At 47.9% G+C, this 57,671-nt stretch carries 45 protein-coding genes, 6 tRNA genes and 1 pseudogene (1 of these 52 running past the window's edge); 18 read left to right on the plus strand and 34 right to left on the minus strand.

The features are described 5' to 3' along the window. Positions 1-126: 126 nt before the first annotated feature. Positions 127-1,410 (minus strand): annotated as a pseudogene (locus B5P39_RS05695) (methyl-accepting chemotaxis protein); the annotation flags it as partial. 421 nt (positions 1,411-1,831) lie between these two features. Between B5P39_RS05695 and B5P39_RS05700 the strand changes: the two are divergent. The 5 genes from B5P39_RS05700 to B5P39_RS05720 all read left to right on the plus strand — a co-directional run bounded on the left by B5P39_RS05700 (position 1,832) and on the right by B5P39_RS05720 (position 5,326). Next, positions 1,832-2,206, plus strand: a complete 375-nt coding sequence (locus tag B5P39_RS05700) for a DUF3649 domain-containing protein (protein WP_088210788.1) — start codon at positions 1,832-1,834, stop codon at positions 2,204-2,206. A 1-nt stretch (position 2,207) separates the two neighbouring features. After that, the gene (locus B5P39_RS05705; protein ID WP_088210789.1) at positions 2,208-3,890 is read left to right on the plus strand and encodes a PepSY-associated TM helix domain-containing protein; all 1,683 of its coding nucleotides are present in this window, start codon (positions 2,208-2,210) and stop codon (positions 3,888-3,890) included. Next, entirely contained in the window at positions 3,887-4,237 is a 351-nt protein-coding gene (locus tag B5P39_RS05710) for a DUF3325 domain-containing protein (RefSeq protein ID WP_088210790.1), read from the plus strand. Before B5P39_RS05705 ends, B5P39_RS05710 begins: the two co-directional genes overlap by 4 nt. 99 nt (positions 4,238-4,336) lie before the next feature. Beyond that, the gene (locus B5P39_RS05715) at positions 4,337-4,774 is read left to right on the plus strand and encodes an OsmC family protein (protein WP_088210791.1); all 438 of its coding nucleotides are present in this window, start codon (positions 4,337-4,339) and stop codon (positions 4,772-4,774) included. Positions 4,775-4,903: 129 nt separating this feature from the next. Beyond that, positions 4,904-5,326, plus strand: coding sequence for a hypothetical protein (locus tag B5P39_RS05720; RefSeq protein ID WP_088210792.1), 423 nt, complete (start codon positions 4,904-4,906; stop codon positions 5,324-5,326). A gap of 106 nt (positions 5,327-5,432) precedes the next feature. Here B5P39_RS05720 and B5P39_RS05725 read toward each other — a convergent pair whose 3' ends face one another. From B5P39_RS05725 to thrA, 6 genes are all read right to left on the minus strand, one after another. After that, positions 5,433-8,714, minus strand: coding sequence for a S41 family peptidase (locus B5P39_RS05725; RefSeq protein ID WP_088210793.1), 3,282 nt, complete (start codon positions 8,712-8,714; stop codon positions 5,433-5,435). A gap of 207 nt (positions 8,715-8,921) precedes the next feature. Next, positions 8,922-9,833, minus strand: coding sequence for a substrate-binding periplasmic protein (locus B5P39_RS05730; protein WP_283771399.1), 912 nt, complete (start codon positions 9,831-9,833; stop codon positions 8,922-8,924). A gap of 134 nt (positions 9,834-9,967) precedes the next feature. Continuing rightward, positions 9,968-10,237, minus strand: coding sequence for a hypothetical protein (locus tag B5P39_RS05735; RefSeq protein WP_425383176.1), 270 nt, complete (start codon positions 10,235-10,237; stop codon positions 9,968-9,970). Positions 10,238-10,527: 290 nt separating this feature from the next. Further along, positions 10,528-11,811 (minus strand): threonine synthase, encoded by a 1,284-nt coding sequence (thrC, locus tag B5P39_RS05740; RefSeq protein ID WP_088210796.1) that lies wholly within the window; start codon positions 11,809-11,811, stop codon positions 10,528-10,530. A 65-nt stretch (positions 11,812-11,876) separates the two neighbouring features. Then, positions 11,877-12,815, minus strand: a complete 939-nt coding sequence (gene thrB / locus B5P39_RS05745; protein WP_088210797.1) for a homoserine kinase — start codon at positions 12,813-12,815, stop codon at positions 11,877-11,879. After that, positions 12,812-15,280, minus strand: coding sequence for a bifunctional aspartate kinase/homoserine dehydrogenase I (thrA, locus tag B5P39_RS05750; protein ID WP_088210798.1), 2,469 nt, complete (start codon positions 15,278-15,280; stop codon positions 12,812-12,814). The genes thrB and thrA overlap by 4 nt, the downstream gene beginning before the upstream one ends. Before the next feature lie 642 nt (positions 15,281-15,922). On the opposite strand from thrA, the gene B5P39_RS05760 reads away from it, so the two are divergent. Together B5P39_RS05760 and B5P39_RS05765 are read left to right on the plus strand one after the other, a co-directional pair. After that, a complete protein-coding gene (locus B5P39_RS05760; protein ID WP_088210799.1) occupies positions 15,923-16,585 on the plus strand; it encodes an FKBP-type peptidyl-prolyl cis-trans isomerase in 663 nt (220 codons plus the stop codon). 192 nt (positions 16,586-16,777) lie between these two features. Beyond that, positions 16,778-17,155, plus strand: a complete 378-nt coding sequence (locus tag B5P39_RS05765) for a hypothetical protein (protein ID WP_011716233.1) — start codon at positions 16,778-16,780, stop codon at positions 17,153-17,155. A 30-nt stretch (positions 17,156-17,185) separates the two neighbouring features. On the opposite strand, the gene trpR is transcribed toward B5P39_RS05765, so the two are convergent. Beyond that, entirely contained in the window at positions 17,186-17,461 is a 276-nt protein-coding gene (trpR, locus tag B5P39_RS05770; protein WP_011621923.1) for a trp operon repressor, read from the minus strand. 189 nt (positions 17,462-17,650) lie between these two features. On the opposite strand from trpR, the gene B5P39_RS05775 reads away from it, so the two are divergent. Beyond that, positions 17,651-18,100, plus strand: a complete 450-nt coding sequence (locus tag B5P39_RS05775; RefSeq protein WP_011625579.1) for a c-type cytochrome — start codon at positions 17,651-17,653, stop codon at positions 18,098-18,100. A gap of 65 nt (positions 18,101-18,165) precedes the next feature. On the opposite strand, the gene B5P39_RS05780 is transcribed toward B5P39_RS05775, so the two are convergent. Beyond that, a complete protein-coding gene (locus B5P39_RS05780) occupies positions 18,166-18,855 on the minus strand; it encodes a cytochrome b/b6 domain-containing protein (protein WP_088210800.1) in 690 nt (229 codons plus the stop codon). A gap of 297 nt (positions 18,856-19,152) precedes the next feature. Here B5P39_RS05780 and hpf point away from each other — a divergent pair, with 297 nt between their 5' ends. From hpf to B5P39_RS05795, 3 genes are all read left to right on the plus strand, one after another. Next, on the plus strand, positions 19,153-19,509 hold the full coding sequence (gene hpf / locus B5P39_RS05785) for a ribosome hibernation-promoting factor, HPF/YfiA family (RefSeq protein ID WP_011621920.1): 357 nt from the start codon (positions 19,153-19,155) through the stop codon (positions 19,507-19,509). Between the two features lie 1,186 nt (positions 19,510-20,695). Next, positions 20,696-21,160: a DNA polymerase III subunit chi gene (locus tag B5P39_RS05790; RefSeq protein ID WP_011716230.1), complete on the plus strand. Its 465-nt coding sequence runs from the start codon at positions 20,696-20,698 to the stop codon at positions 21,158-21,160. Positions 21,161-21,175: 15 nt separating this feature from the next. Next, positions 21,176-24,052, plus strand: a complete 2,877-nt coding sequence (locus tag B5P39_RS05795; RefSeq protein ID WP_088210801.1) for a valine--tRNA ligase — start codon at positions 21,176-21,178, stop codon at positions 24,050-24,052. Positions 24,053-24,486: 434 nt separating this feature from the next. Here B5P39_RS05795 and B5P39_RS05800 read toward each other — a convergent pair. The 11 genes from B5P39_RS05800 to recA form a co-directional block, all read right to left on the minus strand. Next, positions 24,487-24,563, minus strand: a tRNA-Arg gene (locus B5P39_RS05800). A gap of 94 nt (positions 24,564-24,657) precedes the next feature. Next, a tRNA-Ser gene (locus tag B5P39_RS05805) sits at positions 24,658-24,749 on the minus strand. A gap of 36 nt (positions 24,750-24,785) precedes the next feature. Next, a tRNA-Arg gene (locus B5P39_RS05810) sits at positions 24,786-24,862 on the minus strand. Positions 24,863-24,944: 82 nt separating this feature from the next. Beyond that, a tRNA-Arg gene (locus B5P39_RS05815) sits at positions 24,945-25,021 on the minus strand. A 28-nt stretch (positions 25,022-25,049) separates the two neighbouring features. Further along, a tRNA-Arg gene (locus B5P39_RS05820) sits at positions 25,050-25,126 on the minus strand. Between the two features lie 18 nt (positions 25,127-25,144). Continuing rightward, positions 25,145-25,236 (minus strand) — tRNA-Ser (locus B5P39_RS05825). Between the two features lie 203 nt (positions 25,237-25,439). Next, a complete protein-coding gene (gene csrA, locus B5P39_RS05830; RefSeq protein ID WP_006082602.1) occupies positions 25,440-25,637 on the minus strand; it encodes a carbon storage regulator CsrA in 198 nt (65 codons plus the stop codon). 118 nt (positions 25,638-25,755) lie between these two features. Beyond that, the gene (locus B5P39_RS05835; RefSeq protein WP_088210802.1) at positions 25,756-27,012 is read right to left on the minus strand and encodes an aspartate kinase; all 1,257 of its coding nucleotides are present in this window, start codon (positions 27,010-27,012) and stop codon (positions 25,756-25,758) included. Between the two features lie 9 nt (positions 27,013-27,021). Next, the gene (gene alaS, locus B5P39_RS05840) at positions 27,022-29,646 is read right to left on the minus strand and encodes an alanine--tRNA ligase (RefSeq protein ID WP_088210803.1); all 2,625 of its coding nucleotides are present in this window, start codon (positions 29,644-29,646) and stop codon (positions 27,022-27,024) included. 275 nt (positions 29,647-29,921) lie between these two features. Next, on the minus strand, positions 29,922-30,389 hold the full coding sequence (locus B5P39_RS05845) for a regulatory protein RecX (RefSeq protein ID WP_441347609.1): 468 nt from the start codon (positions 30,387-30,389) through the stop codon (positions 29,922-29,924). A 17-nt stretch (positions 30,390-30,406) separates the two neighbouring features. Then, positions 30,407-31,480, minus strand: a complete 1,074-nt coding sequence (gene recA, locus B5P39_RS05850) for a recombinase RecA (protein ID WP_011716225.1) — start codon at positions 31,478-31,480, stop codon at positions 30,407-30,409. 381 nt (positions 31,481-31,861) lie between these two features. Here recA and mutS point away from each other — a divergent pair, with 381 nt between their 5' ends. Next, the gene (gene mutS, locus B5P39_RS05855) at positions 31,862-34,447 is read left to right on the plus strand and encodes a DNA mismatch repair protein MutS (protein WP_088210805.1); all 2,586 of its coding nucleotides are present in this window, start codon (positions 31,862-31,864) and stop codon (positions 34,445-34,447) included. 196 nt (positions 34,448-34,643) lie between these two features. Here mutS and rpoS read toward each other — a convergent pair whose 3' ends face one another. The 11 genes from rpoS to mazG all read right to left on the minus strand — a co-directional run bounded on the left by rpoS (position 34,644) and on the right by mazG (position 45,069). Next, on the minus strand, positions 34,644-35,624 hold the full coding sequence (rpoS, locus tag B5P39_RS05860) for an RNA polymerase sigma factor RpoS (protein WP_011621912.1): 981 nt from the start codon (positions 35,622-35,624) through the stop codon (positions 34,644-34,646). Between the two features lie 80 nt (positions 35,625-35,704). Further along, a complete protein-coding gene (locus tag B5P39_RS05865; RefSeq protein WP_088210806.1) occupies positions 35,705-36,601 on the minus strand; it encodes a peptidoglycan DD-metalloendopeptidase family protein in 897 nt (298 codons plus the stop codon). Positions 36,602-36,698: 97 nt separating this feature from the next. After that, entirely contained in the window at positions 36,699-37,334 is a 636-nt protein-coding gene (locus B5P39_RS05870; RefSeq protein WP_011621910.1) for a protein-L-isoaspartate(D-aspartate) O-methyltransferase, read from the minus strand. Continuing rightward, on the minus strand, positions 37,331-38,080 hold the full coding sequence (gene surE / locus B5P39_RS05875) for a 5'/3'-nucleotidase SurE (protein WP_088210807.1): 750 nt from the start codon (positions 38,078-38,080) through the stop codon (positions 37,331-37,333). Before surE ends, B5P39_RS05870 begins: the two co-directional genes overlap by 4 nt. Next, complete coding sequence (truD, locus tag B5P39_RS05880) at positions 38,077-39,204, minus strand: tRNA pseudouridine(13) synthase TruD (RefSeq protein WP_088210808.1); 1,128 nt, start codon at positions 39,202-39,204, stop codon at positions 38,077-38,079. The genes surE and truD overlap by 4 nt, the downstream gene beginning before the upstream one ends. A gap of 29 nt (positions 39,205-39,233) precedes the next feature. Continuing rightward, complete coding sequence (gene ispF / locus B5P39_RS05885; RefSeq protein ID WP_011621907.1) at positions 39,234-39,713, minus strand: 2-C-methyl-D-erythritol 2,4-cyclodiphosphate synthase; 480 nt, start codon at positions 39,711-39,713, stop codon at positions 39,234-39,236. Positions 39,714-39,764: 51 nt separating this feature from the next. Beyond that, positions 39,765-40,514, minus strand: coding sequence for a 2-C-methyl-D-erythritol 4-phosphate cytidylyltransferase (gene ispD / locus B5P39_RS05890; protein ID WP_088210809.1), 750 nt, complete (start codon positions 40,512-40,514; stop codon positions 39,765-39,767). 10 nt (positions 40,515-40,524) lie between these two features. Then, complete coding sequence (ftsB, locus tag B5P39_RS05895) at positions 40,525-40,824, minus strand: cell division protein FtsB (RefSeq protein WP_011625569.1); 300 nt, start codon at positions 40,822-40,824, stop codon at positions 40,525-40,527. Between the two features lie 100 nt (positions 40,825-40,924). After that, positions 40,925-42,220, minus strand: a complete 1,296-nt coding sequence (gene eno / locus B5P39_RS05900) for a phosphopyruvate hydratase (protein WP_011621904.1) — start codon at positions 42,218-42,220, stop codon at positions 40,925-40,927. Between the two features lie 213 nt (positions 42,221-42,433). Then, a complete protein-coding gene (locus B5P39_RS05905) occupies positions 42,434-44,074 on the minus strand; it encodes a CTP synthase (RefSeq protein WP_088210810.1) in 1,641 nt (546 codons plus the stop codon). 116 nt (positions 44,075-44,190) lie between these two features. Next, entirely contained in the window at positions 44,191-45,069 is an 879-nt protein-coding gene (mazG, locus tag B5P39_RS05910; protein ID WP_088210811.1) for a nucleoside triphosphate pyrophosphohydrolase, read from the minus strand. 817 nt (positions 45,070-45,886) lie between these two features. On the opposite strand from mazG, the gene B5P39_RS05920 reads away from it, so the two are divergent. Further along, a complete protein-coding gene (locus B5P39_RS05920) occupies positions 45,887-46,588 on the plus strand; it encodes a hypothetical protein (protein WP_140418325.1) in 702 nt (233 codons plus the stop codon). Positions 46,589-47,368: 780 nt separating this feature from the next. On the opposite strand, the gene relA is transcribed toward B5P39_RS05920, so the two are convergent. Then, complete coding sequence (gene relA, locus B5P39_RS05930; RefSeq protein WP_011716213.1) at positions 47,369-49,576, minus strand: GTP diphosphokinase; 2,208 nt, start codon at positions 49,574-49,576, stop codon at positions 47,369-47,371. A 189-nt stretch (positions 49,577-49,765) separates the two neighbouring features. Then, entirely contained in the window at positions 49,766-51,115 is a 1,350-nt protein-coding gene (gene rlmD / locus B5P39_RS05935; RefSeq protein ID WP_088210814.1) for a 23S rRNA (uracil(1939)-C(5))-methyltransferase RlmD, read from the minus strand. 101 nt (positions 51,116-51,216) lie between these two features. On the opposite strand from rlmD, the gene barA reads away from it, so the two are divergent. The 3 genes from barA (at position 51,217) to B5P39_RS05950 (ending at position 54,980) form a co-directional block, all read left to right on the plus strand. Continuing rightward, on the plus strand, positions 51,217-54,024 hold the full coding sequence (gene barA, locus B5P39_RS05940; RefSeq protein WP_088210815.1) for a two-component sensor histidine kinase BarA: 2,808 nt from the start codon (positions 51,217-51,219) through the stop codon (positions 54,022-54,024). Continuing rightward, positions 53,999-54,598, plus strand: a complete 600-nt coding sequence (locus B5P39_RS05945) for a YjaG family protein (RefSeq protein WP_088210816.1) — start codon at positions 53,999-54,001, stop codon at positions 54,596-54,598. The genes barA and B5P39_RS05945 overlap by 26 nt, the downstream gene beginning before the upstream one ends. A gap of 148 nt (positions 54,599-54,746) precedes the next feature. Next, entirely contained in the window at positions 54,747-54,980 is a 234-nt protein-coding gene (locus tag B5P39_RS05950) for a DUF3319 domain-containing protein (protein WP_011625558.1), read from the plus strand. Positions 54,981-54,985: 5 nt separating this feature from the next. On the opposite strand, the gene lldR is transcribed toward B5P39_RS05950, so the two are convergent. Continuing rightward, the gene (gene lldR, locus B5P39_RS05955; protein ID WP_088210817.1) at positions 54,986-55,885 is read right to left on the minus strand and encodes a LysR family transcriptional regulator LldR; all 900 of its coding nucleotides are present in this window, start codon (positions 55,883-55,885) and stop codon (positions 54,986-54,988) included. A 276-nt stretch (positions 55,886-56,161) separates the two neighbouring features. Between lldR and B5P39_RS05960 the strand changes: the two genes are divergently transcribed. Continuing rightward, positions 56,162-57,124, plus strand: coding sequence for an AEC family transporter (locus B5P39_RS05960; RefSeq protein ID WP_088210818.1), 963 nt, complete (start codon positions 56,162-56,164; stop codon positions 57,122-57,124). Positions 57,125-57,253: 129 nt separating this feature from the next. After that, positions 57,254-57,671, plus strand: the start of a protein-coding gene (gene recN / locus B5P39_RS05965) for a DNA repair protein RecN (RefSeq protein WP_088210819.1). It continues 1,241 nt past the right edge of the window; 418 of the gene's 1,659 nt are visible here — the first part of the coding sequence; its start codon is at positions 57,254-57,256; its stop codon lies off the right edge, out of view.

Raw genomic sequence — 57,671 nt, forward strand, 5'->3', positions numbered from 1 at the left:
TTGGAGGTACTCAGGCGGCCTGATTATCAAATCACGGAGAAAGAATTGCTGGCGGCCTGGGTATTATTCGCCAATCAGTTGCTCAAATATGGCTATGCTATGGCTGATTTATGAGGGGATCCTTCAGCGCTTAACCTGCTCCTGTCCGGCCGTCATGGTCGATGTGGCCCTTTGGGTGCTGTCTTTAAACCGACTGACAATCAGCTCAATTTGTGAGGTCGACTGGCTGGTTCGGCTAGATAACTGCCGCACCTCGTCGGCAACAACAGCAAAGCCGCGGCCACTTTCCCCCGCACGCGCCGCTTCAATCGCCGCATTGAGTGCTAACAGATTGGTTTGATCGGCGATGGAGCGGATCACTTCTAACACTTGATGAATCGCTTGGCTATCCTGCTCAATCGTTTGCACCACATCGGAAAAATGACTCACTTGCACACTCAGTTGATGTATCGCCTCGATAACGGTTTCAAGCCGTGAATGACCGCGCTGCGCCGCCTGATGACTAGAAACCATCTCGGAGGCGGTGCGGTGGATATTGTCCGTCACTTCCGCAAAGCTGGCACTCATTTGCTCCATTGCGGTTGCCGCCTGCGAGGTTTGCGCGCTCTGGCTATCGGCGTGCTCCCAGGTATTAGTGATAGTTTGTTTAAGATTGACACTCTGCTCTTGGATCTCACTGGCAGAATCCGCCATTCGGCCAACTACGCCGCCGATTTCGGTAATTAAAAATCGCAGGGCAAGATCAATTTTACCGATTTCATCCTGCCTGCCGGTATAAACGCCCATAGCAACAGGGTCATCGATAATATTACTGGCCACCCGCACTAATTCCTGAAAAGGCCGCATAAGCATGTACCACAGTCCCCAAGCAATCAGCCCACCCGCTAGCACAGCCAAGATGGGCGAATAAGTCGCTAAGGATGCGGTTAACGCGATAGTAAACAACATCGCCGTGAGGACTTTCCCGCCAAATCCTAACCGGTCTTTTTTTAATGCTTTAGGCTGTTTACCTTGATTGATCCCTTGATAGATCTCTTCGGCCGCCTTGATTTGCTCAGGGGTCGCTTGGCGACGAACCGATTGATACTCATGGATTTTGCCGTTCTCATATACTGGTGCGACATAGGCATTGACCCAATAATAGCCCCCTGTTTTGGTTCTATTTTTAACAATGCCCATCCAAGGTTTACCGCTTCTTATCCTCTCCCAAAGCATTTTAAAAGCGGCGGCAGGCATATCACCATGGCGCACTATGTTATGTGGGCTTCCCTGCAACTCGGCAACGCTATATTCACTGATCTGCGAAAAGGTCTGGTTAACATACTTAATGTTGCCCTTCAGATCGGTCGTCGAGAGGAGAATAGCGTTTTCGGAAAGGTGTTTTTCACCATTTTTTGAATGTGTTTGCATAGGGCGCACTAACGGATTCCATGTGAAAGTTGCGCCGCATTTTGCCAAAATGACAGAATGCCTGCTTTGATTAAGCTCACAATGGCAGCATAAAAATTAACCAAATCCTAAACAAGTAAGATCAATCACATCAACAAAACCAAACATTTGTGACAGATTGCACATTGCTGAATTATTCCTGCGCAAACGAGTCCGGCGTGATTTTGCCCCGTCACAAATACGTTAAGGATCTCACAGATAAACGCAAATGATATTGTTTATCATTTAAATAAACTGAGTTATACTCCAAACCGAGTAGCAACTCTCCTTTGCTCATGCACCCAAGTGGACAGGGTTAGGCATAAGTACAATCAATGGAGTGGTATGCGTGACATGGCAGGTCGCCATAACGGTTTAATATTGACTGAAATAAGCAGCACTTATGTCTCATATCCCTGTATCAGATACACCTTCAGCAACTTCGGCAGCTTCAACTGCCGCTGTAACGGGTTATTTTCAAGCAGCCTTACGCTGGTTTAAGCAAGATCAAACCCAGTTTGGTTTTCAAGTGTTTGTTCGCGCCAGTGCCGCCTTATTAGCGGGCTATATTGCGGCGGCAACACTAGCCTGTTTACTGACGCAAGTACTGCCTATGTCTCGATTTGAGAGCACATTAACGGCCAATATGTTGGCATTTTTGTTTTATGCCATCGCGATAATTTATGCCTTCTGCGTGCGTAAAACCTGGCATGCGTGGCGGGATCTCACGCTATTTAGTCTCCTGTGTTTTGCTCTGCTTAAGGTGTGTGGACAGTAAGATGAAAGAAACCTTTTTTAGAACCCTATCTTGGCTACATACTTGGGCGGGTTTACTCGTTTGTTGGGTATTATTGCTGATCTTCTTTGCTGGCAGCCTGAGTTATTTCCGCCATGAAATGAGCCTATGGGCCGAGCCTGAGCTTCACCGCGGGGCTTTTCAGGACTATCAAGTTGACCAAATCGCCAACCAACTTGAGAAGGGACAAAGCTATATTGAAACGCATTCCGCCCCAACCACACAGCGCTGGTTAATTAATTTCCCGACAGAACGCAGCCCAATGCTGAGTTTTGCTTGGCAACTGCCGCCTGAAAAGGGGCAACGCCGTGGCAAAATCGAGCAACATACCGCACTGGCCGATGGTAGTGGCGTCATCACTGATATCCGCGATAGCCGCGGTGGTGACTTCTTCTATCGTTTACATTTCGACCTGCACTATATGTCCGCCATTACGGCGCGTTACATTGTGGGTGTCTGCACCATGTTTATGTTGATAGCCCTTATCAGCGGCATCGTTATCCATAAGCGTATCTTTAAAGACCTATTTAGCTTTCGCCAGAACAAGGGCGCGCGCTCATGGTTAGATGCCCATAATGTAAGCTCAGTGATTGCCCTACCCTACCATTTGATGATCACTTATACCGGCCTCATTACCTTAATGTTGATGTATATTCCATGGACGGTGAGCACAGCTTATCCTGAGGATAATCAAGCCTTTTTAAAAGAACTCAATCCGGCGAGACAAACCGAAAAAGCTTCGGGCATTCAGGCTGAGCAAGTGCGCTTAAGCCAACTGCTACCCCAAGTTCAGGCTGAATGGGGCGATGCGCCTATTAAGCAGGTGATTGTTTCTTATCCTAAAGATCAAAATAGCCAAGTCACCTTCTACCAAAATACTGGCAAAGAGGTCACCGATGAGTCGTCAATCTTAGTCTTTAACGGCGTGACCGGTGAACTCAAATACGCCAGCCCCCATGAAGTGTCGGGAACCGTCGCCACGTACGACACTATGATGTCGCTGCACACCGCACGGTTTGCTGCGCCACTGCTGCGTATTTTGTTCTTCTTCTGCGGCTTACTCGGTTGTGCCATGGTGGCATCAGGCACCTTAATGTGGGCGATTCGTCTACGCCAGAAACAGCAAAAAGCAATCGATAAAGGTGAAAAAGCAAGTCGTGGTTTGCGCTTAGTTGAAGGCTTAAACTTCATGTTTATCTTAGGCTTGCCCTTGGGCGCGGCAGCGTTCTTCTATGCCAACCGCCTGTTACCCGTCGATTTTGCGACTCGCTCTGCTTGGGAGGTTCACTGTTTCTTTATCGCCCTAGCGGCAATGGGCGCTTGGGCATTTTTCGGTAGAAGCAGACGCCATTGGCAATTGGCCTTAATGCTAATCGGAGTACTTTATTGTGCGCTGCCGGTACTGAACGCATTTACCTCGCCAAGCCACTTTATTGACAATATCCGCAGCCAACAATGGGCACTGGTGGGGTTTGATATAGTCGCTCTACTACTGGGTAGTGCGATGTTATTTGCCAGTACACGACTCTCTGCTGTGGTCAAAACACTGCAAAAACCGAGTCGAAAAAATACGGCTACAGCTGAAAAAGTCATAAGAAAACAGCCAGATCCGAGTTATGCTAACGAACTTGCCTCGTCGTCTCCCTTGGAGGAAGCAAAATCATGATGCCAGAATTTATCCCTATGCTCGGCATTCTCGGGCTTAGTTATCTCTCCCTTGCGCTGTTTGCATTAGCCAAGTTTGGCCATTTTAAGGATGTGTTTAAACGCCCACCGTCACAATGGCAGAGCCACCTGTTAACCCTGTTTGCTTGGCTGTTATTAATCATCAGCTTAAGCACCTGCGCCCACGGGCAAGGCTGGGCCTATGGCAGCATTCTGTTTATGGGGCTCATCTCGCTAGCCGCCATGTTAGTGATTTTGACCCTAAGCTACAGCCCACGCCATCTTCCCATTGGGATTGTCACTGGCAGTGTATTGACCAGCAGCTTGCTGTTAAGTGGTGGGTTCTAAACCGTTTCACAGGTGGCGCACTAAACTGTGCGCCCCATGCTGGAGAAGTCTTTTTAGCTAAGCTATAGTGCCCTGATGTCCTGCTATGAGGAGAAAAACATGGGCTTTAACTTAACGGTGAATTGGCAAACCTCTCCAGCCGAAGAAGGCGAATTCTGCCGTGACCACAGCATTACGTTTGGCAGCGGTCAAACGATTCAGGCATCTTCAGCCCCCGAATATAAGGGGAATGAACATTTGGTGAATCCAGAGGAAAGCCTGCTTGCGGCCTTGTCCTCCTGTCATATGTTGACCTTCCTCGCCATCGCTCATCTTAAACGTCTCCCTGTCGCCTCCTATGTCGACGAGGCTTCGGCTGAGCTAGGGAAAAACGAGGCTGGCAAGCTTGCAGTCACAAAAATGATCTTAAATCCTAAGGTAGTGTTTGCCGAAGGTGTCGAGGTTTCTGCTGAGACTCTTGAGAAAATTCACGAAAAAGCACACGCAAACTGCTTTATCGCCAATACGTTAGCGACAGACATTCAAATTAAGTTTTAACGATTTGGGGCAAGTTTATCGCGATAAACTTGCCCTCTCCGATGACCCATTTCCCTACCCGTTCAGCTTAGCTCAAGCTAAGTTACCGTATGATAACGCCATATCGTACGCTCACACTCGAGGTAAGCTATGCAAATCCAAGCCTATCGTAATACCGCAACACCCTATCAACAGCCAGCAGCAACAGCCACGACGAGTACGGCAACAGCCGCACCCGCCAGCGCGAGCACTGTGACCCTATCTAATGAAGCGAAACAACTGTCGCAGGTGGACCCGATCCCACAACCTCAATCGCCAGACTTAAGCAAAGTGAAGGCGGGTGTTGAGCAATATGCTCATATTCAAGCGACCAAAATGAAATATCAGGTTGCATCGGACATGGTCAATATCGCGATGGGAACGAACGATGGGATTTCGGCTCCCACGGCTTACTATTTGAGTCACAACGATTCCGCTCGGGCAGCAACTGTGGGGCAAATGGCCAATCAACAACAGGTCAACACCCTGCAAGCCTATGTTGATGCCAGCGAAAACATTAATGAGTGGGCATAAAAAAAGGTGTTGTCTCGGGAACCACAAGACAACACCCTAACATTGAACTAAGCCAGCTTAACTTGGCTAACTTAAACCTTAGTTAAATTTCTATTTTTTAAGCTAATTACTTAGCTTTTATGTCTTCTGCCATTCCTTTCGCCGGCATAGGCTGCGCCTTCAATGCGGGGATAGGCTGCTTAATCAACTCATCCTTAAGATAGCTGATGGCCGTTTCAAGCTGCGCATCGTGGCCGTTAAAGGTCGCAAAGGGTAAGTTATCCACCTCGATATCCGGTGTTACCCCATGTCCTTCGAGTACCCAGCGGCCATCCATCGCATATTGCGGATATTCGGCGACCCGCGCCATACCTTTATCTGTGAGAGAGTTACGACCCGATAACCACACGCCAGCGCCCGCAGTTTGCTTGCCAATGAGCGGAGCAATGCCCAGCGCCTTAATCCCCGCCGAGAAGGTTTCACCATCTGAGTACGTTAGCTCGTCGGTTAACACCACTAAATGGCCACGGAAGGTTTGCTGCATATTGGTATTAGGCGTGCCATGGGTTGGCTGCCAGAATGCCCAAGCGCGGCGTAACAGTTTTTCGATGATCCAACTATCAATATTGCCACCGCGGTTACGGCGCACGTCGATAATCAAACCGTCCTTGTCGTAATTGGTGTAAAACTCACGGGCAAAACTCTCAATATCGCCGCCGCCCATGGCGTATAAATGCAGGTAACCAATCTTGCCCTTACTCGCCTCGGTCACGACACCTGCGTTGTGGTTAACCCAATCTAAGTAACGTAATTGGCTATCGACCTGAGTGCTAACCGGCATCACCACGGTTTTATGGTTTTGGCTGCCGCGTTTAAGCTCGAGTAATACCTGCTTATCCTGCTGATTACGCAATAAACGAGTCACATCGGCCACATTAGTCACAGGAGTGCCATTGATGGCGAGTAACATATCGTCTTCTTTCGCATCGACTTCGATACGGCTTAAGGGCGATGCCTGGCTTGGCAGTTCAGGATCATTACGATAGATATGGGCAATTTTTACCCCATCGTTAGTTTGTTGTAGCCGAGCGCCTAAACTCGCACCTTTGGCCGCGTCTGGGTCTTTTGGCAGATCGCCACCCCGCACTTGCGAGTGCAACGAGTCTAGCTCGCCCATCATCTGCATAAAGATATCGTTTAACTCGTTACGATCGGTTAAACGGTCAAGTAGCGGTTGGTACTTGGCCTTGGTCGCTTGCCAATCGAGGCCCCGCATCTTCTTATCGAAGAAGGAGTCCCTGTGCATTAACCAAGCATCTTCAAACATTTGTTGCCATTCTAGGGTGGGTGAAATCGCTAATTGCCACTGATCCGTTTGCACCTTGGCGTTTTCGGTATCCCCCAACTTGTCGCCCGCATCTACGATCAGCAGCGACTTTTCATTGCTTTTTTTGCGCAGCAACAACTTGCTACCATCGGCGGACACACTGTAGTTCGCCACGTCTTCGGCAAACACTTCGGCTTTAGGGCGCTGCTCGCTAAACTTAATCGTCATCAAGCTAGGCTCAGTGTCATCGCCAATCGCTTGGTCGAGCACATAGAGACGACCATCAATGGCAGTTAACTGGCTGTAATTGCCTGAATCGACAGGCACTTGCCATAAACGCTCGCCAATTCCCGCCCAATCAATTTTTACCGGCGTCGGTTTATCTTTAGAGTCTGCCTTTTCCGCCGTCTTAGCCGTCAGCTCTGTGGGTTTGCTAAAGGGGAACTTGGCATTCTTCACTAAGGCAATCGCAAAAATCTGGCTACGTTTATCAAACACTGGCCCCATATTGCGGTCGCCCCAAGGTGAGCTTGGTGTCGCAGTAAACTGGCGATTGGAGAGGAAATATAGCCACTGGCCATCGCGACTAAAGGTCGGCGAATAGGACTCATACTTGTCGCTAGTGAGCGTTTGAGCCTTATTTTCGTCCACAGAATACAGCACGATTTGTGGCCTTTGCTTGCCGATTTCGGATTTAGTTAACGCGATAAAACGACTGTCTGCCGACCAGCGAATATCCGCATAGGGGCCGAGTCCCTCACCGTTGCTGATGATTTTTTGATTGGAGTTTTTCTTCAGATCCAGCAACCACACATTGCCATCGTTATCGTCGTGGGCAAGGTAACGACCATCGTTAGACAGACTCAGCGTCATTCTTAAGGTATGACCATCTTTGGTGAGTTGCTTCGCGCCGCTGCTGCCATCGGCAGGAAATTGCCAAATTTCCTGTTGACCACTCATGTCGCTGATGGCATAAACCGATTTACCATCCTGACTCATAATCGCATTGCGCACGCGATAGGTACCAGGCAGTGCCACTTGCACTAAACGTGAACCATCAATTCCCGCAATCGCCACATGGCTGCGGGCAGTGATCACCACTTTATCACCCGCAAGCGCAAGGTTCGCTGAGGTCGCATAATCCATAGGATCTTTTACCCAATGCTCGCGGCGTTGAGCAAAATCGGATGTTAATTCAATATCTAATAATGAGTCTTTGGCAGAGGCGATATCAAAAACATGAATATCTGCGCCCTGCTGGAACACGACTTTGCCTTGGTCCATGCGCGCGCCGCGCACTTGCCAATCTTTATATTGGGTCAACTGTTTCGCGTCACTGCCATCCAGAGCCATGGACCAGAGATTGTCGTTACCATCGCTGTCGCTGATAAAGTAGAGTCTGTCTTGCCATAGCATAGGCTGACGCACCGAACCTTGATGCTGACCACTGAGCAACTGCGCCTCGTCTTTGCCGCCGAGTTTAAAGCGCCATAACTCACCCTTAGCGCCGCCGCGATAAACCTTAGCGTTGTCGCCGGTGACCTGCAGGCCAAAACGGGTAAAGTACACATATTGATTATTGGCATCGACCACCCCTTCTACTGCGTCCGCAAGTGGTAAGTCAGTCGTCGCCAAGGTCTCAGGGTTAACCAGTCGCAACATCCAATTGTTCGCAGGGCCAAAGCCACTGTCGGTGGAATAAAGCACTTCGCCCTTTGCGGTCCAGCCTTGCACGCGCACTCGGCTGTTTTCGAAACTCACTCGTTTGGCCACACCACCCGCCACAGGAATGACATAAACCTCACTCGCGCCCTCATAATTGGCGACATAGGCCACCCATTTACCATCGGCGGAGATGGCCGCACCTAACTCTTCGGCGGGTAAAGTGGTCAGGCGCATCGCCGCCTTTTGCCCGAGCGTTTGAGTCCAAAGATCGCCTTCGGCCGTAAAGACTAAGGTTTGGTCATGCAATGCTGGCGCACGGTAATAACCTTGATTGCTCGCGGGTTGAGCGATGGCGTGGGCTGCGGACAAAGTGCCAAGGGCGAGCATGCAGCAGGCAACAGAATGACGAAGTTTCATGTGTAATCTCTATCCTATTGTTATTGTTAGCAATGGACTTTCTAGTGGGCGTGATTGACGAATGATGACCCAAAGTCTGGCAAAGTAATCCCACAAGCTAGCAGAAATTGATAGAGAGAGCAGTAACTGAAGGCAACAGAAGTTTTAGCAAATGTGTCATAGGCTTACCATTTGCTATACCGATAATCTTAACGGTATTTCTCAGGTTTAATCGAAGGTGAGTAAGTCGGCATATTGCGCGGAGAGCGAATTAAACTGATGGCTGGTTTTCGTTTGCTGCGCCAACGAAATTTGCTGCCATTTATATACAATTCGGGCAATTTCCCCGTTGGTACTTAACGCCTTAATTGCAGCATTAAATTGCTTTAATTGCGCTGATGAAAGGGTTTGTTTGCTGAGCATTAAGTGAATTTGGTTGCGGTCCAACACTGGCTTTAGCGGTGATAACCTCACCCCTTGATGCTGACTGGCGATATAAGGCATGGCCATGGCATCACCAATAATCAGATCCGCACGGCCATAGGTGAGCATTTGCACTGACTTATCGGCATCGGGACTGAGTATCAACAGATGCTCTTGCTCCAAGCGCTGCCGCGTCTGCTCATAATCCACCCCATACCAACCACTGATAGGCACTAACAAACGCAGTTTCTGGCTAAAAATATCTTGCCATTGGGTTAAGCGGATCTTGTCTTTGTTTTCATCCAACACAAATAAACGCACGGTTTCATCACGGTAGGCGGCGGAAAATAAGGCATACTCTTCACGCTCAGCGGTTTTAGTGGCGCCCATCATCATGTCTAAGGAGCCACTTTTCAGCATTTGATGCGAGCGCTTCGCCGGCACATTGATAAAAGTGACCTCGCAGCCTAAGTGTTCGGCAAAGGCGCGAAGCAGGTCCACATCTAACCCCTGCGCCTCCCCCTGTGGATCTTCCCAGGCATAGGGCGGCCAATCGTTATAACCCACTTTGAGGGGATTTAAGCAAACGGGCGCTCCGGCCTCAGATGGAACACCTAAAGCGGGGAAAATAAAAATACATAACAGCAGGATATGGCTAAGCTGAAAAACGAACCTAGACACAATAGTCGCCCCATAATCGGTTGTTCTCGTCCTCATCGAGAATGTCTAACGCATTGAGTTTACCGTTATAACCCGCGGCATTCCCATCGCCTTCATAAGCTTAGTATGCATCAACTGAGGATGCCATGGCTTGAACTCCCGTAAGAAAGCCGTCGCTTAAGGCATCCTATTTAAAGCAAGCATTTATAGATTACCGCCACCACTTTGGCTGGTTCACCCATATCCGTTTGCAACCACACTATATGGGTGCCGCCTAGCACCTCCCCTTGTAAGGCAGCGGATTGTTTTGCTTCGGCAAGGTTGTTGGCATGGCGACTCACACCTGTGACTAGCGCAAAACTGTCACAGTGAGTCACTTCAAAATCATAGGCTTCGTTAATGCGCCGTGGTAATTGAGGGGGTTCTAAGGCGCAACTTGAGAGAAAAAAGATAAGGCAAATCCCTGATAAGGCACATTTAAACAAAACAGTTTATCCAATTGTTAAATCCTAAATAGGCGGGCGAACATAACGAATTCGATTCAACTTAATTGTGAAGCAACTCACATCCCTTTAACGACAACCAATACACTAAGTTACAAATATTAATTTGATTTCATATGGTTATATAAAGGTTTGATAATCACTGTGGATGATAAGCTTTGATTAATTCTCTCGAGCCTCATTTACACTTGTAAAAAAGGGAGTCAATCGACTCCCTTTTACCTGTTGCTTAATGGCGATTCGCCACCTCAGCTTAACACCGCAAATAAATGTGACTTTAACTGAGCAAAATCGGCGGCTAATTCAGCCGAAAGTATGGGTTTATGCTCCACCGCTTTAAGTTCTGCAGGCAGAGGTAAATCGAGATTAAGCTCTCTATCCACGACGTCCTTAAACTTGGCAGGATGTGCCGTACCTAAAAATATTCCCACTTCATCAGGCACTAAGTTAAGCGTTAAGGCTCTGGCAGCAATCGCTGCATGGGGTTCGGACACATAACCTTTGGCATGTAACTCGGCCAGCGCCTCCGAGGTTTGTGCCTCTGATAAACGAATCCCCACTAGGTCCACCAATGGCCAACCGAGTTTCTCGCAAATGGCCTCGACGCGCGGCCAGTTACTTGGCTCGCTCACATCCATCGCATTGGACATAGTCGCTTGAGTGGGATTGGGTTGCCAATCACCACTCTCTAAATAACGTGGGACAGTGTCATTGGCGTTGGTGGCGGCAATAAAACGTTTGACGGGTAAGCCCATGGCTTTGGCAAATAAGCCCGCGGTGAGATTACCAAAATTACCACTGGGCACGGCAATCACAGGATCGGCCTCATGGCGCTGCTTCGACTGTGCGACCGCTTCGAAGTAATAACAAATCTGTGCCAGCAAACGACTGATATTGATTGAGTTGGCCGAGTTTAAATGCAAGCCATCACGCACATCGCTATCTTCAAAAGCCTGTTTGACTAAGTGCTGGCAAGCATCGAAATCGGACGCTACTGCCACAGTGTGAATGTTCTTACCTAAGGTGGTAAACATCTTTTCCTGTAGCTCACTGATTTTGCCCTTAGGATAGAGCACCACGACATTGACTTTATCTAGGCCGTAAAAGGCATCGGCCACCGCTGCCCCAGTGTCACCCGAGGTTGCTGTTAAAATGGTTAAGCGCGAGTCTTGGGCAAAGGCATTGATGCATTGCGCCATAAAGCGCGCGCCAAAATCCTTGAATGCTAAGGTTGGTCCGTGGAAAAGCTCGAGGCACGAGCGCTGCTCATCGACCGCAACCAAGGGCAAATCGAAATTAAAGGCGCGCTCGACCAGTTTATCTACCGCGTCTTGCCCAAGCTCTGAGGCAAGCCAAGCGCCGAGCACTTTTTTACTGCGCTCGACAAAAGGCATCGCCAGCAGCGCCTCAATATCGTGCAACACTGGGATTTGAGTAGGAAAAAACAGCCCCCTGTCTTTACCGAGTCCTAATTGCACCGCTTCCTTAAAGCTCACTTTCTGCGAAGGGTGTTTTAAATTATATAGTTCCATGCTCACTCGACCTTATCAGTGCCAAGCCTTTAGGCTTGGGCTTAATGCTTTTAAAAGTAAGAAAATTAATCGACTCGGCGCGTGCCTTGCTCATCGAGGCGGCACACATGGGCAAAGCCCCCCGCTTCGGTCAAATAATGAGCCTCTAACCACGCCTTGGCCGCATTAGCAGTCGCGAGATCATCAGTCACCGAAAACAGCGTTGGCCCACTGCCCGAAATGCCAGTGGTTAACATGCCTAATTCGGCGAGTGCCGCTCTGGCGTTGTCATAACCCGGTATCGCAGCCGCGCGGTAAGGTTCGGCCAACACATCCTTCAAGACTTGAATCGCAAGCTTGGCGTTTTGCTGATAAGAGGCGTGCACAAAGGCACTCAAATAACGCCCAAAATCGATGGCCACGGACTTATCGTATTGTTCTGGCAGGAGTTTACGCATCATGGCCGTTGAGAGTGAAATCCCAGGATACGCCACCACCCAATACCATTGTTTAAAACTGGGAATAGCCTCACAGATAGCGCCGGGCACATTGAGCATTAGCTGCATACCGCCCAAATAACAGGGCGCGACGTTATCGTAATGCACACTACCGCTTATCTTGCCCTCAAACTCGCCCATGAGTTCGAGTAGCGCTTGTTTATCGTATGGACGTTCAAAATGCTCGTTCAGCGCATAAAGCGCTGCAACCACAGAACTGGCGCTCGAGCCTAAGCCACTGCCGACGGGCAAGTTTTTTTCTAGGGTTAATGCCACGCCTTGGTTTTCTTTCCCAAGGGCTTTTAAGAAAAACACCGCGCATTGATGGACGATATTATCCTCGGGATTGCTGGGTAACTTATGCGCCCACGCTCCCACTTGAGTGAGGCTCACCCCCGCATCCGCCGCCGCAATAGTGACTCTATCGCCCAGTAAACTGCCATCGATGGGCGCAAGTGCTGCGCCCAATAAATCAAAGCCCACACCCACATTACCCATAGAGGCGGGAGCGTAAACGGTCAAACTCATACACTCACCTCACGAGTCCAATTTAAGGTTCTTAATACATCGGCAAAGGCGCCGGCCGCTGTCACTTCTGTACCCGCACCGTATCCACGTAATACGAAAGGAATCGGCTGATAATAACGGCTGTAGAATGCCAGCGCGTTTTCACCGCCTTTTACACTGTAGAGCGGATCGGTAGCATCGACTTCGGTGATACGCACATAACACGCGCCTTCTTCAATCTGCCCCACATAACGCAGCACTTTACCCTGCGCTTTCGCCTCAGCCACTCGCGCCGCAATCGCAGCATCGGCCTCGGGTAAACGTGCCATAAAACTTTCCACATCGCCTGAATCATCAAAATCGTCAGGTAAGACTGAGTCGACAACGATATCGCTTAGCTCAAGTTTCAAACCCACTTCACGGGCCAAGATCAGTACTTTACGCGCCACATCCATACCACTTAAATCATCACGGGGATCGGGCTCGGTAAAGCATTTTTCCCGCGCCAGTTTAGTCGCTTCTGACAGCGTCATACCCTCATCGAGTTTACCGAAGATAAAGGATAAGGAGCCTGACAAAATACCGTTAAACTTGTGCAACTTATCACCAGCAAATAACAGTTTTTTTAAGTTATCGATAACGGGCAATCCGGCGCCAACGTTAGTCTCATACAAGAACTGACGACGTTGTTTCAAGGCTGTTTGACGCAGTGCTTGATAGTAAGCGTAGTCTCGAGTATTGGCCTTCTTATTGGGCGTCACCACGTGCATGCCCGCATTCATCACCTCTAAATACTGGTTCGACACTTGATCGCTTGAAGTACAATCCACCAGCACAGGGTTTAATAACTGTTGCTCTTTCACCCAAGCCAATAGCGCAGGCAGATCGCTTGGCTGCTGACTGTCGGCAAGCAGGTTTTGCCAATTGTTTAAATCGATACCCGCACTATCGAGTAACATCTTGCTTGAATTCACGATGCCGCAGACACGAATGCTAATGTGCTGCTCTTTTAACACGCTCGCCTGATGTTTGATTTGCTCGAGTAGACCTGCGCCAACATTGCCGCAACCCACTAAAAACACATCCAAATACTGCTGCACATCGAAAAAGCCCTGATGACAGGCGGCAACCGCATGTTTGGTCTTTCGCTGTTCGATTACCGTTGAAATAGAACGCTCGGAGGAGCCTTGAGCAATCGCGATAATATTCACACTCGCCTGCGCTAACGCTTGGAAAAACCGCGCCGCCACACCTTTATGGGTACGCATGCCATCACCAATCAAGGAGACGATTGCTAAGTCATGGCGCATTTCAATCGGCTCGAGTAAGTCACTTTTGATTTCTAGTTCAAACTCTTGCTCTAGCGCCGATTTCACCTTGGCTGCATCACTGGTCGCCACACAAAAGCTGATGCTGTATTCGCAAGAACTCTGGGTGATGAGTGACACGGAAACGCCACTACGGGAAATTGCCGCCAGCGTGCGGCTCGCCATGCCGACCATGCCCTTCATGCCGGGGCCTGAAACATCAAACATGGTTTGATTATCCAGATTAGAAATGGCCTTCACCTGCAGACCGCTTTCATCGGCCTGATTCGATACCAGAGTGCCAGGCGCATCGGGATTAAAGCTGTTCTTGATATAACAGGGAATATGAAACTGGGCGATAGGCGCAATGGTTTTAGGATGCAGCACCTTTGCGCCAAAGTAAGACAGCTCCATCGCCTCTTGATAACTGAGCTGTGACAGCAACTTAGCATCGGTGACAACCCGAGGATCGGTGTTGTATACGCCGTCAACGTCGGTCCAAATCTCACAACTTGAAGCATCTAAACAAGCGGCCAGCACGGCAGCGGAATAGTCAGAGCCGTTACGGCCTAAGGTCACAACCTTGCCGTCTTCATCGGCGGCGGTAAAGCCGGGCATCACCCAAACCCGTTTTTCATCGAGGGCAAGATTTTTGAATCGCGGTTTACTGACGGCAATATCCACCACGGATTCGAGCGGACGACCACGGCCTAAAAACAGCTCACGCGGGTCCAGCTGCGCCGAAGTGATGCCTTTGGCCAGCATGACTTGCTCCATCAAAGCAGCAGACAAACGCTCGCCAGCAACCACGATTTCGGCGCGCACCCCGTCAGGGCATTCCTGCAGCAGCGTAATACCGCGTAATCTGTCCTGCCAACGTGCAAGCTGCGCACTCAGTCCGGCGAACAGCACTTCGCTTTGACTGCTCGAGAGTCCAGAACTGACCGCATCCTGATAGAGCGAGGTAAACACCCGTTCAACGTGTTGAATGACTGGCGAGTAATCTTCCCCTTTCACCGCCACATCGACCATTTCTAGCAAGGCGTTTGTCACTGTCGCGGGCGCAGAGAGCACAGTAGCCACAGGTTCTGCTTTCGCCGCCTTGGCCACGATATCCGCCGCCATTGAAAATCGCTGCCAATTTGCAAGCGAGGTACCACCAAATTTCATTACTTTCATCTTGATCTCCTGTACCGCGCCCGACTAAGAAACATAAGCTAGAAACAAAAAAGCCCGCTTCTTTGTGGGAAGCGGGCTCGTCGTTAAAATTCTTTAGGGTGTATCAGCCCGCCCCCACTCTGGTTGTAGTGGTGGTTGTAATAATGGTAATTACTACAAAACCTAGGCTATGCATACGTTTGGGCTAATCCATGTCAATGTGATGTAAAACAGAATTGCCTTTTTCACCTAGCCTTGTCAACCCCCTAACTGGATTATTTATGAACAAATCTTTCACAGCCTCAAATTCGCCTCTTAACATTCATTAATATCAAGTTTTCCTAAGGTAAAAATGCGATTTCATCAATAGAAAACTGTTGACGTAAACGTAATACTGCACAAATACATCTATTTTTAAACATTTAAATTCAATCAATTATATCAAGCATGTCGTAATGCCTTTAGATTAAGCTATGTAAAGCCACTTTCGAGGCCAACAAACCGCAAGCGATATCCATCAACAATTTGGCGTAAATTCCTCTCCAAATGGCTGTTCATCACATCAACAAAAAGCTGTGCGATATCTAACATAAGCAACTTCAAATTATCGCCAGCGCCCCAAAAGCACGTTATTATGCGCGCACATTCCGAACCGGAGGCGATATGAAGATCACCCAACACAGCGCGGTAACCATTCATTACCGTTTATCAGATCAAGACGGCAGACTTTTAGAAGACTCTTTTGATGCCGAACCTATGCTCTATCTGCACGGTGCAGAAAACCTGATCCCAGGATTAGAAGCTGCATTAGAAGGTAAAACCAAGGGCGAAACACTGGATGTGACTATTAGTGCCGAAGAAGCCTACGGTCCTTACCACGATGGTCTGCGTCAAGCTGTGCCATTAGAAGCATTCGGTGATATCGAAGATATCGTTCCTGGTATGCGCTTTATTGCCGAGACAGAAATGGGTCAACGCCCAGTGCAAGTTGTCGAAGTCAAAGATGATGTAGTCATCGTTGATGGCAACCATCCTTTAGCGGGACAAGCACTGAGCTTCTACATTGAAATTATCGATGTTCGCGCTGCAACTGCAGAAGAAGTTGCCCATGGCCATATCCATGCCCACGGCGGATGTGGTAGCCATGGACACAGCCATGATCATGACCACGGCGGCGGATGCTGTGGTGGTTCAAGCCAAGATGCGGGTAGCTGTTGTGGCGGTTCTGATGATCATGGTCATCATCACCATGACCACGATCATGAAGCATGCGACACACCCAAAACAGGTTGTGATGGCAATGGCGGTTGCGGTTGCCGCGGCTAATTTAGGTCGTAACGCCTAAAGCTCACTAACCCGAGCAAGATAATGAAGCACTTCCTTACATAAGGAGGTGCTTTTTTTATCCACAAATGTTTATAATCCAAAGGTAAACACGGAAGTTTTAGATAGATTTAGCATTTTTAACTGGAATATTAGGGTTTTAAACCTATTTCGATATCATGCGACGGAGTGCATATGTTAACAAAACCGGTATATGAAGCTTTACCTTATGGTTATATGGCATTAGGCATCACAAGCTTTATGCTGCTCGAACCCAATTATGCTTTGATTGCTGCAGCAGTCATCTTTGTGCTTGGCGCAAGAATTTACACTATGCGCTCCCAAAACCGTCGTACCGACCCTATCAAACGTAGGAAATCAGGCGGGATCCCTAAGATGATTTATGACCTATTACCCTTCCTATACTTGCTCGGTGCATTGTCGATCTTTAAGTTTTTACCCGAAAAGTTTTACCCATTATTAGCCATATTACTCTTAAGCTACAGCTTCTACATTCTGGTAAGACGTACGCTTTATCGTCGTCATAAATTGCCTGTCACCCCAATGTTTTAGGCTATTAAGGATAAAGGCACCACAGCGACCTTATTTGATGAGCTGTTGAATTTTTTCTCTATGGCTAGGTGCCATATTCTTTAAATAGTTTGAACAGCGTGTGATCGTGGCGATGCTGACCTCGTATTCCGCCGCGATTTGCCGCTGGCTCATCTCACCATCGAGTAATAATTGAAATACCTTTAATCGTCCCGCGATCGCACTGCGCTCTTCTTCTGTCAGCAATAAATGGAACAACACTGAGAGTTCTTCATAGTTTCCATGGCTCAATATTTTCTCTAAAACTAAGTCCCAATTGGCTCGCATAATCGCCCCAGTAGCATTGTTTAAGCATTACAACGGCAGTTTAGCAGATTTACTCAACCAACAAATAACTTGTTACGTTTATCCCTCCTGCCTAGACAAAAACTGACAAAAATGCTTCTAGTACATTGAGTTAATTTGTGTACAATAGGAGCGCAATGTCACACTTCGACGCTAATTTGTGAGAATACGATGAAAAAATTACTCCTGACTCTCGTTGCCGGTACCTTATTGGCTTCAACTGCACAAGCACACAATTTTGAAGATGCGAAAGACGCGATTGAATATCGCCAATCTGCATTTGGCCTGATTGCTTATAACTTTGGCGATATGGGCGCAATGATGAAAGGCAAGAAACCTTTCGAAGCTGAAACCTTCGCAATGCGCGCCAACAATGTCGCCGCTCTTTCGCACATTCCTTTCGAAGGCTTTATTGAAGGTTCAGATAAAGGCGATACCGAAGCGCTAGCCAAAGTATGGCAAGATAAGGCTGACTTCGACGCTAAGATGAAAACCTTCCAAGAAAATGCCGCTATTTTAGCGACTGTGGCTCAAAAAGGTGACCAAGCTGAAATCAAGCAAGCCTTTATGAACACTGGCAAGAGCTGTAAAGGCTGTCACGACGTGTACAAAAAAGACTAATTACGCGTTGTAATGTCTAATAAAAAAGCCTGCTACATGCAGGCTTTTTTTATGTTCAGCATTGGCTAGAGCACTTGTACTATGGGCCACATCAAATAGGTAAACACCACTCCAGCGATGATTAACAGCACGATTAAGGCCAACCAGTGTGATTTAAACACCAACTGAGTTTCAGATTCGGCGTGCTCAACCTTAGACACCCGTTTATAACCGCTGAGCATGGCTCCCACTAATTTGTCACCTTTAAGCGCGTGTACAACGACAGCCAACACATGCACGGCACTCAAGGCTAAGATGAGGTTGAAATTCATTTTATGCAACCAAGTGAGAAACGAAGCAGTATCAGCACTCACATAGCGGTACAGTGGACCTTCGGTAAACACATCATCGGTAGCAAAGAGTCCAGTGATTAGCTGTAAGCTAATAATGGCAATCAACACAATCACCATATAACCGCCCATCGGGTTATGCCCTAAAACCACTGACACGCCCTTTGCGCGAACATCTTTCAAATATTCAAACACCACCTTGGGATGATGCACGAAGTGACTAAACCTCGCAGTATCACTGCCAATCAAGCCCCATAAAAGCCGAAAGCCAATCAAAATCAACAAACTATAAGCAAAGATCTGGTGCCATTGCATTTCGCCCACTTCGGCACTCCACCAGAGTAAGGCCATGAGGGCCACCATGCCCCAGTGAAAAAAGCGTGTGGGTAAATCCCAGACTTTAACTTTGATATGTTCGGTTTCCATAATACCTGCCACTCGACTGAGCAATGAAATAAGTGAAGGTATTTTATCGGGATCTAATGAAAAACTTAAAGTAAAGATAGGTAAATGATGGGAAAGACTGCGTAGTTATCCCATCAAATATGGCCTGTTCCGATAACCAATTCAAGCCTTTTCGACCAAGAATCCTCGAGATTTGTCTAAGCGATCAAATAACCAACGAACAGAACTGAACGGGGTAAAAAATGTGATTTAGATCTCGTTTTTAAGGGTGTAGATTGGTAATCTGAAATCGAAGGAAACAAATAGAAGGTGCAACATATGCTAAAGATTACGAGCAAACAACTAGAAGTCACTGCCCCAATCCGTGAACGCATTGAAAGCCGTTTTGACAAACTTTCTAGGCACGATGTGCAGTTGATTAATCCCCATGTCATCATCACAGAGGAGAAACCTGGTTTCAAAATTGAAGCATCGGTTGGCATCCCAAATGGAGAACTTTTTGCTCAAGCAAAACACGACAATCTTTATGCAGCCATTACGGCCATGGGTCAAAAATTAGAGAAACAACTCAATCGATTAACCCATAAACCTGAAGCACAACGTTTCGCATCCATTGCTCATCCCGAAGACGCTGTTAATGTCGAGGATGATTACGAGGAGGAAGATGCAGCTTAAGTTACTCGATGTTAGTGCGAGACCACATCACTTCGAGAGCATAAAGTAGATAAGGTTTAATAGGTCACATTTTTAGCAAAAGTTTGATAGACCATCCTAATGGTCAGTAAAAAGAGTGTGAACCTTTAAATAACTACTACACTTTACTAAGTGACAGCAGAATCGAAGTGATGTGAATTTCAACTTAAAAGCGTTAAATATCACCATAAGAAGGAGTACGCCGCCACACTAAACTCTCAATCAAAAAAGTGACACAAGCAGTTACATTAAGACAGTCACATTAGGTCAGTCATATTAAGACGGCCACATAAATTCGGTAACGCTAAGCTGTAGTATTTATGCGTTCCCCCTCTGATTATCAAATGAGATGCGAGGTTACTAAAAAATAGAGACCGATAACCAACAACTAACGATAAACGCACTAATGGGTGTTAACACACGAGTCGATCATTAAGGAGTAACCTACTACATCGTATTGCCAATTTTAGTCTTACACACTCTTTGAGCCCAAATGTAACAATCAAGAGGAGGACGTCAGCAATAGAGCCACATAGGTACCATGAAAGACCACTTTAGGTGAATTAGCTTCTTAACAGTCAAACAATATGAGGAGGTTAATAGCGTTATCGGTAATATGAGCAAGTGGGCATATTACAAATTGTGAGTAAAAAAGAATTTAGATAACACGGAACAAGGCGAGCTGCTTAACAGCAAAATACCCAGTACCTTTTTGAGTACTAATATCGGCCAGATCCCTTTATTTATATTCTAAAGTGTAATCGTAAGTGAAAATGTAAGTTAAAATTGTAAGTTGAAAGTGAGTTAACCTGCTGAATAAACAAAATCTAATGCAATATGTGTTGTTTATTCACAAAACGTCAATAAATCCTTTAATAACAATGCTCAATAACCTAGGAGGAATAGTTTGTTTGACCAGTCTTTCAACCAGCGCACCTTCGGGTGCGCTTTGCTTTTATATCCCGAAAACCCATAGTCGTTTAACCATTAGTCTTAGCCTTAAGCGAGTACTTAAGCTGTGCACATTTGGCACAGTAACGGCTTAAGCCAACCCCTGTCCCCGCTGCTCAATCTCCCGCGAAAAACCCCGAAGCTAAACGTTAACCCCGCTTGAGTTTTAGTGTAGACTTACCCGTTCGTCTATAACTTTAAGCAAGGCATTGAAATCATGACTCAAGCGCTGTTTTATTTACTGCCGCCGATGGGCGTGAACACGGCCCTTAATGACATGTATCAATTGGCTTGCCGTCTAGCCCAACAGGGATTTATAAACCAGCAGCAGGTCTATATTCACTGTCAGGACAAGAACATCGCCTTCGAAATCGACGAGTTACTATGGCAGTTTGAACCCAGTGCATTTGTCCCCCATAACCTCAAAGGTGAAGGCCCCACCACAGGCTCACCCGTTGAAATCGGTTTTGACAGACTCGGCCCAAACAAAAGTCGCCAACTTCTGATTAATCTTGCAGACCAAGTACCTCCGTTTGCGGTAAACTTTGGTCAAATCTTCGATTTTGTGGCTAATGACGACCAACATAAAGCGATAGCACGTGAACGCTACCGCCAATATCGTGGCTTAGGGATTGAATTAACAACCCAAAATTTAGCAACACATCCACTTAATTTAGCTTGAGACAGATACGTTCCCATGGAAAAAACATACGATCCTCAGTCCATTGAGCAGACTCTTTACCAAAACTGGGAAGAGCAAGGTTACTTTAAGCCCCACGGCGATGCCTCACAAGGCAACTATTGCATCATGATCCCGCCACCTAACGTGACGGGCAGCTTGCACATGGGCCACGCTTTCCAAGATACCATCATGGATACACTGATCCGCTACCAACGTATGAAGGGTAAAAACACCCTGTGGCAAGTCGGTACTGACCATGCGGGTATTGCGACTCAAATGCTGGTTGAGCGTAAGCTTGAAGCCGAAGAAGGCAAGAGCCGTCATGACCTTGGCCGCGATGCTTTCATGGAAAAAGTATGGGAATGGAAAGCGCAATCTGGCGGCACCATCACTAAGCAGCTACGTCGTATGGGCGCCTCTGTGGATTGGGACCGTGAGCGCTTCACTATGGACGAAGGCTTGTCTAAAGCCGTTCAAGAAGTGTTTGTCCGTCTCTATGAAGATGATTTGATTTACCGTGGTAAACGCTTAGTGAACTGGGATCCTAAGCTACACACCGCGATTTCAGATCTCGAAGTGGAAAACAAAGAAAAGCAAGGCCACATGTGGCATCTGCGTTATCCATTAGCCGATGGCGAGCTGACTGCCGACGGTAAAGATTACCTCGAAGTCGCCACCACGCGTCCAGAAACTATGCTGGGCGATAGCGCAGTTGCTGTTCATCCAGACGATGAGCGTTATCAAGCGCTGATCGGCAAATTTATTCTGCTGCCAATTGTTAATCGTCGCATCCCTATCGTTGCCGATGACTATGTAGACATGGAGTTTGGCACAGGCTGTGTGAAGATCACTCCTGCCCACGACTTTAACGACTATGAAGTCGGTAAACGTCACAAACTTCCTATGTTCAACGTGTTGACCTTAGATGCAGCCATTCGTGCATCCGCTGAAGTCGTCAATACCGATGGCACCATCAACACTAGCTTAGATGGTAGCCTGCCAGAGCGTTTCGCAGGCCTTGATCGTTTCAAAGCTCGTGATGCTATCGTGGCCGAATTTGAAACCTTAGGTCTGCTCGAAAAAATCGCGCCACACGGCCTAAAAGTGCCCTACGGTGACCGCTCTGGCGTAGTAATCGAACCTATGCTGACCGACCAATGGTACGTCGCCGTTGCACCTATGGCGAAAACCGCTATCGAAGCCGTTGAAAATGGCGATATTAAGTTCGTGCCGCAGCAATACGAAAACATGTACTTCTCTTGGATGCGCGACATTCAAGATTGGTGTATCTCTCGCCAATTATGGTGGGGTCACCGCATCCCTGCTTGGTACGATGCTAACGGTAAGGTTTATGTTGGCCGCAACGAAGCCGAAGTGCGTGCTAAGCACAATATCGATGATGCTATCGCCCTGCGCCAAGATGAAGACGTACTCGATACTTGGTTCAGCTCTGCCCTATGGACATTCTCGACCTTAGGCTGGCCTGACAATGTTGAAGATTTAAAAACCTTCCACCCGACCGATGTGTTGGTGACAGGTTTTGACATCATCTTCTTCTGGGTTGCCCGTATGATCATGATGACCATGCACTTCATCAAAGATGAAGACGGCAAGCCACAGGTACCATTCAAAACCGTTTATGTGACTGGTCTTATCCGCGACGAAGCGGGTAACAAGATGTCAAAATCTAAGGGCAACGTACTTGACCCGCTAGATATGATCGACGGTATCGATCTTGAAGCCCTCGTTGAAAAACGTACCGGCAATATGATGCAGCCACAACTGGCCGCCAAGATTGAAAAGAGCACTCGTAAAGAGTTCGAAAATGGTATCGAAGCCCACGGTACCGATGCCCTGCGCTTTACCCTAGCGGCAATGGCCTCAACTGGCCGTGATATCAACTGGGACATGAAGCGCTTAGACGGTTACCGCAGCTTCTGTAACAAACTTTGGAACGCGTCACGCTACGTGCTGATGAATACCGAAGGCCAAGATTGCGGCCCTAACTCACCGGATTACCAAGGCGGCGAGATGGAACTGTCATTGGCGGATCGCTGGATTATCGGTTTATTCAACCAAACCGTAAAAACCTACGACGACCACATGGCAAACTACCGCTTCGACCTTGCAGCGAACACGCTCTACGAGTTCACTTGGAACCAGTTCTGCGATTGGTACTTAGAGTTAACTAAGCCAGTACTGCAAAACGGCAATGAAGCACAAATGCGCGGCACCCGCCATACGTTGGTCAATGTGTTAGAAGCAATGCAACGTCTGATGCACCCAATGATGCCATATATCACTGAAACCATCTGGCAACGCGTTAAACCACTGACTGGCGCCCAAGGCGACACCATCATGCTGGCACCATTCCCAAGCTATGATGCAGCCAAAGTAGATGCGACCGCGATGGCCGACCTCGAGTGGGTTAAGCAAGTGATTGTTGCAGTACGTAATATCCGTGCAGAGCTCAATATCGCGCCTTCTAAGCCATTAAATGCCCTATTGCGTGGTGTGAGTGCCCAAGACCAAGCCCGTGTTGAAGCTAACCAAGCCTTCTTCACAACGCTTGCGCGCTTAGAGAGTATGACGATTCTTGGCGAAGGTGAAACGGCGCCTATGTCGACCACAGGTCTGATTGGCGAAATGGAATTATTGATTCCGATGGCAGGTCTGGTGGATGTGGCTGCTGAAATGGCTCGCATCGACAAGCAGCTTGAGAAGCTGACTCAAGAGATTGCTCGTATCGAGGGTAAATTATCGAATGAAGGCTTCGTGGCGAAAGCACCGCCAGCCGTCATTGATAAAGAGCGCGCTAAGATGGCCGATCTGAGCCGCGATATGGATAAACTAAAAGAGCAAAAAGCCGAGTTTGCTAAGTTAGAAGCCTAATCACGGCATCTACGCTAAAAAGGGCTGTATTTTACAGCCCTTTTTATTTCCCCCCTAACCCGTCCTAAATTGCTCCATCCTAAATCGCGTTAACACTCTTCAAACCACTATCAGGACTCGCCCCTAAGACGCAAAGTCACTCATCAATCCCTTGTTCCATGTTTATCTCTCCGTCACTCTCTTACTGCCCATCTTGCAAGTCAACATACCCCTTACAGCTATCTCTTTATCAGGCTCCAAACAGCAAGCCAGCGCGATAAGCATTACCACTTAAGACATAGGTACTGAATTAACCATAACGAGGCGTAAGAGGCGTATTATCAAGGCGCTAAAGCATGGGAAGAGATAAGGATTGAAGCGATATTATGCAGAAAAATTCCATTAAAAAAGCCCTGCAATTGCTTGCAGGGCTTATCTAAATCTAACTAAGTAGATGGTGCGCGTGGAAGGATTCGAACCTCCGACCGCCTGGTTCGTAGCCAGGTACTCTATCCAGCTGAGCTACACGCGCTTAAATACTGGGTAAGTTGCTACCTTACCGACAGACTTGAGTCTAGAAGAAGCACTTAAGTCTCGCAAATTAAATCTATTCACTAGGAATAGAATGGCGGAGAAGGAGGGATTCGAACCCTCGATGGGAGATAAAGCCCATACTCCCTTAGCAGGGGAGCGCCTTCGGCCACTCGGCCACCTCTCCGCAAAATCTGCATTTGTAAGCTAATGCTTACTAAAATGGTGCGCGTGGAAGGATTCGAACCTCCGACCGCCTGGTTCGTAGCCAGGTACTCTATCCAGCTGAGCTACACGCGCTTAAAATACTTACTTGAAGCACTGATTACAAAATTTCGTCTGAAATTCAAACCTGATGAGTTAAACATAACTAATGCAGAGATGGTGCGCATGGAAGGAGTCGAACCTCCGACCGCCTGGTTCGTAGCCAGGTACTCTATCCAGCTGAGCTACATGCGCGACTTGTATCTATCTTGCTTCAATAAAATGGTGCGCGTGGAAGGATTCGAACCTCCGACCGCCTGGTTCGTAGCCAGGTACTCTATCCAGCTGAGCTACACGCGCACTTTTATCGGTAAGAAATGGCGGAGAAGGAGGGATTCGAACCCTCGATGGGAGATAAAGCCCATACTCCCTTAGCAGGGGAGCGCCTTCGGCCACTCGGCCACCTCTCCGTTTTCTTGGCGCACATATTACTGTTTGACGAAAATAAGTCAAACCCTTTTTCTGAAACAACTTCTGTTTGAAGCGTTTTTAATCACATTGCTGTTATATCAATCCAATGTGTTGATTTGCGCCAATCTTTCGGTTCAAAAAATAAAAAAGCCAGTTAAAAAACTGACTCTTCTATGTCGTTAATACTCGCCTAAACGCCGTATTAAAAGTTACCACCTTCTGAAGGTGTACCTGATTTTTCAGATTGAATGCGTTGGTAGATCTCTTCACGGTGGACAGAAACCTCTTTCGGTGCATTCACACCAATACGCACTTGATTGCCTTTTACCCCTAGCACTGTAACTGTGACTTCATCACCAATCATCAGTGTTTCGCCAACACGACGAGTCAAAATCAGCATTCGATAGCTCCTTTATGTCTTAATTCAGCTTACACACGGCACTCATCCGGTAGATGGGCATATTATAGGGTCAGCTGAGTACAAATTAATAGTATTCAATACTCAAACAGTTATTTAATTACACCTTATTTAGCTCAAAGGCGTGATGTAACGCCCGAACCGCCTTGTGCAAGTCCCTTTCATCGATCACAGTTGACAATTTACTCTCCGATGTCGAAAGTAACTTAGCATGGATTGTTTCATTACCCAATACATCTAACATCTTAGTCAATAATCCAACTTTTGCCTGTAAACCTTTGCCAACTAAAGACACTTTTGCACGTTGGCGCTCAACAATCAATTGGCCTAGATCAAGACTTTCGCTTAAAAGCTCTAGCTCGTGCAATAAAATATCGACCTTGGCTTCGGCCAGCATAAAACTGACACATTCGGCTGCTGAGGTTTCATTGAGCTTGAGCGGGGTAATAAACTCAACATCGATCTCAAGCCGTGCCAAGCAGGCTAACAGGGCTTGATAATGCTCACTGCTAGTAAACAACCCTTTTATGGTTAAGGTCGCGAGCGCCTTATTAATTGCAATACCTTGCACGGATGCGGCCATCGCCAGCTCTGATTCATCACCAAATTGGATCAATGTCCCATGGCCCGCCTCAAAGCTCGACAAGACACGCAGTGGCACTTTAAAACGTTGTGCGTATTCAACCGAATCGGGATGCAACACCTTAGCGCCGAGTTTAGCCATTTCTAGCATCACATCAAAACCAATCACATCGAGGCGTCTAGCACTGCTGTCGATATTCGGATCGGTAGTAAAGACACCAGGCACATCGGTAAAGATTTGGCATTCATCGGCTTTTAACGCCGCAGCGAGTGCCACTGCTGTAGTATCTGAGCCACCGCGTCCTAAGGTTGTCACATCACCATTGGGATCGATACCTTGAAAGCCAGCCACAATCGGCACAATGCCGTCGTTTAGTAAGGAGGTCAAGTATGTCGTATCGACACGCTCAATACTCGCCCGACCAAACTGACTGTTTGTATGAATTTGGACTTGATCGCCAGTCAGGGATCTCGCGTTTATGCCGCGACGTTGTAACGCCATCGCCATTAACGCAATACTGATTTGCTCTCCCGTCGAGACCAGCATATCGAGTTCCCGCGCACTCGCGCGGGGATCGATTTGCGCCGCAAGCGCAAATAGTCTGTTGGTCTCCCCTGCCATCGCAGAAAGTACCAAGACCTGCAGCTCACCATTGTGAGCGGACTTTGCAATTTGCTCGGCAACCACTTCGATGCGTTCAATCGAACCCACCGAAGTGCCACCAAACTTCTTCACAAAAAGCTTGCTACCACTAAGCTTTCGTTTTTCGAGCACAGCAACCTCTTAAGCTAAACGCTCAGTAATCCAAGGTAATACTTGAGACAGTGCCGCATCCAGATTTTCTGGTTGGCTACCACCCGCTTGGGCCATATCAGGGCGACCACCGCCTTTACCACCCACCTGCGCAGCAACCATAGCAACCAGTTCACCGGCCTTCACTTTAGCGACTAAGTCATTGCTCACGCCCGCGATAAGGTTCACTTTGCCTTCTTGAGCCACACCGAGCAGGATAACGGCGGATTTCAGCTTTTGCTTTAACTCATCTTGCAGGCCACGCAGTGCACCTGCTTCAACGCCTTCAAGTTTCTTAATCAGCACATTTACGCCATTAACTACAACTGCATCACCGGCTAAATCCGCACTCGCAGCCGCAGCTAACTTATCTTTCAGTTGCTGCATATCTTTTTCAAGCTGCTTCATTTTATCCAGCTGCGCTTTCAGCTTGGCCACAACGGATTGGGTATCGCCTTTAAGCAGAGCTGCTGCTTCTTCAAGTTGCGCTTGTTGCTGTGCCACATAGGCCATCGCCGCAGCGCCGGTTACCGCTTCAATACGGCGAACGCCCGCAGCGATACCGCCTTCAGAGGTAATTTTGAACAGACCAATGTCACCGGTACGGCCAACGTGAGTACCACCACACAGCTCGATAGAGAAATCGCCCATAGTGACAACACGCACCTCGGCATCATATTTCTCACCAAAGAGCGCCATAGCGCCTTTTTCTTTGGCTTCATCAATCGCCATTTCAGCGACTTTCAGCTCATGGTTACGGCGAATTTGGGTGTTGACTAACTCTTCAACCTGCTTCAATTCAGCAGGCTTGACCGCTTCGAAATGAGAGAAGTCGAAACGTAAACGCTCAGGGTCAACTAACGAACCTTTTTGAGTAACGTGAGTGCCCAACACTTGACGCAGTGCGGCGTGTAATAAGTGAGTTACAGAGTGGTTTAACTGAGTACGGTGACGCAGTTTCTTATCCACTTTGGCTTCAATGGCTTGACCAACACTGATAGTGCCAGCTGTTAATGTGCCCTTATGACCAGAGGCTTGACCGAATTTTTGGGTGTCGTTTACAACGAACTCAACACCTTCGGCTACCAGAACACCTTTATCGCCAACCTGACCACCTGATTCTGCGTAGAATGGCGTCACATCGAGCACCACTACGGCATCGTCACCCGCATTGATTGCAGGCACTGACTCACCGTTTAGGTAAAGTGCTGTGACTTTGGCATTACCAGTAAGTTCTGAGTAACCACAGAATGCGGTTTCAGCATCAATTTTCAGTGCTGCGTTGTAATCAGCGCCAAAGTTACCCGCGGCTTGAGCGCGGCTACGTTGTTCAGCCATCGCGACTTCGAAGCCCGCTTCGTCGACGATAATGTTGCGCTCACGGCATACGTCAGCGGTTAAATCCACAGGGAAGCCGTAGGTATCGTACAGTTTGAAGACAGTCTCACCGTCTAAGGTGTCGCCCTGCAATTCGTTTAACGCGCTATCCAGAATACCTAAACCACGCTCAAGCGTACGGGCAAACTGCTCTTCTTCGGCTTTAAGGGCTTTTTCAACAATCACTTGGGTATCGGCAAGACCTTTAGCAGCATCGCCCATCACTTCAATTAACGTCGGAACTAACTTGTAGAAGAAGGCTTCGGTTGCCCCTAACTTGTTACCATGACGCACGGCACGGCGAATAATACGACGCAGTACATAGCCACGACCTTCGTTCGATGGCATCACACCATCGGCAACTAAGAAGGCGCATGAACGGATATGGTCGGCAATAACGCGCAGTGACTTGTTAGATAAATCAGTCACACCGATGATTTCGGCCGCTTTGGCAATCAAGGCGCGGAAAATATCGATTTCGTAGTTTGAATGCACACCTTGCATAATCGCAGCGATACGCTCGATACCCATACCAGTATCAACAGAGGGTTTTGGCAGCGGCAACATTTCACCAGACGCTTGGCGATTGTATTGCATGAATACGATGTTCCAGATTTCAATGAAACGGTCGCCATCTTCTTCTGGGCTACCAGGACGTCCGCCCCAGATATGATCGCCGTGATCATAGAAAATTTCGGTACAAGGGCCACAAGGACCTGTGTCACCCATTTGCCAGAAGTTATCTGAAGCGTATGGCGCGCCCTTGTTATCGCCAATACGAATGATGTTTTCAGCGGCAACACCAATCTTTTTATTCCAAATTTCAAAGGCTTCATCGTCTGTTTGGTACACAGTCACACACAGACGCTCCTTTGGCAGCTTCAAGACTTCGGTCAGGAAGGTCCAACCAAAGTGAATCGCATCTTCTTTGAAGTAATCACCAAAGCTGAAGTTACCCAGCATTTCGAAGAAAGTATGGTGACGCGCGGTGTAACCAACGTTATCTAAATCGTTGTGTTTACCACCCGCACGGACGCAGCGTTGGGCAGTGGTCGCACGTGTATAGCTACGTTTGTCCATGCCAAGAAACACGTCCTTGAACTGGTTCATACCGGCGTTGGTGAATAAAAGCGTGGGATCGTTGCCTGGTACAAGAGAACTACTGTCCACAACTTGGTGACCATTGCTGCGGAAAAATTCGAGGAAAGCACTTCTAAGCGCTGCTGTCGTTTGATACATGAAATCGTCCTGAATTGGGTAAGCATGACCAGCTACACCATAAGGTAGCCGTATTTCTATTTGCCCAGCATTATAAGCAGACTGAGGAAAGACGACCAGCCTTGAATAGCGATATAGGCTTAGGAATCTCATATTTTCGGTGAGTTTGCCGCTAAGACATGGCTTATCACAAAAGCCAAGCGCTAAAGAGGAGTCGATAAGCCGGATCAGCACGTCGGCCGAACGAAAAAGACAATGACCAGACAAGCCAAGGGCTACGAGTTTATGCCATGACGTTAGTCATCATTATCTGCCAAAGGGTCGTAATCTAAAGCGTAGGAGACTTGTTCGTAATTAAAGCCTTGGCTCAGTAAAAACCGCACCCGTTTGGCTTTTTCTTTTGCCACTAACTCCCGGGATTGCGAGCCTTTAATCTCGGTGACTTTAGGGGTTACATATTTTTTGATGGCTTTGACTTTGGCTAGCTCAAACCAATCATGCTCATTGGCAGATAAGGCAGCTTCGATACAATCCTTTGAAAGCCCTTTTTGAGCAATGGCTTGGCGAATACGTATAGGCCCATGGCCACGGGCAATATGGCTGCGAACAAGAAGCTCGGCATAACGCTTATCATTGATAAATCCTGATGCTTCACAATCATCGAGCACGGGATCGATATCAACGACCTCAAAGCCTTTTTCGAGCAGTTTGGAGCGGATTTCTTGGCGGGAATAGTCGCGGCGCGCTAACAGCGCGACCGCGATTTGACGGGCTGACTGGCTCAGAATACTTCGCCTGTTTCGAAATCAACATTGCCTTCGCTGTTTTCATCATCAGATGAAGATGAAGACATCGCACTTGGGTTACTCAGCAGTAACTCACGCAGTGTTTTATCGATTTCAGCGGCAATTGCTGGGTTTTCAGTCAGATATTTACCGGCATTTGCACGACCCTGACCAATCTTGTCACCCTTGTAGCTGTACCATGCACCGGCTTTTTCGATCAGTTTATGGGCCACACCTAAATCGACTAATTCACCGGTACGGTTGATACCTTGACCGTAAAGAATTTGGAACTCAGCTTGCTTAAATGGTGCAGCAACCTTGTTTTTAACCACTTTAACGCGCGTCTCGTTACCTACCACTTCATCGCCTTCTTTGATAGCACCAGTACGGCGAATATCGAGACGAACAGAAGCGTAGAACTTCAGCGCGTTACCGCCCGTTGTGGTTTCTGGGTTACCAAACATCACACCAATCTTCATACGAATTTGGTTGATGAAGATTAACAGTGTATTCGATTGCTTGAGGTTACCCGCGAGCTTACGCATCGCTTGGCTCATCATACGCGCCGCTAGGCCCATGTGTGAGTCACCAATTTCACCTTCAATTTCCGCTTTGGGTGTTAATGCCGCAACCGAGTCAACGATGATCACATCTACCGCGCCAGAACGAGTCAACGCATCACAGATCTCAAGGGCTTGTTCGCCGGTATCGGGTTGTGAACACAGTAAGTTATCGATATCTACGCCTAACTTTTTAGCATAAATAGGGTCTAGCGCGTGCTCGGCGTCGATAAAGGCACAGGTTTTACCTTCGCGCTGAGCAGCGGCAATCACTTCTAATGTCAGCGTCGTTTTACCTGATGATTCGGGACCATAGATCTCAACGATACGTCCCATTGGTAAACCGCCAGCCCCTAAGGCGACGTCAAGGGAAAGTGAACCAGTAGAAATAGTCTCAACATCCATAGAGCGGTCTTCGCCCAGCTTCATGATGGAGCCTTTACCAAATTGCTTTTCAATTTGGCTCAATACCGCAGCAAGTGCTTTCTCTTTGTTTGGATCGACCTTCATTCCTGTTCCCTCATCAAGACAGTATCAGTACTGTCAAAAGTGATATTCAATTTAATAAAGCGGGTAATACAAAAAGCGAGGCTCTTTGTCATAATCTGCTGACTAGTATACTGTACAATCATACAGTATCAAGACCTGTGAATGATTTATTTTTCAGTCAGAAAATTTTCCCGTTGAGACAAGCTTTTACCGACTCGTGCTGCAGATTTGTCAGGATATCAGTGAATATCCATGGTTTAAGGGTCAATTTTCAGAAAATTATTGCTAAGATTGGCGTCAATTTATTTTAGACAGTAATAGTACACATCCACTGATTTTTATCCCATTACTGTACGACTTATTTTCCCGCTTTGGGCCGGCATAACGGACGAAAACGATTTAATGAATCCTATAGATACCGATGATTTAGAAAAACATACCCCCATGATGCGTCAATATTTGACCATGAAAGCAGAGCATCACGACATGCTGCTGTTTTATCGTATGGGTGACTTCTATGAACTCTTCTATGATGACGCAAAACGAGCCTCAGAATTATTGGGCATTTCCCTTACGGCCCGTGGCAAAAGTGGTGGCGATCCTATCCCGATGGCGGGTATCCCTTACCATGCGGTTGAAGGCTATCTAGCCAAATTGGTTCAAATTGGTCAATCGGTCGCGATCTGTGAGCAGATTGGCGACCCTGCTACCTCAAAAGGCCCGGTTGAGCGAAAAGTGGTGCGCATTGTCACCCCAGGTACTTTGACCGACGAAGCGCTATTGCAGGAGAGACAAGACAATCTGTTAGCCGCGGTTTACCAAGGTAAAGTTGGTTTTGGCTACGCGACCCTCGATGTGTCTTCCGGCCGCTTCGTGATTGCCGAATTAGAAACGAAGGAGTCCCTCGAAGCCGAGCTGCAACGTACTAATCCGGTCGAAATTCTCTATAGCGAAGATTTTGGCGCGATGGAGTTATTGCATCATTTTAAAGGCAAGCGTCGCCGCCCCGAGTGGGAGTTTGATTACGATACCAGCATTAAACTGCTGCTGGCTCAATTTGGCACTAAGGATTTGCACGGCTTTGGGATTACCGATGCAAGGCTTTCGCTGCAAGCGGCTGGCTGCTTAATGCAATATGTGAAAGACACCCAGCGCACTGCCCTGCCCCATATCAATGCCATTACCCGTTTCAATCAAACCGATACGATTGTCTTGGATGCAGCAACGCGCCGTAATCTCGAGCTGACACAAAATTTGAGTGGTGGTCGAGATAACACCCTAGCAGCCGTGCTCGACAACACAGCCACTGCGATGGGCAGCCGGATGTTGCAACGCTGGATCCATCAGCCGCTAAGAGACCATGCGCAGATTTTTGCTCGCCAAACGGCCGTGAATGAATTACTCGAGAGCACGGCCCATGAATCATTGCATGAGCAACTTAAAGCCCTAGGCGATATCGAACGTATCATGGCAAGGCTTGCACTGCGTACCGCACGTCCAAGGGATTTTGCCCGTCTACGCCAAGCATTAAACCTATTGCCTCGGTTGCAGCAGTCACTCGCGCAGCTAAATGCGCCACATACGGTGAAACTAGGCCAACTCTTAGGTGAATTTCCCGAAGAGCAACAGCTGCTTGAGCGCGCCATTGTCGATAACCCGCCCATGCTTATCCGTGATGGCGGCGTGATCCGCGAAGGCTACAATGCCGAGTTAGATGAATGGCGTGGCTTAAGTGAAGGAGCCACAGATTATCTAGTTCAGCTCGAGGCACGTGAAAAAGAGCGTACCGGCATTGCCACACTGAAGGTTGGCTACAACCGAGTCCATGGCTACTATATCGAAGTCAGCCGCCTGCAATCACAGCAAGTGCCATTAAATTACCAGCGCCGTCAAACCCTTAAGAATATGGAGCGTTACATCACGCCTGAACTTAAGGAATACGAAGAAAAAGTGCTGTCGAGCCAAGGTAAGGCGCTCGCCCTTGAAAAACAACTTTGGGACGAATTGTTTGATTTAATCCTCCCCAAGTTGCATGAGCTACAAGCCTTTGCCAGAGCGGCGGCCGAACTCGATGTACTGAGTAACTTTGCCGAACGTGCCGAAACCTTAGGCTATACCTGCCCAGAACTGAGCAGCGAAATCGGAGTAAAAATCGAAGCGGGTCGCCACCCTGTGGTTGAGCGTGTGAGTCAAACGCCTTTTATCGCCAACCCTGTCACCCTGCACAATCAACGCCGGATGTTAATTGTTACCGGTCCAAACATGGGCGGTAAATCAACCTACATGCGCCAAGTGGCGCTTATCACCCTAATGGCCCATATTGGCTGCTTTGTGCCAGCAGAACGCGCCATCATTGGCCCTATCGATCGGATTTTTACTCGGATTGGCGCCTCTGACGATCTCGCCTCTGGCCGTTCAACCTTTATGGTGGAAATGACTGAAACGGCAAATATCCTCCATAATGCGACCGCACAAAGTTTAGTCTTGATGGATGAAATTGGCCGTGGCACCTCCACCTACGATGGCCTGTCATTAGCTTGGTCCGCAGCGGAATATTTAGCGCAGCAAGTCGGCGCAATGACGCTGTTTGCGACCCATTATTTCGAGTTAACACAATTACCGGAACTCATGGCTGGCGTCTATAACGTGCATCTCGATGCGATTGAGCACGAAGACACCATCGCCTTTATGCATGCGGTGCAAGAAGGTGCGGCCAGTAAGAGTTATGGCTTACAGGTTGCGGCCCTTGCCGGGGTGCCAGCTCGGGTGATTAAGGCGGCAAAACACAAGTTACATCAGCTTGAGAGCCGCGATCATCAAGTGGAAGGCGCTAATGTTAACGGCACTAGGGCACCGATCCAAACCCTGCTCGCCCTGCCTGAGCCAGTGGAGAATCCCGCCGTCAGCAAATTAAAAGCCATCAATCCCGATAACCTGACCCCAAAACAGGCGCTGGATTTACTCTACGAGCTAAAACGCTTGAGTTAACACATAGAGTGAAAAACGTGCAATAGCATAAACGTGAAAGCATAAAAAAACGCCCTGAATATTGGGCGTTTTTTATGACTTGTTGAACTGGTTTAAGGCTAAATGTCGAAACCTTAATCTCTAACCTTTAGTCTCTTAACTTTTCTCTCTGAACCTTAATTTCTAAGCCTAATTTATAAACTTTAGTCTCTAAACCTTAGTTTCTAAAAAGTGCCTCTACGGAGAGACCTTGAGCGCCCAGCAAATCACGTAGGCGTTTTAGGGCTTCCACTTGAATTTGGCGAACACGTTCACGGGTGAGGCCAATTTCAGCACCGACGTCTTCAAGGGTTGAGGGTTCATAACCTAACAAACCAAAGCGGCGCGCTAACACTTCTCTTTGCTTGGTATTGAGTTCGTTAAGCCATTTCACCACTGAGTTTGAAATGTCTTCATCTTGTACTTTGTAGTCTGGGCCTACGTTGTCGTCATCGGCAAGCACATCGAGTAACGCCTTGTCGTTATCGCCACCTAAGGGGATATCGACAGAGGTGATCTTCTCGTTGAGCTTCAGCATACGGCTAACGTCAACACTGGATACTTGCAGTTTCTCGGCAATTTCTTCTGCCGTAGGTTCGTGGTCAAGTTTTTGCGCTAATTCCCGAGCCGTACGTAAATACACGTTGAGTTCTTTTACAACATGGATTGGCAAGCGAATCGTGCGGGTTTGATTCATGATGGCACGTTCAATCGTTTGTCTGATCCACCAAGTCGCATAGGTTGAGAAACGGAAGCCTCTTTCTGGGTCGAATTTTTCCACCGCACGGATCAAGCCAAGATTACCCTCTTCGATTAAATCCAGCAGCGCTAGGCCGCGATTATTGTAACGACGGGCAATTTTAACCACGAGTCGCAGGTTACTCTCAATCATGCGATTACGGGATTTTTCGCAGCCTTTTAAGGCCTTACGGGAAAAGTAAACTTCTTCTTCTGCGCTAAGCAGTGGGGAAAACCCTATTTCACCTAAATAGAGCTGGGTGGCATCAAGATTTTTTTGCAGGTCATCTTGAACCTGTTGTTCGAGTCCTAGTTCTTGAACTAAATCAGCGGCAATATCCTCTTTATCGAGATCAAACTCTGCGGTATCTACGGAAAAATCTACTAGTTCTTCTGCGGCAGTGCTATTTATGCGGCTCATGATCAAATCTCCCAAACCTAATGTAAACTGCTTGAATTACTGCAATTTTTTATCCTCCATGCCAACAAGGCCCTAAACAATCATTGCTTAGGTAAATAGTTAAGTGGGTTAACAGACTGACCGTGGTAACGGATCTCGAAGCGAAGCATTACCTGATTAGTACCTGTACTGCCCATTTTTGCAACTGTCTGTCCAGCGAGGACATGTTGCTTTTCTTCGACTAAGATCTGATCTGCATGAGCATAGGCACTAAGGTAATCGTCACTATGTTTAATAATCACTAAATTACCATAACCCCTAAGAGCACTACCTGCGTATACCACCCGCCCATCTGCAGCGGCTTTAATGATATCTCCGCGTTTTCCTGCGATCTTAATTCCTTTATTTCCCTGCTCATTGGCAGAGTATGTCCCAATCAATTTACCTCTTACTGGCCATTGCCACTGACTGACACTGTCTGGCAGTGTTGATGTCGGGGCGACGATCGAAGGGTTAATATTTTGTTGAGAGCTTGTTGCAGAATACGCAGGCTTGGCTTTCTGATCAAGTGTTTTTTTCTGCTGTTCACTTGACAAGTTTTTCGCGGAAGAATTGTTACTAGCTGATTGTTTATCAAGAGAATTAGCTTTGTTTTGCCCTTTAGACGCTGAATTACTTCCACCTAAAGTTGTAGAAGCTTTGCCATTTTGCCCGCGATCATTCGTTAAATATAAAATCTGTCCAGGGTAGATGGTGTACGATTTATCTAATTGATTAATTTTAGCAATTTCGGCGAAATCTTTACCTGCAGCCCAAGAGATCGAGTAAAGGGTGTCACCTTTCTTAACTTTATATGAATTAGATTTAATGTGGCCTTTGTTATGTTTGGAATAACTGTGGGAGAGACTTTCGACAGGTGCGGGGCGACTCGCCTGAAAGCTACAGCCCGCAAGCAACAACACTAAACTGAGGTTTAAGAGTAAACCCGCATTCAACAATAAAAACTCCTCTTTAGGGCTATCTTACTGTTTTACTTAATTATAAAGGTCAAGTATTTAACGAAGTGACCTAAAGCTAAAAACTTAAGCGCATAACTTAAGCGAGCTCGCCATTGACCAAGGGAACAAATTTGACGGTTTCTATCACTTCGGAACTAAAACGGTCCGAGCGGCGAGTAAAGCGCATCAATTGCTGCGTCTCTTCACCAACGGGGATGATCAGCACGCCCCCTTCGGCTAGCTGGGACAATAAGGCTTCGGGAACCTTGGCCGCTGCCGCCGTGACCATAATGCCATCAAAGGGGCTGCGATTCGGCCAGCCCTGCCAGCCATCGCCATATTTAAATGACACATTATGCAGATCGAGTCGCTTTAATCTTTGCCTCGCTTGGATCTGTAACCCTTTGATACGCTCAATGGTGCACAGTTCTGGCACTAATTGCGCGAGGATTGCCGCTTGGTAGCCAGAGCCCGTTCCCACCTCAAGTACCTTTTGCGGCTGATGTTGCAGCAGTAACTCTGTCATACGCGCGACGATATAAGGCTGAGAAATGGTTTGTCCTTGACCTATGGGCAAGGCGGTATTTTCGTAGGCTTTATGGGCCAGCGCGTTATCAAGAAACAGTTCGCGCGGGGTATGGGATATTGCCTTAAGAACGGCTGGATGGCGGATCCCCGCCTCCTGAAGCTTTTTAGCTAAATTCACCGCCGATGTTAAGGCAACTCGAGTCATATTTTATCTACCCAATCTTGCAATACCGATAATTGTCTATACGCAGTCAAGTCCACGGTTAAGGGAGTGATCGACACATAACCATGGGCTACCGCATGGAAGTCCGTTCCTTCACTCGCATCTTGTTCAACACCCGGTGGGCCAAGCCAGAAAATTTCTCGTCCCGCAGGATCTTGGGTTCGCACTATGCCTTCGGCCTTATGCCGCGCACCCAGGCGCGTCACCCTGATCCCTTTAATCTCATTGAGCGGTAAATCGGGCACATTGATATTGAGGATCTGATCGCTCGCAATCGGGTGCGCTAACAGCCCTTGCACGATCCGCCGAGCATACACAGCCGCGGTGTGATAATGCTTTAATGCCTTACCATTAAGCGAAATCGCAACGGCGGGGAAACCTAAAAAACGCCCCTCCATCGCCGCCGCTACTGTACCCGAATATAAAGTGTCATCCCCCATATTCGCGCCAGCATTAATGCCCGATACCACCATATCCGGCTCACCATCACAAAGCTCACGTATGGCTAAGTGAACGCAATCAGTAGGTGTACCGTGAACCGAAATATAACCATTATCTAACCTATTAATTCTTAATGGGTTAGTCAAGGTTAAAGAGTTACTTGCGCCGGAACAATTACGATCGGGCGCAACTGTCATCACTGTGGCGATTTCGGCAAGCGCCTCGGTTAACGCTCTGATCCCCGGCGCATTCACACCATCATCATTACTGACTAAGATGCGGATCATAAAGCTGACTCGCCCTTATCGGTTGTAATGGCCTCTGCTGAATCGGTTTCTGATGCTGTGTTTGTTTCAGCAGCATTCGCATCAGGCGAGACTGTCGCTTGCCATTGCAGCTCTTTCACATCTTGATAATCCACCAGCTCTCTTAACAGCGATGTCGCAAAGCTGCCTGCTGGTAAGATAAATTCGAGCACTAATCCATCCGCAGTTTGCTCGTATTTAAGGCCTTGAGGTTCGAGCAGCAATGGACGGCGCTCCTGCTCAAGCCCCGCATGCTCAAGGCCATAGCAATCTTCGCTCAGCTCTGCCATGGCAAGGGTTTCAACCTCGGCGGCTTCGCCCTGCGGCAGCATTTTCCCGCGCCCCCAAAGTGGCGCAGAAAGCTGAATATCTTTCTCAATTAAGCGCTTTAATACTACTAAGTCCCATTCAGGCGTGACGAAAAAGCTCTTACTGCCCGCCAGCATCACGCAATCCCCCGCTAAGGGTTTAGTGCCATGATTCGCCAAACGATAGGAGACGACAGTATTGAACAGATTGGAGCGCACCGCAGACAGGTACATGCTGCGCTTATTACGGTCTTTCACCTTTTTACCCGCCAGCATTTGCCGTCCCATCACCAGGTTTTTACCATCGTGACCGAAACGCTGCTCACCGAAATAGTTAGGCACACCAATTTGGCTGACTTTTTCGATGCGGCTGATAATATCTTCCACGTTTGTAACATTGCGCAGGGTAAGAATAAAACGGTTGCCCAAGAGCGCGCCAATACGCAGTTTTTTGCTGTGGCGACTACTGGATAATATGGTTAAACGCTCGCTGTTTAGCTCGTTCCACGCCGGGGTTTCTTTACCTGGGATACGAATGCCAAACCACTGTTCTGTGATGGCATTTTTATCTTTTTGTCCGGCATAGGTCACTTCTTTGGGATGAACCTTAGCGAACTTCGCCAGCATTTCAGCCACTTGCACCGTATTCAGCCCATCCTTACGAATGTGGACTAAATGATGCTCGCCCTCGCCCGACGGGCTAAAAGGCAAAATCTCTTTCACGATAAAGTCGCTGTTTACGGTTCTTAAATCGGCGGTGGCCGTCGGTTTGCCGTACAGGTAATGTAGTTCGCTCATGGGTCTTTCTTATCTCTTAAAGTTTCAGGCTATTGGCGGCTGAGTAATACGACGGCTTCGACCGCAATGCCTTCTTTACGGCCGGTAAAGCCGAGTTTTTCTGTGGTGGTGGCCTTAACGTTGATATCGGCAATGTCAGCATTAAGATCGGCCGCCAACACTTGGCGCATATCCTCGATATGCGGCGCCATCTTAGGTGCCTGAGCAATGATAGTGACATCCAGATTACCCAGCTCAAATCCCTTCGCCCGCGCTAACGCATAACAGTGTCGCAGCAAGACGCGGCTGTCGGCGCCCTTATAGGCGGCATCGGTATCGGGGAAATGTTTACCAATATCCCCAAGGGCCATCGCCCCTAGAATGGCATCGGAGATGGCATGCAACACCACATCACCGTCGGAATGAGCCACCAACCCAGTTTCGTAAGGGACTTCGACCCCACATAAAATTAACGGGCGCGCTTCACCAAATTTATGGACATCAAAACCATGGCCGATTCGGATTTTCATTACTTATTTCCTAACGTATTTAATAGATTGCGCAATTCACTCTACTTGGCTTCAAGCATTCGCGCGCAGTAAAAAAAGCTCTGCCAACTCCAAATCATCGGGATGGGTGACTTTAATGTTATCCGCCCGCCCCGCGACTAAACCTGGGGAAATGCCCGCCCACTCCATCGCCGAGGCTTCATCGGTCACGACTGCCCCCGCGGCAAGCGCGGCTTTTAAATGTAATCGCAACAAGGAAGTTGGGAATAACTGCGGCGTCAACGCATGCCAGAGATTATCGCGGCAAACGGTCGAGCTAATTTCACCTAAGCTATTGGCGCGCTTCATGGTATCCCGCACAGGCATGGCTAAAATCGCCCCTTGGGGAAAGTGCACCCGCGATGCTAGCAATTTATCTATGTCTTGCGCCGTCAGGCAGGGTCTGGCCGCATCGTGAACTAAAGCCCAACCATTATCAGGCGCCTTATCAAGGGCCGCGAGTACAGAGTCGGCGCGCTCAGAGCCGCCAATAACAGTCACCAGCTTGGGATGCTTGGCCTGAGGCAACGCGGCAAACTCAGTATCCTCAGGGTGCAGCGCCACAATCACTTGGTTAATTTGCGGATGGGACAATAACTTATCTAAGGTATGAGCCAGAATGCTTTGTCCCAGCAAGGTTAAATATTGTTTGGGTTTGCCAGCGCCCATACGGCTACCAATCCCCGCGGCGGGCACAATCGCCACCACATGGTGCGAGAAAGGATCAATTTGAACTGCAACTTGGGTTTCGACCTGCGGCGCGGCTTCTAATACGGTATCCATAGGCGCTCCGTTACTGCGAGGGACTCGATACTGAACGGTCACCGCCCACCACGCGATAGAAGGTTTCGCCTTCTTTCACCATGCCTAGCTCGTTACGCGCCCGCTCTTCAATCGCTTCGGTACCGCTCTTAAGGTCGATAATTTCCTCTTTAAGCACTTGATTACGCTCATTGAGTTTTGCATTACCTTCTTGCTGAGCCGCGATCTGTTTTTGCAGAACAAAGTATTCGGGCAGGCTATTATCACCCGACCACAGCCGATATTGCAGCAAACCGAGAAGCACTATGAGTGCAATGACAAAGAATTTCATGGAGGAATTAGCGTCAGTATCTTGAATTAAAAAAATATACTGCAGATAGTACAACAAAAAAGGCCACCAAGTGGTGGCCTTTTTACATCAGACGACTAAATTACGCCTGACCTTTGATTTCTTTCAAACCGCGGTATGGCGCTTTTTCACCTAATTGCTCTTCGATACGCAGCAATTGGTTGTATTTAGCAACACGGTCAGAACGGCACAGTGAACCGGTCTTGATTTGGCCAGCCGCAGTACCTACCGCTAAATCAGCGATAGTCGCGTCTTCAGTTTCACCGCTACGGTGTGAAATCACCGCAGTGTAACCCGCCGCTTTTGCCATACGGATAGCCGCTAAGGTTTCAGTTAATGAACCGATTTGGTTGAACTTGATCAGGATTGAGTTAGCGATGCCGTTCTCGATACCACGGGTTAAGATCTTAGTGTTAGTTACGAATAAATCGTCGCCCACTAATTGGATCTTGTCACCCATGATCTTAGTTTGGTATGCCCAACCATCCCAATCTGACTCGTCCAGACCGTCTTCAATCGAGACGATTGGATATTGCTCAGTCAGTGATTTCAGGAAGTCAGAGAAACCGTTTGAATCGAATACTTTGCCTTCGCCAGACAGGTCATATTTACCGTCTTTGTAGAACTCAGAAGCAGCGCAGTCTAATGCCAGAGTCACGTCGGTACCCAGCTTGTAACCTGCTAATTCAACGGCTTCTTTGATTACCGCTAATGCATCAGCGTTAGAAGACAGGTTAGGTGCGAAACCACCTTCGTCACCCACAGAAGTGCTTAAACCTTTACCGTGCAGTACTTTCTTCAGGGTGTGGAAAATCTCAGCGCCCATACGTAAGGCTTCGCGGAAGTTTTTCGCGCCAACAGGTTGAACCATGAACTCTTGGATATCAACGTTGTTATCAGCGTGCTCACCACCGTTAAGGATGTTCATCATAGGTACTGGCATAGCGTATTGGCCAGGAGTGCCGTTTAATTCCGCAATGTGAGCGTATAGAGGCATGCCTTTGAATGCTGCAGCCGCTTTAGCCGCCGCTAAAGACACAGCCAGAATCGCGTTAGCGCCTAACTTGTCTTTGTTTTCAGTGCCGTCTAAGTCGATCATGATTTGATCAAGCTCAGCCTGTGCAGTCGCATCTTTACCGATTAACGCCGCACGGATAGGACCGTTTACGTTAGCCACAGCCGTTAATACACCTTTACCTAAGTAACGGCTCTTGTCGCCATCACGCAGTTCCAGCGCTTCGCGGCTACCGGTAGAGGCACCAGATGGCGCAGCCGCCATACCGATAAAACCACCTTCTAAATGCACTTCGGCTTCAACTGTTGGGTTACCACGAGAATCCATAATCTCGCGACCAATCACGTTAATAATCTTAGCCATATTACCCTCGATTTAAGTTTAAAAGAGAAAAGAAAAAACCAATACCAATGGGAATTAACAGATGTAGAGTACGACCAAAATCTTTAAATTCCGTTTACTATTTCCGTCTATACGCATGTCGTTTATACACATGGGTATGAGTTTTGACTCATGATTACGCGGCCTGAGTGTAACAAAAGGCCGGGCCCACTGTCGCGGGTCCGGCCTTAAAATTTATTTCTTCAGATCACGTTTTTGATGTGCACTTGCGGCAGCAACGAAACCTTCGAACAATGGATGACCATCGCGTGGGGTCGAAGTGAATTCTGGGTGGAATTGACCCGCAACAAACCAAGGATGATCTTTCAGCTCAATCATCTCAACCAGTTTACGGTCAGAAGATAAACCACTAAATACCAGACCCGCTTGCTCTAAACGTTCTCTGTACTTGTTGTTCACTTCGTAACGGTGACGGTGACGCTCAACACAAGTGTTACCTTTGTACGCTTGCGCCGCTTTTGAACCATCAAGCAGGTGACATAACTGTGCACCTAAACGCATAGTGCCACCTAAATCAGAAGCTTCATGGCGTTGTTCAACGTTACCTTCTTCGTCAACCCATTCAGTGATTAAGCCAACCACTGGGAATGGCGTTGCTTTATTGAATTCGGTTGAGTGTGCATCGGCCATGCCTGCAACGTTGCGGGCAAATTCAATCAGCGCGACTTGCATACCTAAACAGATACCAAAGTACGGCAGCTCGTTTTCACGGGCATATTTAGCCGCCAAGATCTTACCTTCCACACCGCGCTCACCGAAGCCGCCTGGAACTAAGATACCGTCTAAACCTTGCAGCACTTCATCGCCTTTTGCTTCAACAGTTTGTGAGTCAATATACTTGATGCTCACAGATACACGGTTCTTCAGACCCGCATGCTTTAATGCTTCGTTGACTGACTTATAGGCGTCTGGCAGTTCGATGTATTTACCGACCATACCAATCACGACTTCGCCGTTTGGATTGGCTTCTTGATAAATGACGTTTTCCCACTCAGACAAGTCGGCTTCGCGGCATTCTAAGCCAAAACGCTTAACCACTAAGTCATCTAAACCCTGTGAGCGCAGCAGCGCAGGGATCTTGTAGATGCTGTCGACGTCTTTTAATGAAATAACCGCACGTTCTTCAACGTTACAGAATAACGAAATCTTCGCACGTTCGTTGGCAGGAATCGCGCGGTCGCCACGGCAGATCAGCACATCCGGTGCAATACCGATAGAACGCAATTCTTTCACTGAATGTTGAGTCGGTTTCGTTTTCACCTCACCCGCGGCGCCAAGGAATGGCACTAAGGTTAAATGCATAAACAGGGTACGATCGCGGCCCAGTTCAACGCCTAATTGGCGGATAGACTCAAGGAATGGCAGTGATTCGATATCACCAACAGTACCGCCGATTTCAACGATAGCCACATCGTGACCTTCACCGCCTGCAATCACTTTTTCTTTGATCGCGTTAGTGATGTGTGGGATCACCTGAATCGTCGCGCCTAAATAGTCACCGCGACGCTCTTTACGCAGTACTTCCTCGTAAATACGACCCGTAGTGAAGTTGTTGCGACGGTTCATCTTAGTGCGGATGAAACGCTCATAGTGGCCAAGGTCAAGGTCTGTTTCTGCGCCGTCCTCAGTCACAAACACTTCACCATGTTGCGTTGGGCTCATGGTACCTGGATCAACGTTAATGTATGGGTCCAGTTTCATGATGGTTACATTGAGACCACGGGCCTCTAAAATTGCGGCTAATGAAGCGGCTGCAATGCCTTTACCTAGTGATGAAACCACACCACCAGTAACGAAGATATACCTTGTAGTCATGCTGAACCTGAGAAAATGAGTTTGAAAATACGTGCTTGTAAGAAAGCACTAGGACGGGGCAGTAGTATACCAAAGGTGTTGCCATTCGACAAACACCAATCCGGATAATTTGCCCTTTATCTTGGCTCGCCCTGTTTAACCTTATCCCAATAGGCATCTAACTCTTCTAAGCTATGTTCTTCTAATGCTTTATTATTTTGTCTTGCAAATGCCTCTACACCTTTAAAACGGCGTTCAAATTTAACATTGGCTTGGCGCAGTGCTTGTTCTGGATCCACCTTTAAATGACGCGCCAAATTCACCACCGCAAATAATAAGTCGCCCATTTCGGCCTGTACTTTGGCTTGGTCGAGCGTTGGCTGATTCACCTCCGCCAGCACTTCACCAATTTCTTCATGGATTTTTGCGACCACTGGCTCAAGCTCAGGCCAATCGAACCCGACACGCGCGACCCGCTGCTGAATTTTGATTGAACGCGATAACGCCGGCTGCGCGCGCGGAATATCATCAAGCACAGAAACCTCGCTTGATGAAGCCACCCCAGCCGCCAGAGCCTTTTGTTCACGCTCGCTAGCTTTGATTGCTTCCCAATTGGCCTTCATCTGCTGACTACTGGCATCCGCCTCAAACGTAGCTTCACCAAACACATGGGGATGACGGCGGGTCAATTTATCGGTGATTTTATTGACGACAGTGCTGAAATCGAACCTGCCCTGCTCTTTGCCAAGCTGGCAATAAAACACCACTTGGAATAATAAATCCCCCAGCTCATCGGGCAATTCGTCTAGGGCTAAACGCTCAATCGTGTCAGCCACCTCATAGGCCTCTTCGAGGGTAAAAGGCACTATGGTTTGATAAGTCTGGGCTTTATCCCATGGGCAACCCGTTTGCGGATCGCGCAGCTTCTCCATAATCTTCAGTAGCGGCGCAACATCGGTTGCAGAAAATGATGTTGCTGAAAGCTCAGTAATAGAAGGCGTGGTATGGGAAGTCATGCAGATATCCTTTCAAGAGAGTCGACACAGGTGCTGGATGCGTAAACAGGAATACACTCAAGCTGAGTCGCAACTAAGGCTGTAATAAGGGCAATAAAGCGCTAATGATAAAGTAGCCAAGCTCAAAGTGCTATTTAGAGTCTGGGTATTAGGTTTTAACGAAGAGGATATGCCCTAAAACTAGATAAGTATGTCGTCAGGTGTGTAGGATGAATTGTCATTGTTTCCCCTGTGACACGCCATAAACTCGTCCCTGAGGGCTCGACGGCGGCATCTGCAGCACACGGAAGTGTAAATGCCGCGATCACATGGATGTGAAAGAGCGGCCATGTCGCCAACGGTCACAGTTGCAACAATGACAATCTTTACGACCATCGAACTGTTCATCTGGCTAAAAGCTTTTTGCCCCTCCCTTATTTCGGTTCGTTAGCTCAATCGAAAATTCCTACTCTTGTTGCCATACAAATTATCATTTAGTTACCTATGTTTGGCCCTACCGCGAAGCGACTAATGACTAATAATGTATTGGTATACAGTCATATTTAAATTTAGATACTTTGGAGTGATTTTAAGACAATATCAGTGCGCACTAATTCCATCCGCAATAAATAAAACGCTATAAAATCAATTGACTATAATAGCTGGCTTTTAGTTCATAGGTTTGGAAAACGCGCATGCGCGTTTTTCCAGATGGTGTATCTGGCAGAAAGCTGATAAGTTCTTTGCATACAGATAGTTAACCGTGCGCGTTTTCACTGGTCCAACGAGATAAACGCGCATGCGCACGAATAAAATGTTAGAGCTCAACGAGGAAAGTATGGAAGAACTTCTAAATAATGGATGGGTTGTAGGCATCGGAGGTGGAGTTTTAAGTGGCCTCATTGTGGCGTGGCTCACTAGGACACTTTTCTCCAAAAAGGATCTTCGAGAGCTGGCAATAAACATCTCTTCTGCGAACAGAGAAATTCTGTACGCCATTCGCCCTGAAATCTCGGAAAGCAGCCTACCAGCGGTTGAAGTAATAGAAGCATTAAAAAACGCTACTGCTCGGAAGTACAAAATTGAACCACAACGATTACACGGCATCACGGAAATAGTTGAAGAGCTTATTAAGGAAATAATGGATTCAAGCTTTATTTCATCTTCAGCGAAAAAGGAATACTGTGAATCTCTTAAGACTCTAATACCAGAAAAAACCACAGAGATGGAAAATCTCTCAGAAGATCGCGAAGTCTTTGTTGCCCGCGTCGAGTACAAAGAGAAGATGACTTCTTTGCTTTCCCTTACGTTAGGGACTATTGCTGCCTTGGCTACGATGCTCACCTTCATTCGCAGTAGTTTTGAGTCATCTAGTATATTCGGCAAGGTAACCGAATCTTTTTTTCCAATGATTCTTATAATTACTTCTGTGATGTTGGTTATGACTGCAATGCAGGTAGCTATAAAGCTTAGGCATAAACGAATTAGAGCCGAAAATGGGATTCCAGATGAAGAAAGCTCTAACAAACGCGTCAATTAGGACGCTCGCAAGCTCGCGCCTATTACGCGGGCGTTATATGCCAAAGGAAGTCAATTGAAAACTCAGCTCTCACCCGAAGCACAGGCTCACCTTGAGGTTTTATATCAGGCGACGCTGATTGCAAGATCTCTAAGTTGGGACAACTCGAATGGCGCGAAATCAGAGCTCGTGGCTGACTTAATGGATGCTGTTCACAACATTCCATCTCACTTAAAGTCAGCGGCTATACCAGAGCAAGAATTTGTCCGAATATACTACGAGGCTTTTGATAAGAAGCACCCTATGACTGTATCGTTGGTCAAAATCTATAGTGGGTGCTTTTAGTTCAACCGCATATAACAACAAGGCCAGCCAGCAACGTTCCCTGCGGTCGCTGGACCTCGTTTCACTCGGCCGCTGCTGGCGGCGTTATCGCCATATAAATTTTTATCCGAAATTCACCAGATGCAACCGATGTCCTGACACGCTTTTGTCCCAAAGCATGCTGTGTGTCTCTTTGAAACCTGCAGCCAACAACGATGCTAGGAAGCTGAGCAATGGTGATTTGCGAGACGACCGTCCGCCCACGGCCGCTCTTTGGCATCCATGCCACCGCGGCATTCGTGAATCCATTCACATCAAACGGGGCGGTCGAGCATCCAAGGACGGACTCGCTGCGCGTCGGAGAGCAAATGCCATTGCTCAGAATGATGAACAGCCTCCCTGCCCCAATATATCTCTTATCAAAGTATTCTATATTGCTAATTTCGAGGCTAATCGCTTCGAAAGATATTGCTAACCTTAAAGCCGTCTTGCTTCTATCACGCTATCGACTTGGGAGAGCTTAGATAACACCCGCGATAAGCCATCGAGGTTATAAAGCTCCAATTCAAGCTCGATTGCCGCGGTTTGATTCTTAATATCCGATGACGAGCTCATGGCGAGCACATTGGACTTTTCGGCGGCGAGTACCGAGGTGAGATCCCGCAATAAGCCGCTGCGATCATGGGCCAAGACCCGCAGGCGCATGCGATAACCACCTGAATAATTCTCGCCCCAAACCACATCGACGCCACGTTCTGGGTGAACGCGCATTAACTCTTTCACCTGCTCACAGTCGGAGCGATGCACAGAAATACCGCGCCCTTTGGTGATAAAGCCCAAAATCTCATCCCCAGGTACGGGCTGGCAGCAACGGGCGATATGGCTGAGTAAGTTACCCACGCCATTCACCTCCACCTGTCCTCGGCTATTGGTGCCAGATTTGGGTTGGCTCTTCTTAACTAGTTCTTCAACCGCATCTTCTTCGCTCGCCTCATCGAGGCGCAACTTACTTTGGATATGGTTAACAACCTGATGTAAACGCACATCACCGCCGCCGATAGCGGCAAGCAAGTCGTCCATACTCGCCATATTAAAGCGCTCAACGGCGATGGCAGCATCTTTGATTTTAAGGCTGACTCGCGCCAGCTCGGCTTCGAGCATTTCTTTACCAGCGATAATGTTTTTATCGCGGTCTTGCTGCTTAAACCAATGCTGAATTTTCGAGCGCGCCCGCGATGTGCGGATATAGCCTAAGTTTGGATTGAGCCAATCGCGCTTAGGATTGGGGTGCTTCGAGGTGATGATCTCGATACGCTCGCCCGTTTCAACCTGGTAGGTAAACGGCACAATCCGGCCATCGACCTTAGCGCCGATACACTTATGGCCAACCTGCGAGTGAATATAGTAGGCAAAGTCGAGCACGGTTGAGCCGAGCGGCAAGTCAACGACTTCACCACTTGGAGTAAAGACATAGACTCTGTCTTCAAACACTTGGCTGCGGACTTCTTCGACCAAATTGCCGCTTTCGACCACGTCTTCCTGCCATTGCAGAATTTTACGCAGCCAATTGATTTTTTCTTCGTAGCCGCTCTGTTTGCCGGAGTGATTACCTTCCTTGTATTTCCAGTGCGCGGCAACACCCAGCTCTGCATCTTCATGCATATCTTGGGTACGAATTTGAATTTCAACGGTTTTACCTTCTGGCCCCACCACAACAGTATGGATGGATTGATAACCGTTAGGTTTAGGGTTGGCCACGTAGTCATCAAACTCGCGTGGAATATGATGCCAAAGAGTGTGCACGACCCCTAAGGCGCCGTAACAGTCCTGCAAACGTTCGGTGACAATCCGCACGGCGCGCACGTCAAACAACTCATCAAACTTGAGGTGTTTGCCCTTCATTTTGCGCCAAATGCTGTAGATATGTTTTGGACGACCATAGACCTTAGCGCGGATATGATCCTCATCGAGGCGCTGCTGCAACTGCTCGACAAATTTTTCGATATAGACTTCGCGGTCTAACCGCTTACCATCTAGCTGTTTCGCAATGTCCTTGTAGGTATCTGGATGCAGATAACGGAAGGAAATATCTTCTAATTCCCACTTTAACTGACCAATACCCAAACGGTTCGCGAGCGGCGCATAGATGTCGGCAATTTCGCGGGCCAGCAAGACGCGGGTTTCTTCATCGGCATTTTTCACGGCGCGAAGCAAACAAACACGCTCGGCCAGTTTAATCACCACGGCGCGCACGTCTTCGACCATCGCCAGCAACATGCGGCGGATATTGTCGATTTGCGGCTCGCTTGAGCGGCTATTGGGATTGATTTTTAACGCGCCAATGGCATCCATGGTCACGACGCTGGCAACTAACCGCGCCAGCGGCTCGCCAAATTTTTCTTTGATCGCCTCTTCATTTAGTAAGCCAGCATCAAACACCACAAATAGGATGGCCGCTTGCAGCGTCTCGATATCCATGTTCAATGGCGCGAGGATTTCAATCATCTCGCGGGCACGTTCGAGCAGTTCTCTTTTCGCGGCAGGACTCTTAGCGGGTAAGGCTTCCACCTGTGCAATCAGGGTGAGTAAGGTCTGGGCCTCCTCGACATGACTGACATAGCGAGCCACCCAATCTTCAAGATGAAAATCGGGATCATTAAAGTGCGCTTCGCGAACAGAGACCATCTAATTTATTTCCTTATTCGTGCTCAAAGAAAAGTGGCACCACCTCGGCACTCCTATCTTCAGCATTGGCACGGACTTGTCAAACCCAACGAGACGAAACTTCACATTTTTTACGTTATTCAAACGCTTTGCTTACTTTACACTCGAATAACGCGGGCAAGTGAGGAAACCTTGCCCAATCGATAAGCCTTATTTTGCAAGCTCAAACAAGGCCATGGCTTCGATATGATGTGTCTGCGGGAACATATCGATTAAGCCTAACTTTTGTAACTTGTAACCACGCTCGAGCAATACCGCACTGTCGCGGGCTAAGCTCGCCGGATTGCAAGAGACATACACCACTTGGCGGGGTTTCATCTTCTTAAGCCATTGCAAACTCTCGAACGCCCCCGCGCGGGCAGGATCGAGTAGCAACTTATCAATCTTGCCCATCCAAGGCTCGCAGGATAAATCGGCGCTTAAGTCGCCATGGTAAAAGGTTAAATTGCTTAAGCCATTCGCCGCGGCGTTTTCGCGGGCTTGGCTGACCATTTCTGGCACCCCTTCAACCCCAATCACTTCGGCGCCCAGTTTAGCTAAAGGCAAACTGAAGTTCCCCATACCGCAGAAAAGATCGAGAATTCGCTCACCCGGCTGTGGTGCTAACCAGTCTAACGCCTGCGCCACCATGGCCTTGTTAATTTGCGCATTCACTTGCACAAAGTTACCCGGGGTAAATGTTAAGCTCACAGGCTTTGCATCGGCGTTATCATCGAGCAACTGGTAAACAGGCAATAACAGCGTGCCATTCACCCCATGGAACTCGCCGTTGTTGTCTTGCAAACAAATATGGATTTGATGCTGCTCGGCAAACTGCGCAAGCTTAGCCATATCCTTATCGTTTAAGGATTTAGTGATCCGAATTACCGCAAAATGGCCGTTGTCGGCATCAATTAATTCTACATGCCCAAGGCTCGATTTCGCCGCCAGTTGATTAAGCAACTTAGCAAATGGGGCGATTAAATCCGCTAAGGGTTTCGCCAAGACTAAACAGGTATCAATAGGCACCACTTGGTTGCTGCTTGAGGCGCGAAACCCTAGGCTCAACTGCTTGGTATTTTTATCAAATAGGGTCGCAAGGCGGGCGCGGCGACGATAGTGCCAACCTTCGCCTGTCAATGCGGGTACTGAGTTGCCTTCGGCACCAGCAAATTTGGCCATAATATCAACCAAGGCCGCGGACTTATGCTCGCGCTGGCCTGCTAATGACATATGCTGTAAATCGCAGCCGCCACAAGTTTGGTAATGTGGGCATAGCGGCGTGACTCGCTCAGCGCTCGGCGTCTCAACTTTAATTAGCTTGGCTCGGGCATAGTTTTTCTTTTGTTCGGTCAGCTGCGCCTGCACGGTTTCATTCGGCAAGGCGCCGGGGATAAATACGACTTTTCCCTGATGTTGTGCTATACCTGCCCCTAGATGATCCAGCTGATGCACGCTAAAAGATTGCTTCGCGGACAGTTGCTTGGAACTATTTGGTTTTGCTTTAAAAAATTGTGCCATTTCGGCCTCTAAATCAATAAAAAACTAGTAAAGACCGCCCTTTTTCTGGCAGTCTTATAAAATTATATCGTCCCTAGAATTTAGGAAACTGCGCTGCTGCTATGAACCCTGTCAACAACATGACCAAATACAGCTTACGTTCCTGGGTTCTGGTGCTTGCGCTTGCGCCGACGATCTTAGTCGGTATTCTGCTGGGCAGCTACTTTACCATAAATCGCTTCTATGAACTCGAAGATACGCTGATTGAACAGGGCAGCAATATTATCGAACCTTTAGCGATTGCCAGTGAAGTGGGACTCGTGGGCAATGACAGGGAAGCGACCAAACGGCTCCTTGCCGCAGCCCAACTGAATAAATCCACGCTCGTTAAATCTATCGCTATTTTTGACATTCAAAATCAACTGTTTGTCACATCGCATTACCACAAAGATTTCGAAATCATGCGCTATAAAGAGGCGCTGACCAATCTGCACAAAACCGAAATCGAACATGTGGGCGACAGCCTTATCCTACGCACACCGATTTTTGCCACCGCACCACCTGCGCCGGGCGCGCCCGTCAATTTTGATATCCAAACCGATAATGGCGAGCTGCTTGGCTATATTTCGGTGATAATCAATAAAGAACGTGCACTGCTCGAACAACATAGGGCCGCCGTGGCCGCCTTTATTATCGTCTTGATTGGGGTGCAATTAAACCTGCTGTTTACCTTTCGTCTGGTTAAAAACGTCACCCAGCCGATTACCGAAATGGTGCGGGTAGTCGCCAAAATTCGCGAGGGTAAACTCGATGCCAGACTCGAGGGTAATCTTATCGGAGAGCTGGATTTGCTTAAACGCGGTATTAACGCCATGGCGGGTTCGCTATCGGAATATCACGATGAAATGCAGCAAAATATCGATCAGGCAACTTCGGATCTACGGGAAACTTTAGAGCAGATTGAGATCCAAAACGTCGAGCTCGACTTAGCCAAAAAACGCGCGCTGGAGGCCAGCCGCATTAAGTCGGAGTTCTTGGCGAACATGTCCCACGAGCTGCGCACACCATTAAACGGCGTGATAGGCTTTGCCCGTCAACTCGTTAAAACCCCGCTACACTCGAGCCAAGTCGATTACATTAATACCATCGAGCGCAGCGCGACTAACCTACTGGCGATTATCAACGATATTCTCGACTTCTCTAAACTCGAAGCCGGTAAAATGGTGCTAGAAAACATGCCATTCGGCCTAAGGGAAACCCTAGGTGAGACAATCACTTTAATCTCCGGCAGCGCGCAGGCGAAAGGGCTGGAATTGGTCGTCGATATTGCGCCCAATGTCCCCGACAATGTTAACGGCGATGCGATGCGTGTTTGCCAAATTATCAATAACTTAGTGGGAAATGCCATCAAGTTTACCGATTCGGGCAGTGTGTTGGTCAAGTTAGAGTTACAAAACCAGACAGATGATCAAGTGGTGCTGCGCTGTGATGTGATTGATACCGGCATTGGGATTGATGAAAACCAACAGGACTTCCTGTTCCAAGCCTTTGGCCAAGCAGACTCCTCAATTTCTCGCCGCTTTGGCGGCACTGGGCTGGGGCTAGTCATCACTAAGCGCCTCGTCAATCAAATGGGCGGCCAAATAGGCTTTACCTCTTCGGTGGATAAAGGGTCTAACTTCTGGTTCACCCTGCCATTGGGCCTAGGTCAATTCCAGATTGGCGATTCGCTGCCCTTTGAAAAGCTTAAAGATAAAACCGTGTTGTTTTATGAGCCCAGAGTACTCACCCATTCGGTGATTAGTCGTCAGCTAAAACAGTGGGATACAAAAGTCACTCACCATCAACACATTCCGAGCTTGCTGACGACGCTCTCGACCACTGAGCATCAGTTCGATTATGTGCTGTTGAGTTGCCATGGATTTAGCAATCCGAATCAATTGGTCAGCACCTTAAATCAAGCTAAGAGTAAAACAGATTGCTTGATCGTACTGTTCGATTGCCAAGAGCAGGAAGTACTAAGCCAGTTTATTCGCCCCAATGCCGATGTGGTGTTGTCACTGCCGGTGAGTGAACACCAATTGGCGCGTAATATGCTCTATCCACCAATGGAATACGACATTTTACCTCCCGTGGCGATTACCGTCCCCGCCGCGCGTCAGTCCCTTACTGTGTTGGCGGTGGATGATAACTTTGCCAATTTAAAACTGATTGATACCCTGCTTAATGAGTTAGTGACGACCGTCATCGCCGTTAACAGCGGTGAAGAAGCCGTCAAACAAGCCAAGAGTCGCACCTTTGACCTTATCTTTATGGATATTCAGATGCCGGGCACCGACGGCATCAGCGCCACTAAGCAAATCCGCCAAGGGTCGATGAACCGCAACACGCCCATTATTGCCGTGACCGCCCACGCGATTGCCGAGGAACGTGAGTTGATTTTAGGCAGCGGCATGGATGGTTACTTGCCTAAACCCATCGATGAAGCCGCCCTCAAAGCGGAGATAAACCGCTGGATCACTCGGCCCAAGTTCACCCACTTCGATTTACACACCCTCAACTGGGATCTTTGCTTAACCCAAGCCAACCATAAGTCGGATTTAGCCTTAGACATGTTGAGCATGTTATTGGATTCCTTGCCTCAAACGGTCTCGGCAATTGAGACGGCACTGAGTCAGAACGATCAAGCCACTATGCTCACCACTATCCACAAACTCCATGGAGCCAGTTGCTATTGCGGAGTACCGACCACACAGCGATTATGCCAAGAGATTGAATCGGCATTGAAACGAGATGCTCGTGTCGAAGATCTCGAACCGGAAATACTAGAGTTACTTGATGAGCTAACTAAGGTAGAATCGGCGGCAAAACAAGTGCTATCACAGCTATCAGCGGAAATAACAGATGACCAAAAAAACGGGCTTCTTTAAGCGTTTAAAGGCGCTAGAACTACCACAGAAAAAACTCTTTGCCATTACCCTTTGCCAACGAATGTTACCTAACTATCAATTGTTTTCAGAGGTTTGCGAGTTTGGCGATCCTGCGGTATTAAGCACTGTGCTCGATCTTCTTTGGCAATCCCAGTACGACAACAAGCTGAAATTCAACATTGATGTGCATCTACAGCGCTTAGAAGATAACACCCCAGAACCCGCCGATTTTGATAACTATGGCGTATACCCGGCGATGGATGCCGTGGTTGCTCTGTCTACGTTACTCGGTGCTATTCAAACCGATCTTGAAGAAGATATCACCAATATCAGCAAGTTATCCTCAAGCACTGTGGCAAACTACATTGAGACCATCAGCGATGTGGATTTAACCGATGATGCCTTAGATGACTATGTCTTCGCCCATGAAGTGATGGAAGAAGAGCGTGAACTGCAGAATACACTGCTGGAAATCATCGAAGAAAATCCTAAAATCACCGCAGAGTTGGTGAAAGGTTTACGCAAAGAGATTATCGAAGCGGGTGTCTCGAATATCGGTATTAGCGTCGCGTAAGTGAGCCCTGCTACCTAAGAGTGGTTCACTATTAGGTAGCATCTTATACCAATCGTATTAAATATCTGTTCATTCAGCGGGAGTTAAACGGGCTTTAGACAAGGGATAACACTGCGAGGGATAGGATTAAGCCGAGCATCCATTCAATATGAAAAAACTCGTTTACCAAGGATTTATCTTAACCAATAGCGAAGGTCGCACCGATACCTGGAAACTCACCATAGGCCAGCAAAGCCGTATTGGTTCTCTGTTTGAACTGCGCCGTTTAGTCAATTACTACCTTGAGCTGGGGATTGTGCCCGCCACCCGCGCTAGCCTACAAGAGGCGAAACAGACCCAAAACTCCATGAGTAAAAATCCGCTAAAACCCCGTAAACGCTAACGAGCTTAAATCATCGAAAACAGCTCGGGCGCCTTAGACTGCATAAACTCTATAAATACTTTTACCTTTAGCGGCTGCTGACTCCGCTGGTGATACAAAATCGATATTCTGCGCTGCTCACCTATCCATTCGGGCAAGAGTACTTTTAACTGTCCCTCTTTAATCTGCTGTTTAACAAATAATTCAGGGCCATAGAGAATGCCGCCGTGATCGAGAGTCGCCTGAATCGCACCGTGTAGATCCGTGAGCGTGAGCTTTGTCGGGCCATTAAAATAAAACGACTCGCCATTAGGATGCTTTAAGTGCCAGTTAAACAGTGGCCACACTTTAATTAACTGATGGGCTTCAAGATCATCGGGATGGGTTAACTTAGGCGCCGAGGCTAAATATTCCGGCGTCGCAAATAGGCGGTAATCAAGCTCGCCTAAGGTGCTCGACACCCAAGAGGAATCGGGCTGGGCACCGCCCACAATCGCCACATCGATTCCTTTATCAATTAAATCCACCAACTCATTACTTTGGGAAATATGTAGGCGAATATCGGGATATAAACGCCCAAACTCGTTCAATGCACGGATAAAGATGATGGAAATAATCGAAATCGGCGCCGCTATCCGCAATGTCCCTTCGGGTTTATCACTGCCGACACCGCTGAGTTCATCAAATTGGGCAATGACGCTCTGGTAGCGTTGGAATAACGCTAGACCTTCTTCGGTTAACCGCAGCTTACGAGTGCTACGCATAAACAATTGCTTATCGAGCTTCTCCTCAAGCTTGGCCAGCTTGCGACTCACAGTGGCGATGGGCATATCGAGCTCTTTAGCCGCTTGGGAAAAACTCCCCGCATTCACTAAATGCACAAACAGATAAATTAACTGCAGCTCGGCGCCTATATCATCAGCCATTTTCTATCCCAATCGTTTATGTGAGTGCTTGCATCTATAACGCGCACTAACTCATTGTGTTTTAAACGTAGAATTATTCACTTCTACGACCATAGCGCAATAGCCTCTAGGGGGAATGCTATGCTATTTTGCTAACAGATTTACTGCGCTAGCGCCGATTATCGTCAATTCGCTGAAATAACATCCCAACCGACCTCACCTTGGCGGCTTGAATGAAATCAAGCATCACTAAGGCTATCTCGCGGGATAAGTAACACAAAAGGATGAGTGAGGGTCATGAACATTTTAACCCCTCTGTTTGCCGTCTTCGGGATCATGCTACTGGGCACATTGGTGCAAAAACTGCGCTTTCTCCCAGTAGAAACAGACCAAGTACTCAATCAATATGTTTACTATATTGCGTTTCCTGCCATCCTGTTGATAGCACTGGCGCAGCAGCCCATTGAAGAGATCCTACAGTGGGGATTTATCGCCGGGTACAGCGCAGCCATGCTGGTGATTTACCTCATTTGTATCGGTATCTCTCTGTTGGTTAATCCTAAACAACATGCAATTGCCGCCGTGCGCGCCTTAAATGCGACTTTTGGTAATACCGCATTTATCGGTATTCCACTCCTTATCATCTTATTTCCCCAGCAACAAAGCGCCTTAGTTGCCGCTGCGATTGCCAGTTTATTGTCCGTACTCATGTTTGCCGTGGCCTTGGTCTCGCTAGAACTCGCCACCAATAAACAGCGGCAACATCACGCCGCAGTGATCATGCTGTTAGCCGTGGTGAAAAACCCAATTGTGATTGGTTGTTTTATTGGCGTGGCCATCTCGGCATTAGGGATAACTCTCCCCTCAGGCTTGGCAATGATGATCCAGCAGATAGGCAATACCTCCAGTCCCTGTGCCCTCTTTGCCGTCGGCATGGTGTTGGCTAAAGCTATGCGCTATCAAAAAGATAGCAAGGTCTTTAGCCTGACAAACTTTATCGAACTGAGCCTGATCAACCTGTTTAAACTTATCCTGCAACCCGCCTTGGTTTACTTCATGTTAAAAGGCGTGGGTGTCACGGGCGACTATCTCGTTATGGGCGTCATCCTCAGCGCCTTACCCACTGCGGCAAGTGTCTATCTGTTGGCTCAACGCTATAACACTCAAGCCTCCAGCAGTGCTCAAGGGATACTCTTTGGCACTATAGTGACCTTTTTCAGCTTACCCATTCTGGAGCAACTCGTTAAAACCTATTCATAAACAACTAATTAGATTTTACAATATAGCGACATGTCGAATATTCACCCAAAGTCACTTTACTGTATATAAATTCAGTATATACTGTTTATCAATACAGTGATTTGGTAAGTTTTTCGACAGGAACTCACTATGCTTTGCCAACTCAGCATCAACAATTTCGCTATCGTACGTTTCCTTGAACTGGACTTTCGCCCCGGTATGACCAGCATTACTGGTGAAACTGGCGCGGGGAAATCCATTGCCATCGACGCGCTAGGTTTGTGCCTAGGCAACCGTGCCGATGCCAGCAGTGTTCGCCCTGGCGCGAGCAAAACCGAAGTCAGTGCCCGATTTTCACTCGAGGATGTGCCTCTGGCAAAACGCTGGCTCGAAGATAACGATCTCGAACTCGATGATGAGTGTATTCTGCGTCGAACCATTGGCAGTGATGGCCGGTCACGCGCCTATATCAATGGCAATCCTGTGCCGTTAACTCAACTGAAATTACTGGGACAATTGCTTGTGGGGATCCATGGCCAGCACGCCCACCATGCAATGTTAAAGAGTG

This window comes from Shewanella sp. Shew256, assembly GCF_002196695.1.
GTDB classification, from domain to species: Bacteria; Pseudomonadota; Gammaproteobacteria; order Enterobacterales; family Shewanellaceae; genus Shewanella; species Shewanella mangrovisoli.

Coding starts and splice junctions, on each gene's coding strand:
- B5P39_RS05700 (WP_088210788.1), top strand. CDS start 1,832: ATGTCTCATATCCCTGTATCAGATACACCTTCAGCAACTTCGGCAGCT.
- B5P39_RS05705 (WP_088210789.1), top strand. CDS start 2,208: ATGAAAGAAACCTTTTTTAGAACCCTATCTTGGCTACATACTTGGGCG.
- B5P39_RS05710 (WP_088210790.1), top strand. CDS start 3,887: ATGATGCCAGAATTTATCCCTATGCTCGGCATTCTCGGGCTTAGTTAT.
- B5P39_RS05715 (WP_088210791.1), top strand. CDS start 4,337: ATGGGCTTTAACTTAACGGTGAATTGGCAAACCTCTCCAGCCGAAGAA.
- B5P39_RS05720 (WP_088210792.1), top strand. CDS start 4,904: ATGCAAATCCAAGCCTATCGTAATACCGCAACACCCTATCAACAGCCA.
- B5P39_RS05725 (WP_088210793.1), bottom strand. CDS start 8,714: ATGAAACTTCGTCATTCTGTTGCCTGCTGCATGCTCGCCCTTGGCACT.
- B5P39_RS05730 (WP_283771399.1), bottom strand. CDS start 9,833: ATGAGGACGAGAACAACCGATTATGGGGCGACTATTGTGTCTAGGTTC.
- thrC (WP_088210796.1), bottom strand. CDS start 11,811: ATGGAACTATATAATTTAAAACACCCTTCGCAGAAAGTGAGCTTTAAG.
- thrB (WP_088210797.1), bottom strand. CDS start 12,815: ATGAGTTTGACCGTTTACGCTCCCGCCTCTATGGGTAATGTGGGTGTG.
- thrA (WP_088210798.1), bottom strand. CDS start 15,280: ATGAAAGTAATGAAATTTGGTGGTACCTCGCTTGCAAATTGGCAGCGA.
- B5P39_RS05760 (WP_088210799.1), top strand. CDS start 15,923: ATGAAGATCACCCAACACAGCGCGGTAACCATTCATTACCGTTTATCA.
- B5P39_RS05765 (WP_011716233.1), top strand. CDS start 16,778: ATGTTAACAAAACCGGTATATGAAGCTTTACCTTATGGTTATATGGCA.
- trpR (WP_011621923.1), bottom strand. CDS start 17,461: ATGCGAGCCAATTGGGACTTAGTTTTAGAGAAAATATTGAGCCATGGA.
- B5P39_RS05775 (WP_011625579.1), top strand. CDS start 17,651: ATGAAAAAATTACTCCTGACTCTCGTTGCCGGTACCTTATTGGCTTCA.
- B5P39_RS05780 (WP_088210800.1), bottom strand. CDS start 18,855: ATGGAAACCGAACATATCAAAGTTAAAGTCTGGGATTTACCCACACGC.
- hpf (WP_011621920.1), top strand. CDS start 19,153: ATGCTAAAGATTACGAGCAAACAACTAGAAGTCACTGCCCCAATCCGT.
- B5P39_RS05790 (WP_011716230.1), top strand. CDS start 20,696: ATGACTCAAGCGCTGTTTTATTTACTGCCGCCGATGGGCGTGAACACG.
- B5P39_RS05795 (WP_088210801.1), top strand. CDS start 21,176: ATGGAAAAAACATACGATCCTCAGTCCATTGAGCAGACTCTTTACCAA.
- csrA (WP_006082602.1), bottom strand. CDS start 25,637: ATGCTGATTTTGACTCGTCGTGTTGGCGAAACACTGATGATTGGTGAT.
- alaS (WP_088210803.1), bottom strand. CDS start 29,646: ATGTATCAAACGACAGCAGCGCTTAGAAGTGCTTTCCTCGAATTTTTC.
- recA (WP_011716225.1), bottom strand. CDS start 31,480: ATGAAGGTCGATCCAAACAAAGAGAAAGCACTTGCTGCGGTATTGAGC.
- mutS (WP_088210805.1), top strand. CDS start 31,862: ATGAATCCTATAGATACCGATGATTTAGAAAAACATACCCCCATGATG.
- rpoS (WP_011621912.1), bottom strand. CDS start 35,624: ATGAGCCGCATAAATAGCACTGCCGCAGAAGAACTAGTAGATTTTTCC.
- B5P39_RS05870 (WP_011621910.1), bottom strand. CDS start 37,334: ATGACTCGAGTTGCCTTAACATCGGCGGTGAATTTAGCTAAAAAGCTT.
- surE (WP_088210807.1), bottom strand. CDS start 38,080: ATGATCCGCATCTTAGTCAGTAATGATGATGGTGTGAATGCGCCGGGG.
- truD (WP_088210808.1), bottom strand. CDS start 39,204: ATGAGCGAACTACATTACCTGTACGGCAAACCGACGGCCACCGCCGAT.
- ispF (WP_011621907.1), bottom strand. CDS start 39,713: ATGAAAATCCGAATCGGCCATGGTTTTGATGTCCATAAATTTGGTGAA.
- ispD (WP_088210809.1), bottom strand. CDS start 40,514: ATGGATACCGTATTAGAAGCCGCGCCGCAGGTCGAAACCCAAGTTGCA.
- ftsB (WP_011625569.1), bottom strand. CDS start 40,824: ATGAAATTCTTTGTCATTGCACTCATAGTGCTTCTCGGTTTGCTGCAA.
- eno (WP_011621904.1), bottom strand. CDS start 42,220: ATGGCTAAGATTATTAACGTGATTGGTCGCGAGATTATGGATTCTCGT.
- B5P39_RS05905 (WP_088210810.1), bottom strand. CDS start 44,074: ATGACTACAAGGTATATCTTCGTTACTGGTGGTGTGGTTTCATCACTA.
- mazG (WP_088210811.1), bottom strand. CDS start 45,069: ATGACTTCCCATACCACGCCTTCTATTACTGAGCTTTCAGCAACATCA.
- B5P39_RS05920 (WP_140418325.1), top strand. CDS start 45,887: ATGGAAGAACTTCTAAATAATGGATGGGTTGTAGGCATCGGAGGTGGA.
- relA (WP_011716213.1), bottom strand. CDS start 49,576: ATGGTCTCTGTTCGCGAAGCGCACTTTAATGATCCCGATTTTCATCTT.
- rlmD (WP_088210814.1), bottom strand. CDS start 51,115: ATGGCACAATTTTTTAAAGCAAAACCAAATAGTTCCAAGCAACTGTCC.
- barA (WP_088210815.1), top strand. CDS start 51,217: ATGAACCCTGTCAACAACATGACCAAATACAGCTTACGTTCCTGGGTT.
- B5P39_RS05945 (WP_088210816.1), top strand. CDS start 53,999: ATGACCAAAAAAACGGGCTTCTTTAAGCGTTTAAAGGCGCTAGAACTA.
- B5P39_RS05950 (WP_011625558.1), top strand. CDS start 54,747: ATGAAAAAACTCGTTTACCAAGGATTTATCTTAACCAATAGCGAAGGT.
- lldR (WP_088210817.1), bottom strand. CDS start 55,885: ATGGCTGATGATATAGGCGCCGAGCTGCAGTTAATTTATCTGTTTGTG.
- B5P39_RS05960 (WP_088210818.1), top strand. CDS start 56,162: ATGAACATTTTAACCCCTCTGTTTGCCGTCTTCGGGATCATGCTACTG.